The sequence below is a fragment of the Pseudomonas sp. SGAir0191 genome, from assembly GCF_002812565.2.
Taxonomy (GTDB): domain Bacteria; phylum Pseudomonadota; class Gammaproteobacteria; order Pseudomonadales; family Pseudomonadaceae; genus Aquipseudomonas; species Aquipseudomonas parafulva_B.
Window position 1 is genome coordinate 3,342,926 of the sequence record NZ_CP025035.2, and the last position, 56,872, is coordinate 3,399,797.

Consider the following 56,872-nt stretch of genomic DNA (forward strand, 5'->3'; position numbering starts at 1 on the left):
ATCAGCTGTTCGTTCGCCACCAGGTTGCCGTGGCTGACCTGCACTCCTTTTGGCAGGGCCGTGGAGCCGGACGTGTACTGCAGGAACGCGATGTCATGGGGTTGCAATGCAGGCTCGCGCCAATCCGCCGCCCGTGCGGGATCGAGCCGGTCAACGGCCAGCAGCTCCGGGGCCTGCGCGGCTTGCAGCGCCTCCAGGCCCTGAAGGCTTTCTTGCAATCCCGCGATGGTCAGCAGCAGGCGCGGCTCGGCGTCGTCGATGATCGAAAGCAGGCGCTCCTGATGGTGCTGACGCGCGGACTCCGGAGGGTAGGCCGGCACCGCGATGACGCCGGCATACAGGCAGCCGAAGAACGCCGCCACGTAGTCCGGGCCGCTGGGAAACAACAGCACGGCACGGTCCCCGAATGTAGCCCGCGCCTGCAGCGCGGCGGCGATGGCGCGGGCGCGCTGGTCAAGCGCCTGGTAGGTGAGCACGGCCTGTTCGCCGGGCGCATCGGCCAGAAAGCGCAAGGCGATCTTGTCCGGGCTCTGTGCGGCGCGTTGCATCAGGGCCTGGACCAGCGAAGTCGGGAGTTCGAAGGCATGCGTCATGGGTGTTCCTGCCGGTGTCGAGTTGGGCGGGCCGGTGTGGCCACCTGCAGGGGCGGACAGCATCAGCGGCCGGGGATGTACAGAGGGGAACGGATGGCGGGGGGCAGAAATTAACGAAGCGCGGGTCAGGTGGAGAAAGACGGCCATGGCGAGTCAGCCAGGCGCAGCTACAGCCGTGCCGCCATCCTGCGGGTACGCAAGCGGGTCGAGGCGAGACTTAGAACTGAAAGATACAGATACTAATTTCGTTTCGTATTTGACAATCATTATCATTCTGAATAGCTTGTCGCTCGTCCTAGGACGCGTCCTACACCCCAACGCGCTCTTTACCCTTTGCATCCAGGTGATTTCCATGGCGGAACAACTGTCCACAAGTAAGTGCGATTCACCACTGCTCCAAGCTTTCGTAGAAAACCGTAGCATCTTGCTAAAGATTGCCGCTCGCATCACCGGCTGCCGCTCGCGGGCCGAAGATGTGGTGCAGGATGCCTTCTTCAGGCTCGGCAGCGCTCCGCAGATCACCAGTTCGTTCAAGGCGCAGCTGAGCTATCTGTTCCAGATCGTGCGCAATCTGGCCATCGACCATTACCGCAAGCAGGCGATGGAGTTGAAATACGCCGGCAGCGAGGAAGAAGGGCTGAACGTCGTCCTGCAGAACGCCTCGCCCGAAGCCACCCACATCAACCTTGCGGCCCTGGACGACATCGCCCGCGCGCTGAACGACCTGCCGCCACGCACGCGTTATGCATTCGAAATGTACCGCCTGCATGGTGTGCCGCAGAAAGACATCGCCAAGGAGCTGGGCGTCTCCCCTACCCTGGTCAACTTCATGATTCGCGATGCGATGGTGCATTGCCGGAAGATGACGCGCTAGGAACGGCGCAAAGGTGATTGGATGACTCGGTGCGGTACTGCTGGGGCGCCGGACCGGCCGCGATGAGCTGCGCAGCAGCCCCAGGATTTCAGCTCCGCGGCTGATATTGCCGGGGCCGCTGCGCGGCCCATCGCGGCCGGTCCGGCGCTCCGGCTAGGCCGCTCCCACACGGGGGTTCGCTGGCCCTCAGATGCAGTCAAAGGCAGTTGCTCCCGCAATCGCGCTACTTCGGCCATACCACGATCACGGTAGGAGCGGCCTAGTGCCGCGATGGGCTGCGCAGCAGCCCCAGAGATGTGAGCATTATAGCTAAATGCCAGGGAGCGGCCTTGCCGGGGCGCATCCGTAAAATCACTGGTTTCAAGTGCGAGGCCAGGTAGTCGTTTGACCGCCTTCAGTACCACACTCAAATCAAAGCACAACGATCAAAAAACCGCTCCCGCCCCAGAATCATCAGCGCAGCCCGCTTGTGCGGGAAGTCAAATTCCTTGTCGCAGTGAAAGCACTGGTCCTGCATGTAGCCGATCATCCGCGCATTGTCGGCACGCGGCTCGGCGACAACGCGCTGGGTGCGCGGGTCGTCCAGGAACAGGTAGTGCACCAGCGCGCAGAGCCAACTGGCGACCTTATGGGGGCCGCGGTGCTGTTGTTCGCCCACCAGCATGTGGATGCCTCGGTCATAATCGTCGGCCTGGTAGAACGGGGCGATGCGGTCTTCCTTGGCCCAATAGGCCTCGAAGTAGGCAAACGGCTGATCATCGAAGCAGCCGATCAGCGTGAGGGTATGGGGGTCCGCTTCGAGCTTGGCCAGGTACTCGCGGTGCTGCGCCAGGCTACCCCCTTCCTGCCAGAACGCCTCTACCCGCGGCTCGTTCTGCCAGCGGTTGAAGCGCTCAAGGTCGTGCTCGATGTCCAGGGTGCGCAGCGATACCCAGCTGCCCAGCCGCGCATCGAAGCGCCGGTACACTTCGCCTCGTGGCTTGGGCGCTCGCAGCGGGTGTCGTTTACCAGCGGTGATGCGCATCTGTTGCGGGTACACCGCGGTCTGCGCATCACCCAGCCACGGCTGAGGCAACTGCCAGAACAATGCCCGCTCGCACAAGTACTGCCCCGATTGCTCGCCGCTCACCAACAAGCCAGAGGCCAACGCCTGGGTGGGCACTTCATGCAGCTGCCAGGTCAACGTCTGGCAGGTGGCGTCCTGGGACAACAGCCAGTAGCACGCCGCCCACAGCGCCTGGTAGGGCCGCTGCGAGCAGACGTATTCCACCTGCACCACTGGAGTGCCGTGGATGTGCACACGCAAGGTGATCAAGGGTCGAGCTTCGAGCGACAGGCACAGCAAACCGTCGCGCTGCTCGGCGCTCAGGCTGCGCCAGCGTGGCGTGTAGGGGGTGTGCAAGGCGGCATCTGAGGGCATGGGTGATACTCGGTGACGTGAAAGAAAGGCTCACTCTGCAAGACGATGCCAGCTCCCCCGGATTTAGCCGCTGCCGTTGACGGGGCTACGGGCGCCCGGCAGTGACCGTGATGCCATAGGGTTCGAAAATGCGCGCCAGCTCGCCCCTCTCGCGCAGCGCCTGCAGCAACCCGGTGAAAGCAGTGGCTGACAACGGCCCGCCTGCGCGCAGCACGGCATAGTGGTGGTAGACCTGATCGATACGCCCCGATGCCGCCAGCCGGCCCTGACTGGAAGGGTTACGGGCCAGAAAGTCGGTGAGGTACGAGCGCGTCACCAGCGCGATGTCGGCGCGACCGGCCTGCACCATCAGCAGGTTGCTGTCGTGGGAGTAGGTCAAGGTAGCGTTGAAGGCTTTGCGCAGGTAGCTGGGGTCGGGATTGAACCCTGCAAAGGCATAGTGGTAGCCGTTGAACATGGCCAGGCGCTTGCCCTGCAGGTCATCCACATAGTGCGGGTCGGCCAGGCTGCTGGTACGCCCCACGAACACTTCGGCATCTTCAAGGCCCATGTCCACCGCCTCGTGCGGCACCTGCGCCCAACCCCATTGCGGGTTCTCGAACACCGCCATGTCGGTGCGGCCTTGCAGCAGGTCGCCAAAGCGTCGTTGCACCGAGGTGGGCACCAGCACAAAGCGATAACGGGGTTGCGACAGGTTCAGCGCGTCGATCAACTGCGCCAGCAGGCCAGTGCCCGCACCTTGCTCGGGACGCACGGTGTACGGCGGGAAATGAGCAGCCCCAACCCTGACCTCCACCCGCTCCACGGCCCGTGCCGACGGCGCCAGCCAGCAGGCGGCAGAAATAAACAGTGCGGACAGGACCTTGAGGCCGGGCGCTAGGGTCAAAACGAACACTCATCACATGCAAGAACGGAATCCGCTTACGCTAGGCGCTTTCCCGAGCGGGCACAACCGCCGGGTCGCGCTCTTTATGCCAAAGCAGGCGGCAAAATGCCAGGGGTGTCGGGTGGCAGGACTTTGGCTACGCTCAAGCAAGATTTGGAAGGGAGCCTGACATGGGCCGTTGGTTGGTGATCGACCTGGAAGCGACGACAGACGACGGCGGATGGCCGATCGCGGACATGGAAGTGATTGAAATCGGCGCGAGCCTGGTGACTGGCGAAGGCCGCGAGGTCGACCATTTTCAGCGTTTCGTGCGGCCACGCAGGCGGCCTCAGCTGACGCCGTTCTGCCGCGAGCTGACCCATATCAGCCAGGCGAACGTGGACTCGGCAGCCCCCTTTACCGAGGTGTGGCCCAGTTTCGAACGGTGGCTGGCGCACCATCAGGCGCAGTTGCAGGCCTGGGTCAGCTGGGGCGACTACGACCGTGTGCAATTGCTCCAGGAATGGCGGCAACATGGCCTGGACAGCACGCTGCGGGCACTGCCGCACATCAACCTCAAGCAGCGTTTTGCCAAGGCCCGTCACCTGCAGCGTCCCACCGGGCTCAACAGTGCCCTGCACATGGCCGGCATGCACTTTTGCGGCCAGCAGCACCGGGCCTTGGAAGACGCGCGCAACACCGCGCGCCTGCTGCCGTTGAGCCTGCCAAGCGGTTGACGGGCAGCGCCTTTCAAAGCGGATGACGGCGCCAGTGGCCTTGGGCATACTGGCCAGCCTTTTTGCCCTCTTCTGTTACTGGAGTCGCCCATGTTCAAGGTCAACGAGTACTTCAACGGCACCGTCAAGTCGATCGCTTTCACTGGCGAAGAAGGCCCGGCCACCGTCGGTGTGATGGCCCCTGGTGAATACGAGTTCGGCACGGCCAAGCGTGAAATCATGCACGTGGTCTCGGGCGCGCTGATCGTGAAGCTGCCAGGCAGCGACGCCTGGGAAACCTTCGCTGCTGGCACCCAGTTCAACGTGCCGGCCGACAGCAAGTTCCAACTGCAAGTCAAGGTCGAAACGGCCTACCTCTGCGAGTACCGCGACTAAGCCTGCCGCAGGCCGAGTACCTCCACTCGGCCGCCACCCTTGATGAGCGCGGGCCCGCTCACCGCGCATCGTCATTGCCCATTCAGAAAGCGCGCCACCTTGTCGGCCGCTGCCTGCAGGTGCTGTTCATGACTGAACCCGGAAGCCCTCAGGGGCTTTAGGTCATGATCGCCCGTCGCCAGCCACTGCACCTCGATCGCAGGTGACAAGGTGTACCGCTCGACCGCCTCCCGATTGCCCAAGGCATCGCGCTCACCCTGTACGACCAAGGTCGGGGTCTGCAACCCGGCCAGGTGTTCGACCCGTGGCTTTTCCGGCTTGCCTGCTGCATAGAACGGATAGCCCAGGCACACCAGTGCATCGGCTCCCAGCTCGTCGGCCACTAAGCTGGCCATGCGCCCACCCATCGACTTGCCGCCGATCGCCAACTTGCCCGCGACCAAGGGTCGCACCTGTTGATACACCTCGCGCCAGCATTGCAGCAAGGCAGGCTGCGGATTGGGTGGCCTTTTGCTGCCGCCGTGCCGACGCTGGGCCATGTACGGGAACTCGAAGCGCACCACGGCTACGCCACAGGCTGCAAGCCTTTGCGCCATTTGCTCCATGAACCCGCTGTCCATCGGCGCCCCGGCGCCATGGGCAAGGATCAGGCAGGTCCGATACGGCTCACCGTACACCCCGTGTTCAGGTGTGCAGTGCAAGCCTGGGACATTTCCGACCTTGGCCCATTGATCCCCGTCAATGCAGGCATTTTGCCCATTACTCATGCTTGCCTCGCTCTATAGCCTGCCAATAACCGTGGATGGGAACCCATACATGAACACAACCAGCAGTACCGCCTATAACTACAAGGTGGTCCGCCAATTCGCCATCATGACGGTGGTGTGGGGAATCGTCGGGATGGGGCTCGGCGTCTTCATCGCCGCCCAGCTTGCCTGGCCTTTCCTGAACCTCGATCTCCCCTGGACCAGCTTCGGCCGCCTGCGCCCACTGCATACCAATGCGGTGATTTTCGCGTTTGGCGGCTGTGCGCTTTTCGCCACCTCCTATTATTCGGTGCAACGCACCTGCCAGACCACCCTGTTCGCGCCACGCCTGGCCGCGTTCACCTTCTGGGGCTGGCAACTGGTGATTCTGCTGGCTGCCATCAGCCTGCCGCTGGGTTACACCAGCTCCAAGGAATACGCCGAACTGGAATGGCCGATCGACATCCTGATCACCATCGTGTGGGTGGCGTATGCCGTGGTGTTCTTCGGCACCCTGATGAAACGCAACACCAAGCACATCTATGTGGGCAACTGGTTCTTCGGCGGTTTCATCCTGACCGTGGCGATGCTGCACATCGTCAACAACCTGGAGCTGCCTGTCAGCCTGACCAAGTCCTACTCGGTCTACGCCGGGGCCACCGATGCCATGGTGCAGTGGTGGTACGGCCACAACGCCGTGGGCTTCTTCCTGACCGCAGGCTTCCTGGGCATGATGTACTACTACGTGCCCAAACAAGCCGAACGCCCGGTGTACTCCTATCGCCTGTCGATCGTGCACTTCTGGGCGCTGATCACCCTGTACATCTGGGCAGGCCCTCACCACCTGCACTACACCGCCCTGCCCGACTGGGCCCAATCGCTGGGCATGGTGATGTCGCTGGTGCTGCTGGCCCCAAGCTGGGGCGGCATGATCAACGGCATGATGACCCTGTCCGGCGCCTGGCACAAACTGCGCAGCGACCCCATCCTGCGCTTCCTGGTGGTCTCCCTGGCGTTCTACGGGATGTCCACCTTCGAAGGCCCGATGATGGCCATCAAGACTGTCAACGCCTTGTCCCACTATACCGACTGGACCATCGGCCACGTGCATGCCGGCGCCCTGGGCTGGGTAGCGATGATTTCCATCGGCGCCCTGTACCACACCATCCCCAAGGTCTTCGGCAAAGAGCGCATGTACAGCATCGGGCTGATCAACGCGCACTTCTGGCTGGCCACCATCGGCACCGTGCTCTACATCGCTTCGATGTGGGTCAACGGCATCGCCCAGGGCCTGATGTGGCGCGCTGTCAACAGCGACGGCACGCTCACCTACTCGTTCGTCGAAACCCTGGTGGCCAGCCACCCAGGCTTCGTCGTGCGCTTCGTCGGTGGCGCGATCTTCCTCAGCGGCATGTTCCTGATGGCCTGGAACACCTGGCGCACGGTGCGTTCGCCAGCGCTGGATACCGTCCCTGCGAACGCCCAGCTGGCTTGAGGAGACCTGCCTGATGAAACATGAAGTCATCGAGAAAAACGTCGGCCTGCTGGCCTTGCTGATGGTCTTCGCCGTCAGCATCGGCGGCCTTACCCAGATCGTCCCGTTGTTCTTCCAGGACGTAGCCAATACGCCGGTCGAGGGCATGAAGCCTTACACCGCGCTGCAACTCGAAGGCCGTGACATCTACATTCGCGAAGGCTGCGTGGGCTGCCACTCGCAGATGATCCGCCCGTTCCGCGCCGAGACCGAGCGCTACGGTCATTATTCGGTTGCCGGTGAAAGCGTGTGGGACCACCCGTTCCTGTGGGGCTCCAAGCGCACCGGGCCAGACCTGGCGCGGGTCGGCGGGCGCTACTCGGACGACTGGCACCGGGCGCACCTGTACAACCCGCGCAACGTGGTACCAGAGTCGAAGATGCCGTCGTATCCGTGGCTGGTGGCCGACCAGGTCGACAACAGCCACACCGACACCAAGATGCGCGTGCTGCGCACCCTGGGCGTGCCCTACACCGACGAAGACATTGCCGGCGCGCGCGAGGCGGTCAAGAACAAGACCGAGATGGACGCCCTGGTTGCCTACCTGCAGGTGCTGGGCACCTCGATCAAGAACAAGAGGTGAATGCGATGGAAATGGACATCGGCATGATCCGCGGCCTGGGCACCCTGGTGGTGTTGATCGCCTTCATCGGCTTGAGCCTGTGGGTATTCAACCGGCGCCGCGACCGGGACTTCGCCGAAGCGCGCCTGCTGCCCTTCGTCGACGACCGCCTGCCTTCTGTCGAGCAGGCACCTGAAACCCGTGCAGCTGCGAGGAGCAAAGCACAATGACCGCCTTCTGGAGTACCTACATCAGCGTACTGACCATCGGCAGCCTGATCGGCCTGACCTGGCTGTTGCTCGGCACCCGCAAGGGCCAGAGCAACAGCACGACCGACCAGACCATGGGGCACAGCTTCGATGGCATCGAGGAATACGACAACCCGCTGCCCAAGTGGTGGTTCTGGCTGTTCGTCGGCACCCTGGTCTTCAGCGCAGGCTACCTTGTGCTGTATCCGGGCCTTGGCAACTGGAAAGGCATCCTGCCGGGCTACGAGGATGGCTGGACCGGTGTCAACGAATGGCAGAAGGAGATGGACAAGGCTGACGCCAAGTTCGGCCCGATCTTCGCCAAGTACGCCGCCATGCCGGTGGAAGAAGTGGCCAAGGATCCGCAGGCACTGAAGATGGGCAGCCGCCTGTTCGCCTCCAACTGCTCGGTTTGCCACGGGTCCGATGCCAAGGGCGCCTATGGCTTTCCCAACCTGACCGACAACGACTGGCGCTGGGGCGGTGAGCCTGAAACGATCAAGGCGTCGATCATGAACGGCCGTCACGGCGTGATGCCGGCCTGGGCCGAGGTGATCGGTGAACAGGGCGTGTCGGATGTGGCAGCGTTCGTGCTGACCAACCTCGATGGGCGCAAGCTGCCCGAAGGCGTCAAGGCCGACCCGGTCAAGGGCAAGGAGCTGTTCGCGAGCAACTGCGTGGCCTGCCACGGACCTGAGGGCAAGGGCACCCCTGCCATGGGTGCGCCGGACCTGACCCACCCGCAGGCCTTCATCTATGGATCGAGCTTCGCCCAGCTGCAACAGACCATTCGTTATGGTCGCCAGGGCCAGATGCCTGCGCAAGCCGAGATCCAGGGCAATGACAAGGTGCACCTGCTGGCGGCCTACGTCTACAGCCTCTCGCAGGGCGATGCAGCCCAAGGCGTAACGGTCAAGTAACGCACTCTTCGTCTTCCTGCCCGCCCTACAGCGCCGCTTTAGCGGCGCTTTTCATTTGTGCGCCTCCAGCACCTCAGCCGGTTTGCGACACCCCACTTCACTCAGACACACCCTCCCGGTGCCCTGTCGCCAACTTTCCGGTCGCCCGAAAAAAGCCTGACCGTTCGATCAGAAAAAACCGAGAAACGGTACACATTACAAATATTTATTTGTGTACAATCCATCGCATCCCCCGTTCACTGCGTGCCATTGTCGAACAGGGCTGGACACGGGTCGGCGTACCAAAGTTGCGTTGCGGTAACCCAGGGGGTTTCCGATACTGATGCCGATTTCGACCAACAAGAACATAAAACCGTGGAACCTTAGAATGAGCACTGCAATCAGTTCGACTGCTTATAACTACAAGGTCGTCCGCCAGTTCGCCATCATGACGGTGGTGTGGGGGATCATCGGCATGGGCCTGGGCGTCTTCATCGCCTCGCAGCTCGTGTGGCCGCAGCTCAACCTGGACCTGCCCTGGACCAGCTTCGGCCGCCTGCGCCCGCTGCACACCAACCTGGTGATCTTCGCCTTCGGCGGTTGTGCATTGTTCGGCACCAGCTACTACGTGGTGCAGCGCACCTGCCAGGCCAGGCTGATCTCCGATCGCCTGGCGGCCTTCACCTTCTGGGGTTGGCAGGCCGTGATCGCCGGGGCCTTGGTCACGCTGCCCATGGGCTACACCACCACCAAGGAATACGCCGAACTGGAATGGCCGCTGGCGATCCTGCTGACCATTGTCTGGGTGGCCTACGGCGCGGTGTTCTTCGGCACCATCGTCAAGCGCAAGACCAAGCACATCTATGTCGGCAACTGGTTCTATGGGGCGTTCATCGTGGTCACCGCGATGCTGCACATCGTCAACCACATCTCGTTGCCGGTCAGCCTGTTCAAGTCGTATTCGGCCTATTCGGGCGCGACCGATGCCATGATCCAGTGGTGGTACGGCCACAATGCCGTCGGCTTCTTCCTGACCACGGGCTTCCTGGGCATGATGTACTACTTCGTACCCAAGCAGGCCGAGCGGCCGATCTATTCGTACCGCCTGTCCATCGTGCATTTCTGGGCGCTGATCACCCTGTACATCTGGGCAGGCCCGCACCACTTGCACTACACCGCCCTGCCGGACTGGGCGCAGTCGCTGGGCATGGTGATGTCGATCATCCTGCTGGCCCCAAGCTGGGGCGGCATGATCAACGGCATGATGACCCTCTCCGGAGCCTGGCACAAACTGCGCACCGACCCGATCCTGCGCTTTCTGGTGGTGTCACTGGCCTTCTACGGCATGTCCACCTTCGAAGGCCCGATGATGGCCATCAAGACCGTGAACTCGCTGTCGCACTACACCGACTGGACCATCGGCCATGTGCATGCCGGGGCCTTGGGCTGGGTCGCGATGATCTCCATCGGCGCCGTGTACCACATGATCCCGCGCCTGTACGGGCGTGAGCAGATGCACAGCATCGGCCTGATCAATGCTCACTTCTGGCTGGCGACCATCGGCACCGTGTTGTACATCGCCTCGATGTGGGTCAATGGCATTACCCAGGGGCTGATGTGGCGCGCCATCAACGACGACGGCACCCTCACCTACTCGTTCGTCGAAGCCCTGCAGGCCAGCCATCCGGGCTACATCGTTCGCGCGCTGGGCGGCGCGTTCTTCGCCAGCGGCATGCTGCTGATGGCCTACAACGTGTGGCGCACCGTGCGCGCGGCCAACCCGATTCAGGCTGAAGAAGCCGCCAAGATCGCTGTCGTGGGAGCGCACTGATGAAGCACGAAGCCGTAGAGAAGAACATCGGCCTGCTGGCCTTCTTCATGGTGATCGCCGTCAGCATTGGCGGGCTCACCCAGATCGTCCCCTTGTTCTTCCAGGACGTGACCAACCAGCCGGTCGAAGGCATGAAGCCGCGCACCGCACTGGAGCTCGAAGGCCGGGACATCTACATCCGCGAAGGGTGCGTGGGTTGTCATTCGCAGATGATCCGCCCGTTCCGGGCAGAAACCGAGCGCTACGGCCATTACTCGGTCGCCGGCGAAAGCGTCTGGGACCACCCGTTCCTGTGGGGCTCGAAGCGCACCGGCCCGGACTTGGCCCGGGTCGGTGGGCGCTACTCCGATGACTGGCACCGCGCCCACCTGTACAACCCGCGCAACGTGGTGCCGGAGTCGAAGATGCCGGCCTACCCGTGGCTGGTGGAAAACACCCTCGATGGCAAGGACACGGCGCGCAAGCTCCAGGTGCTGCGCACGCTCGGGGTGCCCTACACCGATGCCGACATCGCCGGCGCCCGGGACGCGGTCAAGGGCAAGACCGAAATGGACGCCCTGGTGGCGTACCTGCAAGGCCTTGGCACCCTCATCAAGAGCAAACGGTGACGGCGATGGATATTGGAATGATTCGCGGCCTGGGCACCGTGGTGGTGCTGGTGGCCTTCATCGGCCTGGCCCTGTGGGTGTTCAGCCCGCGGCGCAAGAAAGACTTCGACGAAGCGACCCAACTCCCCTTTGCCGATGACCCCCAGGCCCGCCAACACGTCGAGCACGCACAAGAAAAGGCATCCAGGAGCAAGAAACCATGACAACGTTCTGGAGTGTGTACGTCACCGTTTTGACCCTGGGCACCATCTTCGCCCTGACCTGGCTGCTGCTGTCCACCCGCAAGGGCCAGCGCGAGGAAACCACCAGCGAGACCGTCGGCCACGCGTTCGACGGCATCGAGGAGTACGACAACCCGCTGCCCAAGTGGTGGTTCTGGCTGTTCGTCGGCACTCTCTTCTTCGCCCTGGGCTATCTGGCCTTGTACCCGGGCCTGGGCAACTGGAAAGGCATCCTGCCCGGCTATGCGTACCTGGATAACGACAAGCAGGCCGAGTTCTCGGACGGTCAGGCCGGCTGGAGCGGTGTGCACGAATGGGAGAAGGAAATGGCCAAGGCCGACGCCCGGTTCGGGCCGATCTTCGCCAAGTTCGCAGCCATGCCCATCGAAGAGGTGGCCAAGGACCCGCAGGCCCTGAAGATGGGCGGTCGCCTGTTCGCCTCCAACTGCTCGGTCTGCCACGGCTCCGATGCCAAGGGTGCCTATGGTTTTCCCAATCTGACCGACAATGACTGGCGCTGGGGCGGCGAGCCGGAAACCATCAAGGCCTCGATCATGAACGGGCGCCACGGGGTCATGCCGGCGTGGGCCGAGGTGCTGGGCGAACAGGGCGTGGCCGATGTGGCCGCCTTCGTGCTCACCAACCTGGACGGTCGCCGTTTGCCGGAGGGCATCAATGCCGACCCAGCCAAGGGCAAGGCGATCTTTGCCAGCAGCTGCGTGGCCTGCCACGGGCCGGAGGGCAAGGGCACCCCGGCCATGGGCGCACCGAACCTGACGCACCCGCAGGCGTTCATCTATGGGTCGAGCTTTGCCCAGTTGCAGCAGACCATCCGCTACGGCCGCCAGGGGCAGATGCCGGCTCAGGCGCAGTTGCAGGGCAACGACCGGGTGCATCTGCTGGCCGCTTACGTGTACAGCCTCTCGCACATGCCAGAGGCAGGCGAGAAAGCCGAGTAAGGACGTTTTGGGTGGGCCGCTGGGAGCCAAGCAAGCGGGTGCGTAATGCGGTTGCGCTGACCCGCTGCGCAACCCGGTTGTTCAAACAGGCAGGCAACAAATGCGTCACCGCCTGACCTGGATCAATTGACACTTCCCATATCACGTTTCACAAGATCAACCCAATGCGGCCAAAGGTCGCACCTCGGTCTGAACGTCTGCCAGGGGCGTATCATGGCCGCGCAGCGCTAGCAGATTGCGCGAGACTGCGGCCGGCATGTACTGGCCGCGGCATTTCTCCACTGCCGTGGGACATGATGATGAGCAAGCATATTCCGGTACATGATGTAACCCCGCCTGCCAACACAGGAAAGGATTCCGTTGACCTCTACGCCTCGCGCGAAAAAATCTACACCCGTGCCTTCACCGGCCTGTTCAGACGCCTGCGCATGGTGGGCGGTGCGGTCTTGTTCTTGCTGTATTTCGGTACCGTCTGGCTGAACTGGGGCGGGCATCAGGCGGTGTGGTGGAACCTGCCGGAACGCAAGTTCTACATTTTCGGCGCAACCATCTGGCCCCAGGACTTCATCCTGCTGTCGGGCATTCTGATCGTGGCGGCATTCGGCCTGTTCTTCATCACCGTGTTTGCAGGTCGGGTTTGGTGCGGCTATACCTGCCCGCAGAGCGTGTGGACGTGGATCTACATGTGGTGCGAGAAGGTCACCGAAGGTGATCGCAACCAGCGAATGAAGCTGGACAAAGCGCCCATGAGCGCCAACAAGTTCGCCCGCAAGTTCGCCAAGCACAGCTTGTGGCTGCTGATCGGCTTCGTCACCGGCATGACCTTCGTCGGCTATTTCACCCCCATCCGCGAACTGGTGGTCGAGTTCTTCACGGGCCAGGCAGACGGCTGGGCCTACTTCTGGGTAGGTTTCTTCACCCTGGCCACCTATGGCAACGCCGGCTGGCTACGTGAGCAGGTGTGCGTGTACATGTGCCCCTACGCGCGCTTCCAGAGCGTGATGTTCGACAAGGACACGCTGATCGTGTCCTACGACCCGCGCCGTGGCGAGACCCGCGGGCCGCGCAAAAAAGACGTGGACTACAAGGCCAAGGGCCTGGGCGATTGCGTCGACTGCACCCTGTGCGTGCAGGTATGCCCCACGGGCATCGACATCCGCGATGGCCTGCAGATCGAGTGCATCGGCTGCGCCGCGTGCATCGACGCCTGCGACAGCATCATGGACAAGATGCACTACCCCAAAGGGCTGATCAGCTATACCACCGAGCACAACCTGTCCGGACAGAAGACCCACCTGCTGCGCCCTCGCCTGATCGGCTATGCCGTGGTGCTGCTGGTCATGATCATCGCCCTGGCCAGCGCCTTTGCCACCCGTTCGCTGGTAGGCCTGGACGTGAGCAAGGACCGCGTCCTGTACCGGGAGAATGCGCAGGGGCGCATCGAAAACGTGTATAGCCTCAAGGTCATGAACAAGGACCAGCGCGACCACGTCTACGTGCTCGATGCCACCGGCCTGCCCGACTTGATGCTTGATGGCTTACGGGAAATCCGCGTGGCCGCTGGCGACATCGTCAGCCTGCCCGTGCAACTGTCGGTGGCCCCGGAAAAACTGCCCTCGACCACCAACGAAATCACCTTCATCCTCAAGAGCGCCGATGACAGCGACGCCCAGGTTGAAGCCAAGAGCCGTTTCATCGGCCCGCAGATTCGCTAAGAAGGATGAACACCATGCCTGCCACCGCCGCCAGCCCCTGGTACAAGCACCTCTGGCCCTGGATCATCATCGGCATCCTGACCACCTCGGTGTGCCTGAGCCTGACCATGGTCAGCATCGCCGTGCGCAACCCGGACAACCTGGTGAACGACAACTACTACGAGGCCGGCAAGGGCATCAACCGCTCCCTGGACAGGGAGCTGCTGGCCCAGCAACTGGCGCTCAAGGCCAGCGTTCACCTGGACGACCTGACCGGTGAAGTAGACGTGCGCCTGACCGGCAGCAGCGACCCGCAGAAGCTTGAGCTGAACCTTATCTCCCCCACCCAACCGGCTATGGACCGCCGGGTGCTGCTCAGCCGTGTCGAACAGGGGCGCTATGTCGGCCAGCTGGAAGACAAGGTCGATGGCCGCCGCTTCGTCGAGCTGCTGGGCAGCGAAGGCGATCAGGTGTGGCGCCTGTTCGAAGAAGAGAAGGTTGAGCATGGCGTGACCCTGGAGCTGGGTGACGAGGCGCTGCAAGGCGCTCAACACCTGTGATCGTGCTCGCGGTCGACCTGTGCAAGGCAATGATGCGATGACCCAACCCACCCCCTGCTACCACTGCGCACTGCCCGTCCCCGCCGGTCGCGCGTTCACCGCCGTGGTCCTGGGGCAGCCCCGGGCCTTCTGCTGCCCCGGCTGCCAGGCGGTGGCCGAGTCGATCGTGGCCGGGGGCCTTGAGCACTACTACCAGCACCGCAGCGACAACAGCGCCAACCCGCAAGCCCTGCCCCGACAGCTGCAAGACGAGTTGGCGCTATACGACCGCAGCGATGTGCAGCAGCGATTCGTGCGGCACGAGGGCGAGCTGGCCGAAGCCACGTTGTTGGTCGAGGGCGTCAGTTGCGCGGCCTGCGGCTGGCTGATCGACAAGCACCTGCGCAACCTGCCGGGGGTGGCCGAAGCGCGCCTGAACCTGTCCAATCATCGGCTGCTGCTGAGCTGGGACGATCGGCAATTGCCGCTGTCGCAGGTGCTGGCGGCGCTGCGCCGGATTGGCTACGTCGCCCACCCCTATCAGCCGGACCAGGCGGCCGAGCAGTTGAGCCGGGAAAACCGCAGTGCGTTGCGCAGGCTGGGGGTGGCCGGATTGCTGTGGTTCCAGGCGATGATGGCAACCATGGCCACGTGGCCGGAATTCAACATGGACCTGTCCGCCGAGCTGCACACCATCCTGCGCTGGGTGGCCTTGTTCCTCACCATTCCCATCGTTTTCTACAGCTGCGCGCCCTTTTTCAAGGGCGCGGCGCGTGATCTGCGCACCCGCCACCTGACCATGGACCTGTCCGTCTCGCTGGCTATTGCCCTGGCGTTCGGTGCCGGGATCTGGACGGCGGTGACCGGCAGCGGCGAGCTGTATTTCGACACGGTCGGCATGTTCGCCCTGTTTCTCCTGACCGGACGCTACCTGGAACGGCGCGCCCGCGAACGCACGGCCGCCGCGACGGCGCAGCTGGTCAACCTGTTGCCGGCATCCTGCCTGCGTGTCGACGCCCAGGGCCGCAGCGAGCGCATCCTGCTCAGTGAACTGCGCTGCGGGGACAGCGTGCAGGTGTTGCCTGGGTCGGTGATCCCGGCTGACGGGCGCATCGTGCAAGGGCGCTCGAGTGTCGATGAATCGCTGCTGACCGGCGAATACCTGCCCCAACCTCGCCAGGTGGGTGATCGGGTCACAGGTGGCACGCTGAACGTGGAAAGTGCCCTGCATGTGCAGGTGCAAGCCCTGGGCCAGGATTCGCGGTTGTCCGCCATCGTGCGCTTGCTGGAACGCGCCCAGACCGAAAAGCCGCGCCTGGCCCAGATCGCCGACCGCGCCTCCCAGGTGTTCCTGTTGTGTTCACTGCTGGCGGCCGTCGCGATTGGCGTGTGGTGGTGGCAGGTGGAGCCGCAGCGGGCGTTCTGGATCGTGCTGGCCATGCTGGTCGCGACCTGCCCCTGCGCGCTATCGCTAGCCACCCCGACCGCGCTGACGGCGGCGACAGGCACGTTGCACAAGCTGGGCCTGCTGGTCACACGCGGTCATGTGCTGGAGGGCTTGAACCAGATCGACACGGTGATTTTCGACAAGACCGGCACATTGACCGAAGGGCGCCTGACCTTGCGCAGCATCAGGCCGCTGGGCCGTGCGACGGCCGACACCTGCCTGGCCTGGGCCGCAGCCCTGGAACACCGCTCCGAGCATCCCATCGCACGGGCCTTCGGCCAAGTGGCCACGCCGGCCGATGGTGTGCTGGCCGTGCCCGGTCTGGGCCTTGAGGGCGAGGTTGAAGGCCAACGCCTGCGCATAGGCCAGGCGAGCTTCGTCTGCGCTTTGAGCGGCACACCGCCGCCGGCGATACCCGAGCCACGGGGGCAGTGGCTGCTGCTGGGCGACCGCCGCGGCCCGCTGGCCTGGTTCGGGCTGGACGATCGCCTGCGCGAAGACGCCCCTGCCCTGCTCGCCGCCTGCAAGGCCTTTGGCTGGCGTACGGTGCTGTTGTCCGGAGACAGCTCGCCGATGGTCGGCGAGGTGGCCGCGCAACTGGGCATCGACGAGGCCGCCGGCGGCCTCAGGCCCGATGACAAGCTGGCGCGGCTCAAGGCCCTGCAACAGGCCGGGCACAAGGTGCTGATGCTGGGGGACGGGGTCAATGACGTGCCGGTGCTGGCAGCGGCAGACATCAGCATCGCCATGGGCAGTGCCACTGACCTGGCCAAGACCTGCGCCGACGCGGTGCTGCTTTCCAACCGGCTCCAGGCGCTGGTGCAGACGGTCTCGCTGGCGCGGCGCACTCGGCGCATCATCATCGAGAACCTGCTGTGGGCCAGCCTGTACAATGGCCTCATGCTGCCGTTCGCGGCCCTTGGCTGGATCACCCCGGTGTGGGCAGCGGTCGGCATGTCGGTCAGTTCACTGGTGGTGGTGCTCAATGCCCTGCGCCTGACCCGTATGCCTGCTGCTGCGCCTGCCCTGGCCGCGTCAGCACCTACCCCTGCGAGGAACCTGCCATGCCCGCCCTCTATGTGATGATCCCTGCAGCGCTGCTGCTGGTCGGCGTGGCCGTCTACATCTTCTTCTGGGCGGTGGACAGCGGTCAGTACGACGACCTCGAAAGCCCCGCTCACAGCATCCTCTTCGACGATCAGGATCCCCGTCACCAGGCCGCTGTCACGCCTGAACAAACGCCTGACTCCCATCCCGAGCCCCCGACGCGTGGCTGACCTGCTGCCCTTGCTGGGCTCGGCGCTGGTTCTCGGCCTGCTCGGAGGGGGTCACTGCCTAGGCATGTGCGGCGGCCTGATGGGCGCCCTGACCCTGGCCATTCCCCCAGCCCAGCGCGGCCGTCGCCTGCGGCTGCTGGTGGCTTACAACGTCGGGCGTTTGCTCAGCTATACCGTCGCGGGCCTGATGCTCGGTGTGGCGGGCTGGGCGGTGGCCAACAGCCCTGCAGTGCTGGTTTTGCGCACCATGGCCGCCTTGCTGCTGATCGCCATGGGCCTGTACCTGGCCGGTTGGTGGGGCGGACTGACCCGCATCGAGGCCATGGGTCGCGGGCTGTGGCGGCACATCCAGCCGGTGGCGTCGCGCCTGCTTCCGATCTCTAGCCTGCCTCGTGCATTGCTGCTGGGTGCCTTGTGGGGGTGGCTGCCGTGCGGGTTGGTGTACAGCACCTTGTTGTGGGCTGCGAGCCAGGGGAACGCCTTGCACAGCGCAGCCCTGATGGCGGCATTCGGGCTGGGGACCTGGCCCGTGCTGCTGATCACCGGGTTGGCGGCTGGGCGGGTAAACAGGGTGTTGAGACGACGCAGCGTGCGGGTGGCCGGTGGCATGCTCGTGGTGCTATTCGGCCTGTGGACACTGCCCGGGCCTCATCAACACTGGCTGATGGGCCACTGAAGCGCCAGGTGGCGCAGCACATGGCTTATGGCCACTAACCAGCCGTGACGACCGCGCATCGCCTGAGCCAGACGCAGCGCCCTCAGGCCGTTTAGCGCTTGATACAAATCAACACAGATTCCTACAGACATCCCTAGACTCCGGAACATTGCTGCTCTTTCCGGGGACCGCCCTCATGCTCGACGACCTACGTTGGGACACCGACCTGATCCGCCGCTACGATCTGGCCGGCCCACGCTACACCTCCTACCCAACCGCCGTGCAACTGCACAGCGAAGTGGGCTCGTTCGACCTGCTGCACGCCCTGCGCGAAAGCCGGCGGGCCGTGCGCCCGTTGTCGCTGTACGTGCATGTGCCGTTCTGCGCCAACATCTGCTACTACTGCGCATGCAACAAGGTCATCACCAAGGACCGGGCGCGCGCTGCCCCCTACCTGCAACGCCTGGAACAGGAAATCCAGCTGGTGGCTTGCCACATGGACAGCAGGCAGCGTGTGGAGCAGCTGCACTTTGGCGGCGGCACCCCGACCTTCCTGAGCCACGTAGAGCTGCGTCAGCTGATGGCCACGCTGCGCCAGCACTTCAGCCTGCTCGATGACGATTCCGGCGACTATGGCATCGAAATCGACCCGCGCGAGGCGGACTGGTCGACCATGGGCCTGCTGCGTGAGCTGGGCTTCAATCGCGTCAGCCTCGGCGTGCAGGACCTGGACCCGGCCGTGCAACGCGCCGTCAACCGCCTGCAGAGCCTGGAGCAGACGCGGACCTTGATCGAGGCGGCTCGTACCTTGCAGTTCCGCTCGGTGAACCTGGACCTGATCTACGGACTGCCGCGCCAGACGCCCGAAGGGTTCGCCCGCACCGTTGAGGAAGTGATCCGCCTGCAGCCCGATCGCCTGTCGGTCTTCAACTACGCCCACCTGCCTGAACGGTTCATGCCGCAACGGCGCATCGAAGCCGGGGAGCTGCCCAGTGCAGCGGCCAAGCTGGACATGCTGCACGCCACCATCGAGCAACTGACCGCTGCCGGCTACCGCTACATCGGCATGGACCACTTCGCCCTGCCCGATGACGAACTGGCCGTCGCCCAGGAGGAAGGCACGCTCCAGCGTAACTTCCAGGGCTACACCACCCATGGGCACTGCGACCTGATCGGCCTGGGCGTATCGGCGATCAGCCAGATCGGCGATCTGTACTGCCAGAACAGCAGCGACCTCGCCACCTACCAGGACAGCCTGTCCAACGCCCAGCTCGCCACCCAGCGTGGCCTGCTGTGCACCCCCGACGACCGCCTGCGCCGGGCGGTCATCCAGCAGCTGATCTGCCACTTCGAGCTGGACTTCGAGCCGATCGAACAAGCATTCGCCGTCGATTTTCGTGGCTATTTCAACGACCTGTGGCCGGAGCTTCTGACCTTGCAGCGCGACGGCCTGATTCGCCTGGACGACAAGGGCATTCGGATCCTGCCGGCTGGGCGACTGCTGGCCCGCGCGGTGTGCATGGTCTTCGATGCCTACCTGGCCATGCACAATCGCCAACGGTTCTCCCGTGTGATCTGAGCGAGACATTTGGCCGCACTTACCACGCCCCGGCCATGTGGCTCTTGGCACACAGGCGATCGGGCAATGCGCTGGCGGGTCTGACAGGTCATCCTGCTGGTCGCGGCCACTGGCCTACACCCTATGTCGTGGGTTACCCTTACGACTTATGTGTGCTTTCCCACAAGGATCGAGTCAAATGTCCGAGCCAGTCAAACTGCGCCCACACAGCCAGGCCCATTGCAAGGATTGCAGCCTGGCCCCCCTGTGCCTGCCCCTTTCACTCAACCTGGAAGACATGGACGCACTGGACGAAATCGTCAAGCGAGGTCGCCCTCTCAAGAAAGGCGAGTTCCTGTTCCGCCAGGGGGATAATTTTGGCTCGGTCTATGCCGTACGCTCCGGCGCCCTGAAAACGTTCAGCCTGAGCGACAGCGGCGAAGAGCAGATCACCGGTTTCCACCTGCCCAGCGAGCTGGTGGGCCTGTCCGGCATGGACACCGAGGCGTACCCGGTGTCGGCCCAGGCCCAGGAAACCACATCCGTTTGCGAGATTCCGTTCGAGCGCCTGGATGAGCTGTCGGTGCAGTTGCCGCAGCTGCGTCGCCAGCTGATGCGCGTGATGAGCCGCGAAATTCGCGACGATCAGCAGATGATGCTGCTGCTGTCGAAGAAGACCGCCGATGAGCGCATCGCGACGTTTCTGGTCAACCTGTCGGCGCGCTTTCGCGCCCGGGGTTATTCGGCCAACCAGTTCCGCCTGAGCATGTCGCGCAACGAGATGGGCAACTACCTGGGTCTGGCGGTGGAAACCGTGTCGCGCGTGTTCACCCGCTTCCAGCACAATGGCCTGCTGCGCGCCGAAGGCAAGGAAGTGCATATCCTCGACCCGATCCAGCTTTGCGCGCTGGCCGGTGGGGCAATGGAGGCCTGAGGGCCGCATTAGCAGGTATACTGGGCCATTCGTTTTCCCAGGATACCTGCAACAATGCACAGCGACGCCTTCGACCTCAAAGCCCTGATCCGTCCGGTAGTGGACTTCCCCAAGCCGGGCGTGATCTTCCGCGACATCACCCCACTGTTCCAGTCGCCGCGCGGGCTGCGCTATGTGGCCGATCAGTTCATCGAGCGCTATGTCGAGGCCGAGTTCAGCCACATCGGCGCCATGGACGCGCGTGGTTTTCTGATCGGCTCGATCATCGCCCACCAGCTGAACAAACCCCTGATCCTGTTCCGCAAGCAAGGCAAGCTGCCCGCTGACGTGCTCAGCGAGGGGTACCAGACCGAGTACGGCGAAGCCTTCCTAGAAGTGCACGCCGACAGCCTGTGCGAGGGCGACTCGGTACTGATCTTCGACGACCTGATCGCCACCGGCGGTACGCTCCTGGCCGCCGCCAACCTGGTGCGCCGTACGGGTGCGCAGGTGTTCGAAGCGGCAGCCATCATCGACCTCCCCGAGCTGGACGGCTCGCGCCGCTTGCAGGCGGCGGGCGTACCGACCTTCTGCCTGACCGAGTTTTCCCTCAGCGAGCGCTGAGGGGGGACGGATGGGCGGCGATGGGGTGCGGGATCAGCTTCGCCGCTGGAACCCCTATGTCACGGCACTGCCAGTCGAACCCGATCGCTGCCTCAGAGCGAAATAGGACGACGCCCTGCAAAGGCATGGGCCAGCGTGCCGCCGTCCACCAGCTCCAGCTCGCCGCCCAAGGGCACGCCATGGGCGATACGCGAGGCGACCAGACCCTTTTCAGCCAGCAACTGGGCAATGTAGTGCGCCGTGGCTTCACCTTCCACCGTGGGGTTGGTGGCAAGAATGACTTCGGTGAAGGTGCCCTGCTCCTGGATGCGTGCCATCAGCTGGGGAATGCCGATCGCCTCCGGGCCCAGTCCGTCGAGCGGCGACAGATGCCCCTTGAGCACGAAATAACGCCCGCGATAGCCAGCCTGCTCGACGGCATAGACATCCGTCGGGCCTTCGACCACGCACAGTTGCGTGTCGTCACGCCGTGGGTCGGCGCACTGGGGGCAGAGGTCCTGTTCGGTCAGGGTGCGGCATTGACGGCAATGCCCTACCCCTTCCATGGCCTGGGTCAGCGCCTGGGCGAGCCGCAGCCCCCCGCTGCGGTCACGCTCCAGCAATTGCAGGGCCATGCGCTGTGCCGTTTTCTGGCCAACGCCGGGCAGAATGCGCAAGCCGTCGATCAGCTGGCGGATGAGAGGACTGAAGCTCATGGGAAACGCCTGACAAGTCATTAAGAGGCGGTTTATACCCACCATGGGGAGTGGCGTCAAATCGGCACGGCGGCCATAAAAAAACCGCCGCTGTTACCAGCGACGGTTCGTCGGCACGCAAATGCTCAGAACGGCATCTTGAAGCCTGGCGGCAGTTGCATGCCAGCGGTCATGCCGCCCATCTTTTCCTGGCTGCTCTGTTCGATCTTGCGCACGGCATCGTTCAGGGCTGCAGCGATCAGGTCTTCGAGCACTTCCTTGTCGTCTTCTTCGGTCGACATCAGGCTCTGGTCGATGCTCACGCGCTTGACGTCGTGGCGGCCGGTCATCACCACGCTGACCAGGCCACCGCCGGACTGGCCGGTGACTTCTGCGTTGGCCAGCTCTTCCTGCATTTTCTGCATCTTTTCCTGCATCTGCTGGGCCTGCTTCATCAGGCCGGCCATGCCACCTTTCATCATGGGGAATACCTCGATTGGGTCATGTGATGCGGCCTGGCACTAGGCTGGCCGCATGGTTATCCGTTACTGGCCCTGACTGGCCAGGGCCTCTACAGGCTCAATAGTATCGTGCCGCACCTTGGCGCCAAACAGCTTGATCATCTGCTGGATCAGCGGGTCGTGCTCGATCGACGCCTCGGCTTCATGCTGGCGTTCAAGGCGCTTGCGAGCCGCGGCCTGGGCTGGCGTTTCCTGTTCGGGCCGGATCAGCTCGATGCGCAGGTTCAACGTACGCCCCAGGTGCTGGTTGAGCGCCTCGTTCAGGCGCCTTTGCTGGGTGGCGTTGAACAACGCGCCTTGCCCCGGGTCCAGGTGCAGGAGCCAGTCATCACCGTCGGCGGCGATCAACGTGCAGTTGGCCGCGATGTTGCCCGTCATACCAGAGACAGGCAACTGCGGGAACAATTCCAGCCATTGCAAGGCCAGCCCGGTCGCCGGCTTGGCAGCGGGCAGTGGCTCGGCGGCGACCTGGGGCTGCTCCTGGACGTGCTCGGCCAGCTCGTCGAGGTAGCTGAAGCCCACCGGATCGCTTTCGCCAGCGTAGTAGTCTTCGTCGAGCGGCGGCTCATCGTCGCGGTCCATGCCCACGGACGCGTACGCACCTGGATCGAACGGGGGCACGCCATCGTGGGCTGACGCCTGTTGGGCAGGCGCAGGTTTTGCAGCAACGGGTGCTGGGGCCGGCTGAGGCTCCGGCACGGCCGGTGCGGCAGGTTCTTCCCATGGCAGATCGACAACCGGCGCAACGGGCTCAGGCACCGAAATGGCGGTGATTTCTGCCTCGAGTTCGCGGTCACGCTCAGCTTCGGGTTCATGGTCGGCCGTTGCCGGCGCAGGCACCTCGATCACGGGCGCTGACGGCGCCGACGCAACCGGTTCGCTTACCGGTTGGGCAACCGCTGCCGGGGGCGCCACCGGCTCGACGGAATCAGCTGTGGCCTGGCTGATCCCCACTGGCTTTAGCACCGGCCTTGGGGCCCCGTCCGCATCGGCCGGGCGGAACGCCAGCATGCGCAGCAGTACCATTTCGAAGCCACCACGCGGGTCGGGCGCCAAGGGCAGGTCACGCCGCCCTACCAGGCCCATCTGGTAATAGAACTGTACGTCTTCGGCCGGCAAGGCAGCAGCCAGGGCCAGCACGCGCTCCCGGTCACCCTGGCCGTTGTCCACCGCCTCGGGCAAGGCTTGGGCAATGGCCACACGGTGCAGCACGTTGAGCATTTCGGCCAGCACCCCGGCCCAGTCCGGGCCCTGCTCGGCCAGGTTGCGCACGGCTTCGAGCAATGCGCGTGCATCCCCTTCGAGCAATGCCTGCAGTACCCCGTATACCTGGCCATGGTCCAGGCTGCCGAGCATGGCGCGCACATCAGCGGCCAGCACCTTGCCTTCACCGAAGGCGATGGCCTGGTCGGTCAGGCTCATGGCATCGCGCATCGAGCCGTCGGCCGCACGGCCGAGCAACCACAGCGCATCGGCTTCGAACGGCACGTTCTCGGCCTCGAGCACGTGGCTCAGGTGCTCGACCACACGCTCCGGGCTCATGTTCTTCAAGGAGAACTGAAGACAGCGCGACAGAATGGTAGCCGGCAGTTTCTGCGGGTCGGTGGTGGCGAGGATGAACTTGACGTAGGGCGGTGGTTCTTCCAGCGTCTTGAGCAACGCGTTGAAGGAATGGGTCGAGAGCATGTGCACTTCGTCGATCAGGTAGACCTTGAAGCGACCACGGCTCGGCGCGTACTGGACATTGTCCAGCAGCTCGCGGGTATCCTCGACCTTGGTACGGCTGGCGGCGTCGATCTCGATCAGGTCGACGAAACGCCCTTCATCGATTTCCCGGCAGACCGAGCAGGTACCGCAGGGCGTGGAGGTAATGCCGGTTTCGCAGTTCAGGCATTTGGCGATGATGCGCGCGATGGTAGTCTTGCCTACACCGCGCGTGCCGGTGAACAGGTAGGCATGGTGCAGGCGCTGGTTGTCCAGCGCGTTGATCAAGGCCTTGAGCACATGGGCCTGGCCGACCATTTCGCGAAACGAGCGCGGACGCCATTTACGTGCAAGAACCTGATAACTCATCGAAAAACCATCGTAGCCTGATCGAGCGGAAGATCGCTAATGCTAGCGGAGCGGGGGCAAAATTGCACTGCCTGACTGGCCGGGCGCGACGATGGACAGCGGATCATGGAGGACCTGCGGTGCGGACCCTGCTGACTTTGCTTCTTTTCTGGTCGGCTCACAGCCTGGCTGAACAGCCGGTACTGCGTTTTTCGGTGGCCGAGAGCTGGAGCATGCCGCTGATTCGCATCGAGAACGGCCAGCCGGTCGAGGGCCTGTTGTTCGATGTGATGCAGGCGGCCGCCAAGCAAGCCGGTGTACGCGCCGAATATCATGTAATGGCTCGAATGCGCCTCGAGGAGGCGATGAACCAGGGTGATATCGATGTACGTTGCTATGTCAGCGATCAGTGGCTGATGGCACGGCCGAAGGACTTCATCTGGAGCGTGCCGCTGATTCACCAGCGCGATGTGCTGGTAGGCCGCATAGGCGAAGGCGGCCCGATTTCGCCGCAACGGTTGTCACCCCAGCCCATCGGCACCGTCCTGGGCTACACCTACACCACGCTTGAACCCCTGCTGGCGGCACACCGCCTTTACCGGGAGGATAGCCGCAGCCAGGAGCTGGCCCTGCAGAAGCTGCAAGCGGGACGGTACCGCTATGCCGTCAGCAACCAACTGTCACTGCGGTGGTTCAACCATCAGCGCCATGCGCAACTGCAGCCACTGGCGGTGCTGGACGAACAGGACCTGGGCTGCCTGGTACGCAACGACCCTGACATACCCGCCCAAGCGCTTCTGCGCGCATTGGTGCGCCTCAAGCAGAGCGGGGAGATGGAGCGCTTGCTGCAACGCTACGGCAGCACCGAAGAGCCCCAACCCGCCGGGACGGGCACCTGACACCTACAGCGCCAAAGCCGTCACGTACATCCCGATACCGAATACCAGGTGGTTCACCAGGCTCTTGAACCGCGCGCGCCAGGGGCTGGGCGTGCGTGAAGCAAAAAAGCCCATGCCCATGGCAGGCTGCATCAGGCACAGGGGCGCCAGTACCGTACCTGCGCCCACGGCCAATGCCGGCCACAGGGTCGGGGCGCTCAGCCAGGGGGTGCCCGCCGTGATGACCAGCAGCATCGCGAACGCCACGCCAATGACGTAGTGCAGCGTCCAGCCCAAGATCCGCTCATGTTTGATGGGCGGGGCCTGACGGATTGCCTGGTGGCGCCAGCGCCCTCGCAGTGCATGCCCCGCCCAGCGACCCACCAAGGCGTAATCGAGCGTGCTAACGCCCAGGCGCCTGGAGACCGCCGACCAGCCGTCCATGACCAGTGTGGCCCCGACGCCGATGCCTATTGCTGCAATCCACTGTTCGCTGATGCCCATGACGCTCCCTCTGATTTGACGTTGTCGGATACGCCGGGCAGCATGCAAGTTGAAGTCAACTTCAAGTCAAGGGCTTGCACATGGACATTGCCGATGTGGCGAGGCGCACGGGCGTGCCGTCTTCGACGCTGCGTTATTACCAGAAGAAGGGACTGCTCACGGCGCGTGGCGAGCCTGGCCAACGCCGGCAGTTTTCGGCTGACGTGGCGCAAAGGCTCGCATTGATAGCGCTGGGCCAGGCCGCCGGTTTTTCGCTGGACGAAATCAGCACCCTGCTGGTGGACATGAAGGTCGACCGGGGTCAACTGCTGGCCAAGGCCGATGAGCTCGATAGCCGGATCAAGACGTTGCAGGCCATGAGCAAAGGCTTGCGCCACGCGGCTGAGTGCCCTGCCGACGATCATCTGGCTTGCCCGAGGTTTCGCCGGTTGATGGCAGTGGCCTCAGCACGGTCAGCACCTTCGAATGTATTGCGCGGCTTGAAAGGGGCAACCCCTTCAGCGGGCAAACCTAGGTGCTGAATACTGCCGACAACTGCCAGTCGGTTTCACCTGCATACCCCCTGAGTGCAACGCCCGAAGCGCTGTGTACTCAAGCCTCAATGCACCGCGAGGCAACATGGCATAATGATATTAATGATGGAGCGAAGCGCTGATCATTCAACATTCATTATCGACAAGGAAATCTTGATGCTGTCTCGCATCAAGCTGTTCGCTACTGCCATCAGCCTCGCCATTTTAACGGGCTGCGCCTCCATCTGCAGAAGTGCAAGTTGGCAAAATCGCAGTAACGCCAGCACCTGATGCTGCGTGTGCGATAGTGTGCGCAGCGTTAGAGCCAGTATTCGCAAGGTGGTGTTCGGGCTGCACTTACGACAGAAACGGCAAAGCCTGAGTGGCCAAGCGCTTGGCCTTGGAGAATTCAGGGCCTGAAATGGAGGCGGCCCCGCCAGCCACACCCCGGCACTCGATGTTCCCGCTATGGCTGCTCCCTTCCGGGCCTGACCAGGTTAACGGGTAATCAATGCGGGAGGACCGACAGGGCCACCACTACATGTCTCGCTGAACAGCGAGTGGCGCCATTGTACCGGTCCTGAGCCCAGATACAACCTCTGCAGCAGAAAAAGTCATCATTTCTCAATGACTTGTCTGGCTAGCGCGCGCCACGCGGTCAAACACCTCGACAGCCACCCCCGCACGCCAAGATGGCCAAGTGCCGGCAATCACGCACCGGGCCATCACGGCTCCAGGGTTATCAGACCTCGATGCCCTGCTGGGCAAGAAACGCCACGAACGCCTCTTCATCGAGCACCTTCACGCCCAGCTCGCTGGCCTTGGCCAGCTTCGACCCGGCACCCGGCCCTGCCACCACGCAGTGGGTCTTGCCAGAAACGGACCCCGCCACTTTCGCCCCCAGGCCTTCGAGCTTCTCCTTGGCGATGTCGCGGCTCATGCGTTCCAGGGAGCCGGTCAGCACCCACGTTTGGCCCGCCAGAGGCAGCCCCTCGGCCACCTTCTTCTCACTGCGCCAGTGCATGCCGAAGGCCAGCAGCTGCGCCTCGATGGCATGGGCCAGACGCTGGTTGGCTTCATCCCTGAAGAACGCGCGTACAGCCTCTGCCTGGCGCGTATTGAGCGCCTGGCGCAGGTCGATGCCGTCGGCGGCGATGATCTTGTCCAGGCTGTCCAGGCGCGCCACCAGCTTTTGCGCGCCGGTAGGCCCTACCGAGGGGATGTCGAGTTTGGCGAGCATGTCAGCCAGGGTGGTACTGGCGGCGAACTCCGCGGCCAGTTCGCCTTCGTCCTGCAACTGCATGCCGCTGTCCAGCAACTGGCGGATGACCTTCTGGTTGTGTTCGTCTTCAAAGAAGTTGTGTATCTCATGGGCCACTTCCAGGCCAATGTCCGGCAGATAAGTGAGCACCTGCGGCAATGCCTGTTGCACGCGCGACAGGCTGCCCAGTGAGCGGGCCAGCACCTTGGCGGTTTCTTCACCGACATCGGGAATGCCCAGGGCATAGATGAAGCGGGCAAGGGTCGGCTGCTTGCTGGCGGCGATGGCATCAAGCAGCTTGCGGCTGGAGACTTCGGCAAAACCTTCGAGGCCGACGATTTGGTCGAACGTGAGCGCGTAAAGGTCGGCAGGTGAAGCAATCAGGCCCTCGTCCACCAACTGCTCCACGCTTTTTTCACCCAGCCCGTCGATGTCCATGGCCCGGCGCGACACGTAGTGGATGATCGCCTGCTTGAGCTGCGCCCCACAGGCCAGGCGGCCGACGCAGCGGTACACGGCCCCCTCGCTGGTCACTTCCCTGCCCTTGCTGCGCTTGACCAGCTGGGTGCGCTCCACATGCGAGCCGCACACCGGGCACTGGCTGGGCACCTGCACTTCACGCGCCCCTTCCGGGCGACGCTCCAGCACCACCTGCATCACCTGCGGGATCACGTCGCCTGCGCGGCGGATGATGACCGTATCGCCAATGCGCAAGCCCAGGCGGGCGATCTCGTCCATGTTGTGCAAGGTGGCATTGGACACCGTGACACCGGCGACCTTGACCGGCTTCAGGCGGGCGACTGGGGTGACCGCGCCCGTACGCCCTACCTGGAACTCCACGTCCAGCACCTCGGTGAGCTCCTCCATCGCCGGGAATTTATGGGCGATGGCCCAGCGCGGTTCCCGGGCACGGAAACCCAGCTCACGCTGTGCGGCCAGGCTGTTGACCTTGAACACTACGCCATCGATCTCGTAAGGCAGGCTGTTACGCCGCTCGCCGATGTCGCGGTAATAGTCCAGACACTGCTCGATGCCGGCTGCGTGCTTGAGCTCGCGACTGATCGGCAACCCCCATGTCTTGAGCTGCTCCAGCGTGGCGATATGGCTGTCGGCCACAGGTGCGGACACCTGACCGACACCGTAGCAGCAGAATTCCAGCGGGCGACTGGCAGTGATCTTGGAGTCCAGCTGACGCAGGCTGCCTGCCGCGGCATTGCGCGGGTTGGCGAAGGTCTTGCCGCCGAGGTCGGCCTGGGACGCATTGAGCCGGTCGAAGCCGGCCTTGCTCATGAACACCTCGCCCCGCACTTCCAGCACCGCAGGCCAGCCTTGCCCGTGCAGCTTCAAGGGAATGTTGCGCACGGTACGCACGTTGGCGCTGATGTCCTCACCCGTGGTGCCGTCGCCTCGCGTGGCACCCTGCACCAGGTGACCGTCACGGTAGAGCAGGCTGACCGCCAGGCCATCGAGCTTGGGCTCGCAGCTGAAATCCACCGCGCCTGGCTGGTCCAGTCCTTCCGTCACGCGGCGACCGAACTCGCGCAGATCGTCTTCTTCGAAGGCATTGCCCAGGCTGAGCATGGGGACCTCATGACGAACCTGGCTGAATGCGGCAAGGGCCGCCCCACCTACCCGCTGGGTGGGCGAGTCGGGCGTGACCAGGTGGGGATGCTCGGCCTCCAGCGCCTTGAGTTCGTTGAACAGCCGGTCGTACTCGGCGTCGGGCACGCTGGGTTCGTCCAGCACATAGTAGCGGTAGTTGTGCTGGTCGAGTTCGGCACGCAGTTCGTGGATGCGGGTTTCAGCGGTCATTTTGAGCTTCTCTTGCAAAACGAAAGAGCAGCCTGGCAGCCTCTGGAGAGCCAGGTCTCGTCATCGCCTTGTGACTTAGGCAGCGAGCCCGCTCCACGGTTTCGCCACAGCCTTCAAAGGCTGCGGTGAAACCGTGAAGCGGGCTCGCTTGCCGAAAGCCGAGTCGATGAGCAAGAGGCCTGAACCGACCAGCACGCCCCGAGGCTGCTCTTCGTCTGGATTTATCAGCGCTTCTGGGTCAGGGCACGGCGCTCGAATTCCACGATGCGCTGGCGGTAGTGTTCGATGGTCTGCGCCGTCAACACGCTGCGCTGGTCATCCTTGAGTTCACCGTTGAGCTCATGGGCCAGCTTGCGCGCTGCCGCCACCATGACGTCGAAGGCCTGCTTCGGATGGCGCGGGCCTGGCAGGCCGAGGAAGAAGCTCACCGCACGCGTGCTGAAATGGTCGATGTCATCCAGGTCGAAGATGCCAGGCTTGACGGCATTGGCCATGGAGAACAGCACTTCGCCGTGACCGGCCATGCTCTCGTGACGGTGGAAGATGTCCATCTCGCCGAACCGCAGGCCACTTTCCAGAATGTTCTGCAGCAACGCCGGGCCCTTGAACCCACCCTCGTCACGGGAAATAACGCTGATCACCAGCACTTCCTCGGCCGGCGGCAGCTCCTTGACGCTGTTGTTGGCCGCTGCAGGGGATGGGCTACGCCCCTTGTCCGCCGCGAAGTCGTCCTCGTCGTCGATCACGATATCCGCTTCACGGGAAGGCGCGCTGAAGCCTGCGTCAACGCGCGGCGCTTCTGCAGCCGCCGGGCGTTTTGGCCACTTGCTGACCTTGGCAGGTTTGGGTTCGCGCTCACGGTCCCGGTCCGAGGCACTGAGCGACGGAAGATCACTTTCGTCCAGCTCAGGCTCCCTGTGGGTGTCGAGCACGCGGGGTGGGCCGAGCACTTCGGCACCACCGCCTTCATCGTCCGCCGCATTGGCATAACTGCGGTCCAGACGGAATTTCAACTTCCCCTTGCCGCCGCGCATACGGCGCCAGCCGTCGAAAAGAATGCCGGCAATGACAATGATGCCGATAAGGATCAGCCACTCGCGCAGACCGATTTCCATGTAATCCCGTGCCTCTAATAAATATGCTGAAAACAAAGGCTTCAAAGGCCTTTAACACGTGGCGCCAAGCCTATGTTCTGACAGGCGTTTTACCCACGCAGAAAACGAGTGACATAAAGCTAGCACGACCAAAGACAACTTTACACCGTCTGTCTCACATGACAGGGGCATTTCAATGAAGATTGTGCCGTTCGACCACAGGTTTCACGCATCGACCATCGCCATGGCCGCCTCCACATCCACGGCCACCAGGCGCGAACAGCCCGGCTCGTGCATGGTGACCCCCATCAACTGGTCGGCCATTTCCATGGCGATTTTGTTATGCGTGATGTAAATGAACTGCACGCTCTCACTCATTTCCTTCACCAGCCGGGCATACCGCCCGACGTTGGCATCGTCCAGCGGTGCGTCGACTTCATCGAGCATGCAGAACGGTGCGGGGTTCAACTTGAAGATGGCAAACACCAGCGCCAAGGCGGTCAGTGCTTTTTCGCCACCGGACAGCAGATGAATGGTGCTGTTCTTCTTGCCCGGTGGTCGCGCCATGATCGTCACCCCTGTATCGAGTAGATCTTCGCCCGTCAGTTCCAGATAAGCGCTGCCACCACCGAAAACTTTTGGGAAAAGTGCCTGCAATCCGGCATTTATCTGATCAAAGGTATCTTTGAAGCGGTGGCGGGTTTCTTTGTCGATCTTGCGAATGACGTTTTCGAGCGTCTCCAAAGCTTCGACCAGGTCAGCATCCTGGGCATCGAGGTAGCGCTTGCGCTCGGACTGCTGTTCGTACTCCTCGATGGCGGCCAGGTTGATCGCGCCCAGCCGCTGGATACGGGCATCGAGTTGCTCCAAGGCCTGCTCGGTGCCGGCCTCGGTGGCGTCGGGCTCGACCGTGGCGAGAACGCCCTGCAAGTCGTAACCGTCGGCGAGCAACTGCTCCTGCAATGTGGTACGCCGCACTTCCAGGCCCTGACACTCCAGGCGCAGTTGTTCGAGTTGACCACGCAGCAACTGAGCCTGCTGCTCGGCCTGGGTGCGGCGTTTTTCGGCATCGCGCAGTTCGCGGTCGGCCTCGTCCATTTGCAGACGTGCCTGGCGCATTTCTTCGTCGACACCCATGCGCCGTTCCAGCAACTCTTCGAGCTTGAGCCGCAGCTCCTCCAACGGCGCCTCCCCCTCCTCCAGGTTCAGACTCAGCTGCTCCTGTCGCTCGCTCAGACGGGCCGCTTGCAGTTCCAGGCGTTCCAGGGCCTGACGCGTGGAGTCATGCTGAGCGCGCAGCGACCCCAGGCGCACGGCCAGCTGGTGGGCATGGTCCTTGTGCTGCCTGGCTTCCTGACGAATGCGGTCCAGGCCCTCACGCAGCCGGTCGCGCTGGGCCAGCAGCACTTCGCGCCGATCGGTGTCCTGGGCCATGAGTTCGAGGGCATCCTGCAACAGCAAACGGGCTTCGCCCAGTTGCTCATGCTCGAGGGCGCGCTGCTCGTCGAGCTCAGCCAGCTCTTCTTCCAAACGGCGGCGGCGCAGCGCGACCTGTTCGGCACGGGCACGGTTGGCTGACAAGCTGGCCTTGAGTTCGGCCTGCAGGCGGCTTTCATCCTGGGCGCGACGGCGTACCTGCTCGCGCTGCGCTTCCAGGTGCTGCTGCTGTTCACGCAGGGTGTGCAGCTGCTGGTCAAGCTGCTGCAGGGCGATGTGCTGCTCACGCTGACTGTGCTCGAGCCGTTCGATCTCCTGACCGCGCGCCAGCACCCCGCTTTCACCGCTGCCACCGCGGCGCACACGTAGGCTGTGGCGGGCGACCCAGTAGCCATCGCGGCTGACCAGGCTCTGCCCTTCGCCCAGCGCAGCACGCAAGGTCAAGGCCTCGGCCAGGTCTTCCACGGGCCTGACCTGGCCCAGCCATGGCGCCAGGTCGACGGGGCCCTGTACCTTGTCCAGCAGGCTGCCGGAAGGCACCGCCTGGCTGGCGCAAGCCGCGAGCAGCAGGCTCACATCGCCCTGCTGCAAGCCCGCCAGGTCCAACGGTGCGAAGTCGTCCACCAGCACGGCTTGCAAGTCGGCGCCCAACACGGTTTCCACCGCAAGCTCCCACCCGGGCTCAACGCGCAGCGCTTGTGCCAGGCGAGGGCAGTCTGCCAACCCCTGCCCCTGCAACCATTGGCCCACACCAGCACCTGGGTCCAGGGCTGCCTGCTGCAGGGCTTCCAGCGATGCCAGGCGCCCGCCCAGGCGTTGCACATCACCCTGGGCCTGTTGCTGAGCCAGCCCGGCCTCCTGCAGCGCCTGGCGCACCGTTTCCAGGCGCTCGATAACCTCCTCTTCTTCCAGCTGCAGTGCTTCGAGCGACAACTCGCTGCTGGCCAACTGCTCAACCTGCTCCAGCATGGCCGCGTCTTGCGGGTCTTCGCCCAACTGCACCTGTTCGTCGGTGAGTTTGCGCTGACGCTCGGCCAGGCGCTCCAAGCCGCTTTCCAACTGCTGCAAGCGCGCCTGCTGCACTTCGGCCTGGCGACGCGGTTCAGCCGAGCGACTGTTGAAGGTGTCCCACTGCTCCTGCCAACCGTGCATGCCTGATTCGGCCTCTTCCAGCACGGCAGCGCTTTCTTCGGCAGCCGCCAGGGTCAGCGCCTGCTCGGGCTCGAGCATGGCCAGTTCTTCGCCCAACGTTGCCAGCAGCGTACGGTCATGCCCCAGGTGCGATTCGGTTTCCTGGCGCGTGCGTTCGGCTTCCTTGAAATCGTCCTGCAACTGGCGCAAACGTTGCTGGCCGTGCTGGATGCTTTGCTCGACCCGGGCGATGTCGCCGGCCACCGAGTAGAACCGGGCCTGCACCTGGTTGAAGCGCTCGGACAGCTCATGATGACCGTCACGCAGCCGCTCGATGCTGGCATCGGCATTGCGCTGCTCGGCCACCAGCGCCTCGAAGGACACATCCTGGTTACCGATCACCGACTGACGCTGACGAACCCGTTCGTCCAGCTCGCGCCAGCGCAACGCCGCCAGGCGCGCCTTGAGCTGGCGTTCCTGCGCCTTGTATTCACGGTATTTCTCGGCCGCCTGGGCCTGGCGGTGCAGGCGTTCGAGCTGGCGTTCCAGCTCCTCGCGCAGGTCGGTCAGGCGCGCCAGGTTCTCCTGGGTTCGGCGGATGCGGTTTTCAGTTTCGCGGCGACGTTCCTTGTACTTGGAGATACCCGCCGCTTCCTCGATGAAATTGCGCAGTTCCTCGGGCTTGGCTTCGATCAGCTTGGAGATCATGCCCTGTTCGATGATCGAGTAGCTGCGAGGCCCAAGGCCTGTGCCCAGGAAGATATCGGTGATGTCCCGACGCCGGCACTTGGTGCCATTGAGGTAGTAGCTGTTCTGGCTGTCGCGGGTCACCTTTCGCCGAATCGAGATCTCGGCGTAGGCGGCATACTCGCCCACAAGGGTAGTCTCGCTGTTGTCGAACACCAGTTCGATGCTGGCCTGGCTGACCGGTTTGCGGCCGCTGGAGCCGTTGAAGATGACGTCTGTCATCGACTCGCCGCGCAGGTTCTTTGCCGAACTTTCGCCCATTACCCAGCGTACGGCGTCGATGATGTTGGACTTGCCACAGCCATTGGGGCCCACGACCGCCGCCATGTTGCTTGGGAAGTTGACGGTGGTGGGGTCGACGAAAGACTTGAACCCTGCCAGACGGATGCACTTCAGACGCATCAGTCAGGGCCGGGCCAGCGCCGCCAGTACCAGTTCGCAACTGCGCTGGCCATAGGCGGTGAGTACTTCACGAATGCGCTGCAAGTCGCGCAGCACCACCGCCTCGAGCAAGTGACCGAACAGGCCCAGGTAATCGACCATGTTCGCCTGGCGCTGGTCCAGGGACAGGTAATAGGCGCGGCTCATGGCTGGCTGCAGGTTCTCGACGGTTTCCTGCAGGAACGGGTTGTCGGCGAAGGGGTAGGCAGCACGCATCACCTCGAAGCTCTCGGCCACGAACGCCTCGATGTCGCGTGCGGCATGCGCCACATGAAGACGCTGCTGAATGTCCAGAAACGGGCGCAGTTCGTCTTCGCTGCGCCAGCGTTGTGCAACCGCGTTGCCCAGCAGGATGTAAAACTCGCTCATGAGCGTGCACAGGCTGCGCACGCTGCGCTCATCCAGCTCGGTGACGTGGGCGCCCCGGCGCGGCAAGATCGCCACCAGGTGGCGACGTTCAAGGATCAGCAGCGCTTCGCGCACCGAACCCCGGCTGACGTTGAGCGCCTGGGTCACCTTCTGCTCCTGGATACGCTCTGCAGGCGCCAGTTCGCCGCGGATGATGCGCTCGGCCAGGTAATCGGCAATCTGCTCGGCGAGGCTGTCCGGGGCCTTGAACGTCATGGTTTTCCTTCAAATCACTGAACGGGACACAAGGGGGCGGATTGTAGCCTACTTGCCCCCGGGAAGCGCAGCGGTGTATCGGGGTTTATTTGACCACCCGGACAGCTGCCGGGCCGGCGCGATCTATGCTTGGTGCAAGCATCATCAACCAGGGTGGGCCGGCCGCCGGACGATTTCCTGACCTCTGAGTCAGAAAAACATTGACCCGCGCGACAGGTGTTGCTTAGAGTCGGCCCAACAACAATAAAACCATTGCGAGGCCATCCCCGTGATCCAGTTTCTCGTCAACCAGGAGCTGCGCAGCGAGCACGCCCTGGACCCGAACATGACCGTGCTGCAATACCTGCGCGAGCAGTTGGGCAAACCCGGCACCAAAGAGGGCTGCGCCAGCGGTGACTGCGGCGCCTGCACCGTGGTGATCGGTGAACTGACCCAGGACGACGCCGGCAACGATGCCTTGCGCTATCGCAGCCTCAATTCCTGCCTGACATTCGTGTCCAGCCTGCACGGCAAGCAGCTGATCAGCGTCGAAGGCCTCAAGCACCAAGGCCAGCTGCACAGCGTGCAGCAAGCCATGGCGGACTGCCATGGATCGCAATGCGGTTTCTGTACGCCAGGCTTTGTGATGTCGTTGTTCGCCCTGCAAAAGAACAGTCAAGGTGCCGACGTGCATCAGGCCCAGGAAGCACTGGCCGGCAACCTGTGCCGCTGCACGGGTTACCGGCCCATCCTTGACGCCGCCCAGCAGAGCTGCCGGCAGCCCTGCCGCGACCAGTTCGATGCCCAGCAAGCGCAGACCATCGCCCGCCTCAAGGCCATTGCACCGTCGCAGACCGGCGAGCTGAACAGTGGCGACAAACGTTGCCTGGTTCCGCTGACCGTCGCCGACCTGGCCGAGCTGTACAGTTCGCACCCCGAAGCCCGGTTGCTGGCAGGCGGTACCGACCTGGCGCTGGAAGTCACGCAGATGCACAAGACCCTGCCAGTGATGATCTACGTGGGGCATGTGGCCGAGCTCAAGCGGATCGAGCAGACCGCCACCCATCTTGAAATCGGTGCCGCTACCCCGCTCACTGACTGCTACCAGGCGTTGAACGCCCAATACCCGGACTTCGGGGCGCTGCTGCATCGCTTCGCTTCGCTGCAGATCCGCAACCAGGGCACCCTGGGCGGCAACATCGGCAACGCTTCGCCCATCGGCGACTCACCGCCCTTGTTGATCGCGCTGGACGCCCAGGTGGTCCTGCGCCAGGGCGAGCGCCAGCGCACGATGCCGCTGGAAGCCTATTTCATCGACTACCGCATCACCGCCCGGCAGGACAGCGAGTTCATCGAGAAGATCCTGGTACCCCTCGCCCGGCACGACTGGACGTTCCGCGCCTATAAAATTTCCAAGCGCCTGGACGATGATATCTCGGCGGTGTGCGCAGCGTTCAACCTGAGCATCGAGCACGGGGTGGTCAGCGGCGCACGCATCGCCTTCGGCGGCATGGCGGCCATCCCCAAGCGCGCCCGTGCCTGCGAGGCGGCGTTGCTGGGCCAACCCTGGAACAAGGCCAGCGTGGAGCGCGCCTGCCAGGCCCTGGCCGAGGACTTCACCCCGCTCAGCGACTTCCGCGCCAGCCAGCAATACCGCCTGCTCACCGCGCAGAACCTGCTGCGCAAGTACTTCATCGAACTGCAAACGCCGCACATCGAAACCCGGGTGACCGCTTATGTCTAACCATCATGTGCCCAAAAGCCAGGCCGAAATGGCCGACCTGTTCCGTCAGGACCTGACCACCGGGGTCGGGCGCAGCGTCAAGCACGACAGCGCCGACAAGCACGTGTCCGGCGAAGCGCTGTACATCGACGACCGACTGGAATTCCCCAACCAGCTGCACGTCTATGCACGTACCGCAGACCGTGCCCATGCGCGCATCCTGCGCATCGACACCACGCCCTGTTACGCCTTCGAAGGGGTGCGCCTTGCGATCACCCATCAGGACATTCCTGGGCTCAAGGACATCGGACCGGTGGTGGCAGGCGATCCCTTGCTGGCCATCGACAAGGTCGAGTTCTTCGGCCAGCCGGTCCTGGCCGTGGCCGCACGTGACCTGGACACCGCACGCCGCGCCGCCATGGCCGCCGTCATCGAATACGAGGACCTCGAACCGGTGCTCGATGTGGTCGAGGCGCTGCGCAAGCGGCACTTCGTGCTCGACAGCCACACCCATCAGCGCGGCGACAGCGCCGCAGCCCTGGCCAGCGCCCCGCATCGCCTGCAAGGCACCCTGCACATCGGCGGCCAGGAACACTTCTACCTGGAGACCCAGATTTCCTCGGTGATGCCTACTGAAGACGGCGGCATGATCGTGTACTGCTCCACCCAGAACCCCACTGAGGTGCAGAAACTGGTGGCCGAAGTGCTCGATGTGCCCATGAACAAGGTGGTGCTGGACATGCGCCGCATGGGCGGCGGATTTGGCGGCAAGGAGACCCAGGCCGCGAGCCCGGCTTGCCTGTGCGCCGTCATCGCCCGCCTGACCGGGCAACCGACGAAGATGCGCTTGCCGCGGGTCGAGGACATGACCATGACCGGCAAGCGACACCCCTTCTACGTCGAGTACGACGTGGGCTTCGACGACCAGGGTCGCCTGCACGGCATCAATCTGGACCTGGCCGGCAACTGTGGCTACTCCCCGGACCTGTCCGGCTCGATCGTCGACCGCGCCATGTTCCACTCCGACAACGCCTACTACCTGGGCGATGCCACCGTCCACGGGCACCGCTGCAAGACCAACACCGCGTCGAACACGGCCTACCGGGGCTTTGGCGGGCCGCAAGGCATGGTCGCCATCGAGCAGGTGATGGACCACATCGCCAGACACCTTGGCCGCGACCCGCTGGCCGTGCGCAAGGCCAACTACTATGGCAAGGACGAGCGCAACGTCACCCATTATTACCAGACCGTCGAGCACAACATGCTCGAGGAGATGACCGCCGAGCTTGAAGCCAGCAGTGACTACGCCGAACGGCGGGCGGCCATCGGCCGCTTCAATGCCAGCAGCCCGATCCTGAAAAAAGGCCTGGCGCTGACCCCGGTCAAGTTCGGCATCTCGTTCACCGCCACCTTCCTCAACCAGGCAGGGGCGCTGATCCATATCTACACCGATGGCAGCATCCACCTGAACCACGGCGGCACTGAAATGGGCCAGGGCCTGAACACCAAGGTGGCGCAGGTGGTGGCCCAGGTCTTCCAGGTCGATATCGACCGGATCCAGATCACCGCCACCAACACCGACAAGGTACCCAACACCTCCCCTACCGCCGCTTCCAGTGGTGCTGACTTGAACGGTAAGGCCGCACAGCATGCAGCCGAGATTCTCAAGAAACGTTTGACCGAATTCGCTGCCAGGCACTACCAGGTCACCGAGGAAGACGTGGAGTTCCGTAATGGCCACGTGCGTGTGCGCGACCAGATCGTCAGCTTCGAGCAGTTGGTGCAGCAGGCTTATTTCGGTCAGGTGTCGCTGTCGAGCACCGGGTTCTACCGCACGCCAAAGATCTTCTATGACCGCAGCCAGGCACGGGGGCGCCCCTTCTACTACTACGCCTTCGGCGCGGCCTGCGTGGAAGTGATCGTCGACACCCTGACCGGCGAATACAAGATGTTGCGCGCCGACATCCTGCACGATGTGGGCGACTCGCTGAACCCGGCCATCGACATCGGACAGGTCGAGGGAGGGTTCATCCAGGGCATGGGCTGGCTCACCACCGAGGAGCTGGTGTGGAACGCCAAGGGCAAACTGGTGACCAACGGCCCGGCCAGCTACAAGATTCCAGCGGTGGCCGACATGCCGCTGGACATGCGGGTCAAGCTGGTGGAGAACCGCAAGAACCCGGAGGACACGGTGTTCCATTCCAAGGCCGTGGGCGAGCCGCCGTTCATGCTCGGGATCGCCGCCTGGTGCGCGATCAAGGATGCGGTGGCCAGCCTTGCCGACTACCGCGTGCAACCGAACATAGACGCCCCTGCCACGCCGGAGCGGGTGTTGTGGGGCTGTGAGCAGATGCGCAAGGCGACCACCTTGCAACCTGCGGTGCAGGAACTGGACGCAGTGAACAATTGAAGGTGCGTTGCCTGTTCGGGCCCATTGTCGGCAAGTCGGCGAGAAGCCCCGAACAGGCACCCACAGATGAGGATCTTGCATCATGCACCAATGGATCAATGCCCTGGCCGAACACCAAGCCCGCGGCGAGGCCTGCGTACTGGTGACCATCATCGAAGAGCGCGGCTCCACCCCGCGCAATGCCGGCTCGAAGATGGTGGTCAGCGCCTGCGGATCATACGACACCATCGGCGGCGGCCATCTGGAATACAAGGCGCTGCACATCGCCCGGCAGATGCTCGACAAGCACCGCGCTACCCCGCATCTGGAGCGTTTCAGCCTCGGCGCCAGTCTCGGTCAGTGCTGCGGGGGCGTGACGGTGTTGTTGTTCGAACCCATGGCCGCCGTGCAGGCGCAGATCGCCGTGTTCGGCGCGGGCCATGTCGGCCGGGCTCTGGTACCCTTGCTCGCCGCGCTGCCCTGCCGGGTGCGCTGGATCGATTCGCGCGAGCAGGAATTCCCTGCCCAGATTCCCGCCGGCGTGACGCGCGTGGTCAGCGAGGAGCCGGCCGACGAAGTGGCAGACCTGCCGCCGGGCAGCTACTGCATCGTCATGACCCATAACCATCAGCTCGACCTGGAGCTGACCGCTGCCATCCTCAAGCGCAACGATTTCACCTGGTTCGGCCTGATCGGCTCGAAGACCAAGCGAGTCAAGTTCGAGCATCGCCTGCGCGAGCGCGGGTTCGACCCCGCCCTGGTGGCGCGCATGCGGTGCCCGATGGGCCTGACCGAGGTCAAGGGCAAGCTGCCCATCGAAATCGCCGTGTCCATTGCCGGCGAAATCATCGCCACCTACAACGCCCGCTTCGGCCAGCACGACGCTGCCGCCAACGCCGGCCCCATTGCCCAGTTGCTGCCGCCTTCACGGCGCAGCCAAGCCATTTGACGAGTGAGATATGACCGTTACCCGCAAAGCCTACCGAGCCGCCATCCTGCACAGCATCGCCGACCCGGCCGAGGTAGGCCTGGACGCTTCCCATGAGTATTTCGAAGACGGCCTGCTGGTGATCGACGGCGGACGCATCCAGGCCGTGGGCCATGCCAGCGACCTGTTGCCGACCCTGGACGCCGACATACCGGTAGAGCACTACCAGGACGCATTGATCACCCCAGGGTTCATCGACACCCACATCCACTTCCCCCAGACCGGCATGATCGGCTCCTACGGGGAGCAGTTGCTGGACTGGTTGAACACCTACACCTTCCCTTGCGAGAAGCAATTCGCCGACAAGGACCATGCTGACCGAGTGGCGCAGATCTTTCTCAAAGAGCTGCTGCGTAACGGCACCACCACCGCCCTGGTGTTCGGCAGTGTGCACCCCGAATCGGTGAACGCCTTGTTCGAAGCAGCAGAGCGCCTGGACCTGCGCCTGATCGCCGGCAAGGTGATGATGGATCGCAATGCCCCCGATTACCTGACCGACACCGCCGAGTCCGGCTACGCCCAAAGCAAAGCGCTGATCGAGCGCTGGCATGGCAAAGGCCGCCTGCACTATGCCGTCACTCCGCGTTTTGCACCGACTAGCACGCCAGAGCAGCTGGCACGGGCGGGCCAACTGCTCAAGGAACACCCAGGCGTTTACCTGCACACGCACCTGTCGGAGAACCTTCAGGAAATCGACTGGGTCAAGTCGCTGTTCCCGGAACAGAAGGGCTACCTGGATGTGTACGACCATTTCGAACTGCTGGGCGAGCGCTCGGTCTTCGCCCATGGCGTGCACCTGTGCGACGAAGAATGCCAGCGCCTGGCAGAGACGGGCTCGGCGGTCGCGTTCTGCCCCACCTCCAACCTGTTCCTGGGCAGCGGGCTGTTCAACCTGCCTCAGGCGGAGCGCTTAAAGGTCAATGTCGGCCTGGGCACCGACGTGGGTGCCGGCACCAGCTTCTCGCTGCTCAACACGCTCAATGAGGCGTACAAGGTGATGCAGCTGCAAGGCGCACGCCTGCACCCTTTCAAGTCGCTCTACCTGGCGACCCTGGGCGGTGCGCGCGCGCTGCGCCTGGATGACCGGATCGGCAGCCTGCGCCCGGGCAATGACGCGGACTTCGTGGTGCTGGACTACAAGGCCACGCCGCTGCTGGACTATCGCCTGCAGCAGTCCAGAAGCATCGAAGAGACGTTGTTCGTGCTGACCACCCTGGGCGACGACCGCACGGTTCGTGAAACCTATGCGGCCGGGCGCTGCGTGCATCAGCGCGAAGGGTAAGGGTCGCGCTGATGCGAGCCCAGGCGAACAGTCAGTTCTTGACCGCGACCTTGGGCTTTTTCAGCAGATGGGAGAACACCGCATGCAGATCGTCCGAGGCGCTCTCCTCGTCCAGGTTCAGCTTGCTGTCGATGTGGTCCATGTGATGCATCATCAGGCTGACGGCCTGATCGGCGTCACGCGCTTCGATGGCATCGATCAGCTGCAGATGCTCGTCGTACGAACAGTGGGAACGATTGCCGCTCTCGTACTGGGCGATGATCAGCGAGGTCTGCGATACCAGGCTGCGCTGGAAGCTCACCAACGGCGCATTGCCCGCCGCTTCGGCAAGCTTGAGGTGAAACTCGCCGGACAGCCGGATGCCGGCGCCGCGATCCCCTCGGGAAAAACTGTCGCGCTCTTCGCGGACCATCTGCCGCAGCTCGGCCAGCTGCTCGGCCGTGGCGTGCTCCACGGCAAGCTCGGTGATGGCACGCTCGACCATGCGCCGCGAGAAGAACACCTGGCGCGCCTCCTCCACGGTTGGGCTGGCGACCACGGCACCTCGGTTGGGCCGCAGCAGCACCACGCTCTCATGGGCCAGCCGTGACAGGGCCCGGCGGATGATGGTGCGGCTGACGCCGAAAATCTCGCCCAGCGCCTCTTCGCTGAGCTTGGTGCCCGGCGCCAGACGTTGCTCCAGGATGGCCTCGAAGATGTGCGCATAGACAATGTCGTCCTGGGTACCACTGCGACCGGCCTTGCCGGCACGCGCGGGTTTTTTCAGGGGTTGCAGCTGTTCGTTCATGGGCTCTCGAGGCACGAAGGAAAGTATGGCGTCATTGTACACAGGCTGAGCCGTTTCTGCAGGCGCGCTTTAACGCATATAGCGATTGTTCACCTCACCCGGCATACAAAACATAAAACAGTATTTGCTTTCTTTGTACACAAAAGCATAATCGCTCAGGCAACTTCCTGACCTTACGGTCAACAATACGCCACGGCACTGCAAGCTGCTGGCCAGTTGCCGCCCTCGCGGAGCCGCCAAGTGCATTGCTCAGGACCACGGGCTCCATAACAACAAGAAAGACTTGAGGAGTACTCGCTGTGGAAAGCCGCAAAACCGAAGTCCCTACGCTGGACATCGCTTCACCGCCCGCCACGGGTTGGCTGGAGCGCATTTTCAAACTCAGGCAACACGGCAGTACCGTCAAGACCGAGCTGATCGCCGGGGTGACCACCTTCATCACCATGGCCTACATCATTTTCGTCAACCCCAACATCATGGCCGATGCCGGCATCGACCACGGCGCAGCCTTCGTGGCGACTTGCATCGCCGCCGCCCTCGGCTGCCTGCTCATGGGGCTGTATGCCAACTGGCCAGTGGGCCTGGCCCCGGGCATGGGCCTCAATGCGTTCTTTACCTACACCGTGGTCGGCACCATGGGCTACAACTGGGAAACGGCACTGGGCGCGGTCTTCATTTCCGGCGTGCTGTTCATGTTCCTGACACTGTCCAAGGTGCGCGAATGGCTGCTCAACAGCATCCCCGTCAGCCTGCGCCATGCCATGGGCGCCGGGGTGGGCCTGTTCCTCGGCCTGATCGGCCTGAAGACCGCAGGTATCATCGTCGACAGCCCCGCCACCCTGATCAAGCTGGGTTCGCTACATGAGCCAGGCCCGCTGCTGGCGGCAGTGTGCTTCCTGATGATCGCCATCCTCAGCTACAAGCGGGTATTCGGGGCGATCCTGATCAGCATCATCGGCGTGACGCTGGCGGGCTGGGGTCTGGGACTGGTGAAGTTCGGCGGCGTGGTGTCGATGCCGCCCAGCCTGGCGCCTACCTGGATGGCCATGGACGTGGCGGGCGTGTTCAACGTGAGCATGATCAGCGTGGTCCTGGCGTTTCTCTTCGTGCACATGTTCGACACCGCCGGGACGCTGATGGGCGTGGCGCAGCGGGCCAACCTGGTGGCCCCCGACGGCCGTATCGAGAATCTGTCCAAAGCGCTCAAGGCCGACAGTGCTTCGAGCGTGTTCGGCGCCGTAGTCGGCGTGCCGCCGGTCACCAGCTATGTGGAAAGTGCCGCGGGGGTGGCCGCCGGGGGGCGCACCGGCCTGACGGCGGTGGTGGTAGGCGTGCTGTTCATCGCCGCCATGTTCTTTGCACCGCTGGCTGGCATGATCCCCGCCTATGCAACCGCTGGCGCCTTGATCTACGTCGCGATGCTGATGATGGGCAGCATGGCGCACATCAACTGGGACGAGGCGACCGACAGCATTCCGGCGATTGTCACGGTGATCATGATGCCGCTGACCTTCTCAGTGGCGGATGGCATTGCGCTTGGTTTCATCAGCTATGTGGCGTTAAAGGCCGGTACGGGTAAGTACAAGGAGATCTCTGCCAGCTTGTGGGTGCTGTGTGCGATCTTCATCGCCAAGTTCGTGTTCCTCTAGGAAGCACAGTGAACCGGGGGCAAGTGCACCCGGTTCGTATTGTCACGTGCTACACCTCTGCACATGCATAACAGTAGGTACGAAGCGCAATGCTCAATGAGGTAAGTCGTTTGAGAATTGAATCAAATGCCGAGCCGAATCAGTTTTGATCGAACGCCAAGCGATGCGAGATATTCTTGAACCACATACAAGTGCTCGAAGCCGGGTTGAAAATGCCCAGAGTAGTGATCTAGGTACACTAAATCTGCGCCGTCCTTCTTGATATAACCTGCGGAAATTACCTTTTCGCCAAGGCCTTTGGTTCCATGGCCAAGTCCTGAAAACTCACCGAGTGCAGCGTGGGAAGGCATAATGTCATCATTCGACGCACTGAATGCGACAAGCTTATGCTCGGCAGTGAATACAAATTTGTGCACCTTCGAAGATTCGAGCTGGGCCAAGCCGTTGCTACTTTGGATGACCCGGTATTCTACAGTGGCAGCCTTGACGGACTGCTTTGCGAACATCATTTCCTCGCCAAGGTGGCGAGATTGGTTATTGTTCAGAAGCCCATCATTACGTGGTACTGCCAATCGTTTGTACGCCTGCTGAAACCGCTGAATACCTGCTTTAAATACATTATTGAAGAACGGAGCCCGGCCCGTAGGATCTTGCCCATTGACAGGGTCATTCAAGCAATAGGCGTAGGTGTTGATGCCGCCGTTGAGAAAAGGGCTCAGCGCATCGGGGCTGTGGAACCGCATCAAGCAAGGGCTGTATACCCGCGTTCCATTTCCAAGGTGATATCCCTGTAGAACACGATCAAGGTTCTGACCGGTAAACCCCACTGCATGAGTGGCTGCAGCCGCTAGACTGGAGGAACCGAAGGGTGCGTAGGAAATGGGCATCTTCATCGGTGAAAAGCCTCAATACAATTCGGAACCCATCGTATGATTAATGGAGCTAAAGGAATACTGACATTTCTGTCAGTGGCTTGACTCAGCACTTTGGCAGGTGATGGGAGCAAAAAGCCCGCCAGTGAGCGCCGAGGTAACCAGCGTCAACTGGCTGCCTTCGACACGGCACAACTCCACCTTGATTGCGCTGCCTGGGCAGCCATGGGCTGCGTCCAGTACGTGAGTGGTCAAACGTCCTATATGCTTGTCGCCTCTTGGCACGCTGGTGCAGCGGGAAAACCTGGTGGCCCTAGACGGCCGTATGGAGAATCTGTCCAAAGCGCTTAAAGCCGACAGTGCTTCGAGCGTGTTCGGGGCCGTGGTCGGCGTGCCACCGGTCACCAGCTATGTGGAAAGTGCAGCAGGGGTGGCCGTCGGAGGGCGCACCGGCCTGACGGCGGTGGTGGTGGGCGTCCTATTCATTGCTGCCATGTTCTTTGCACCGCTGGCTGGCATGATCCCCGCCTATGCAACCGCTGGCGCCTTGATCTACGTCGCGATGCTGATGATGGGCAGCATGGCGCACATCAACTGGGACGAGGCGACCGACAGCATTCCGGCAATCGTCACTGTGATCATGATGCCACTGACGTTCTCGGTAGCTGATGGCATTGCGCTGGGGTTCATCACCTACGTGGCGCTCAAAGCCGGTACGGGTAAATACAAGGAGATTTCTGCGAGCTTGTGGGTGCTGTGTGCGATCTTTATTGCCAAGTTCGTGTTTCTCTAATCCGATCCTTTGCATCAATGGGCGCTTCGGCGCCCAGACTTGTTGAGCGTTGTGTGGTCTTTTTTCTAGCGAAAATGCCCGTGGGAGGAAGGCTGACATACGTCGCGCCTGCTGGAACTTCCTGGACCATCTTGATGACGTCATAGGCGGCCGGTGTGATCAGTATCACTCCGTTCGGGTCAGCTTTGTAGCCCACATTCGGGACCAGACTGACATCATCCCTCAACATGCCTTTGAGAATCACACCATCAATCGCTTGGCGTTGGTATGGTAAAACCTTCTCCAAGGTACTTCCGAAATAAGTCCCCTCACCCAAAGATTGCCGGCCTGCTCGTGAATGACCAGCATTGAGTCCGCTTAGCAACGAAGGAACATTCCAACCGTCCGTCGCGTGAAATCCAAAAGCTCTAGTGTATGTAGGCTCTATGGAAGCCATCGGTTTTCGCCCCAGCAGCCTGCCAAAGACAAGCATCAGCAGGCCGTCCCAAACACCGTGGCCGCTTGGATCTTGCTGGTTCACAGGATCACCTAGACAGTAAGCGTAAGCATTCAAGCCGCCGTGAGCGAATGGGCTCACGCTGTCTGCACTAAGGAAGCGCATCAACACTGGATCGTAGGACCTATAGCCATTACCTAATGCGTAATGACCGGTAAGCGCATCCAAATGGGCACCATTGAAACCGACAGCTTCTTGACTCTTGAGAGCATAACCGTAAGGTGAATACGTTCTGTGGCCCCTCATTGAGATCACTCCAAATTCGCGTATGAGGTCACGATCATTGTTGCAGCGTTAAACAGACGGCGATACTGACAGAAGTATCAGTCGCTAGCGTAAAAGCATCATTACACCTGAGCACACAAAAATTCCGGATAAAAAAAGCCCGCCAGTGTGAGAGCGGGCCAAGGACCTACGAAGATTCGTCTAGCGACCAACTAGCTCCCACGATAGGTCGAATAACTGTAGGGCGAAATCAGCAGCGGGACATGGTAGTGCTCCTGCTGCGCATCGATGCCAAAGCGCAATACCACCACATCCAGAAACGGCTGCTCAGGCAGCGCCACGCCACGCCCGCGGTAGTAGTCACCGGCATTGAACTGCAGCTGGTAAACACCCGAACGGTAGTCATCGCCTTGCAACAATGGCGCGTCGACGCGGCCATCGCTGTTGGTGAGCGCCGAGGTGACCAACGTCAACTGGCTGCCTTCGACACGGTACAACTCCACCTTGATTGCGCTGCCTGGGCAGCCATGGGCTGCGTCCAGTACGTGAGTGGTCAAACGTCCCATCTGCTTGTCGCCTCTTGTTTGCCAGGGGCAAGTACGCACGCCAGTGACCCGAAGCGGGGCAGCGTGCGGCTTGAATTCGCATAATTAAGACATTCGCAATAAAAATTGTACACAATTTTTTTGCTTGCCCAGCCAATCAGCTTACAGACTATGGCTTCAGCAGCAACAATGCAGGGCATAGCGTCTTCGTCGTGCTTAGCTGACCAAGTGGGCAGGTTTCTTGCAAGGTATCCAGACACGACACCTGGGCGGAAATACGGAAATTCGGACTTACAAAAGAATTCATAAGTTGTATACAATCATTGCATCCGGTGGTGCGACACAGCGACGCGGCCCGCCACCCTGCCCACACGTACAAGAAGGAAGACTGCAGTGAGCGCTGACTACCCTCGCGACATGATCGGTTACGGCAATAACCCTCCTCACCCGCAATGGCCAGGCAACGCCCGCATTGCCCTGTCGTTCGTGCTCAACTACGAAGAAGGCGGCGAGCGCAACATCCTGCACGGCGACAAGGAGTCCGAAGCCTTCCTCTCTGAAATGGTCGCTGCCCAGCCGTTGCAGGGCGTGCGCAACCAGAGCATGGAGTCGCTCTACGAATACGGCAGCCGCGCAGGCGTGTGGCGCCTGCTCAAACTGTTCAAGGACAGCGGCATTCCCCTGACCATCTTCGCCGTGGCCATGGCCGCCCAGCGCCACCCCGACGTGATCCGCGCCATGGTCCAGGCCGGCCATGAAATCTGCAGCCACGGCTACCGCTGGATCGACTACCAGTACATGGACGAGGCCCAGGAGCGCGAGCACATGCTCGAAGCCATCCGCATCCTCACCGAAATCACCGGCGAACGCCCGCTGGGCTGGTACACCGGCCGCACCGGCCCCAACACCCGCCGACTGGTCATGGAAGAAGGCGGCTTTCTCTACGACAGCGACACCTATGACGACGACTTGCCCTACTGGGAGCCGAACAACCCCACCGGCAAGCCGCACCTGGTCATTCCCTACACCCTGGACACCAATGACATGCGCTTCACCCAAGTCCAGGGTTTCAACTGTGGCGAGCAGTTCTACCAATACCTCAAGGACGCCTTCGACGTGCTGTACGCCGAGGGCGCCGAGGCGCCGAAAATGCTCTCCATCGGCCTGCACTGCCGCCTGGTCGGTCGGCCGGCACGCCTGGCAGCGCTCAAGCGTTTCGTCGACTACGCCAAAAGCCACGAGCAGGTATGGTTCGCCCGCCGCGTCGATATCGCCCGCCACTGGCAAGCCACCCACCCGTACCAGAAAGGGGCCGTCTGATGACCACCTTCAAGACCCTCAAGCCGTCCACCCTTGACCGTGACGCGTTCGTCCACGCCTTCGCCGACATCTACGAGCACTCGCCGTGGGTCGCCGAGAAGGCCTACGACCTCGGTCAACTGGACGAACTGGACAACGTGCAAACACTGCACAAGCGTATGAGCGACATCCTGCTGAGCGCACCCCACGCCGACCAACTGGCCTTGATCAACGCCCACCCGGACCTGGCCGGCAAGGCTGCCGTGCAGGGTGAACTGACCGCCTCGAGCACCAACGAACAGGCCGGAGCTGGTATTCACCAATGCACCGCCGAGGAATTTGCGCGCTTCACCTCGCTCAACGAGGCGTACAAGGCCAAGTTCCAGTTCCCGTTCATCATGGCCGTCAAGGGCAGCGACCGGCACCAGATCCTGGCCTCGTTCGAACAGCGCATCCACAACGATGCCAAGGCCGAATTCGCCGAGGCGCTCAAGCAGATCAACCAGATCGCCCTGTTCCGCCTGCAACAGCTGTAAGCGACCGACGATTCTTAACAGAACAACGAACAATAGAAGAGATAACCGCATGCGCACCCTGATGATCGAGCCCCTGACCAAAGAAGCCTTCGCCCCTTTCGGTGACGTGATCGAAACCGACGGCAGCGACCACTTCATGATCAACAACGGCTCGACCATGCGCTTTCACAAGCTCGCCACGGTCGAGACCGCCGAGCCTGAAGACAAGGCGATCATCAGTATTTTCCGCGCCGACGCGTTGGAAATGCCGCTGACCGTGCGCATGCTTGAACGCCATCCGCTGGGCAGCCAGGCTTTCATTCCGCTGCTCGGCAACCCCTTTCTGATCGTGGTCGCGCCACTTGGCGATGCACCTGTATCAGGCTTGGTCCGCGCCTTCCGCAGCAACGGCAGGCAGGGCGTCAATTACCATCGCGGCGTCTGGCACCACCCGGTGCTGACGATCGAAAAGCGGGATGACTTCCTGGTGGTTGATCGCAGTGGTTCTGGCAACAACTGCGATGAGCATTACTTCAGCGAGGAACAGATGCTGATCCTCAACCCCCACCAATAAGAAAAGGTCGGTCATGCCAGGGCACTGCCCGCGCCTGTGACCGGCAAGAGGTACATACTGTGGAAGCACACCTTCACGAGTGGCTGAACCTGAGCATTCGCTGGGTTCACATGATCACCGGCGTGGCCTGGATCGGTGCATCGTTCTACTTTGTCTGGCTGGAGAACCACCTGAATCGAAGCAACCCGCGCGATGGGTTGTCAGGTGACCTCTGGGCCATCCATGGCGGTGGTATTTACCACCTGGAAAAATACAAGCTCGCCCCGCCGAAAATGCCCGAGAACCTGCACTGGTTCAAATGGGAAGCCTACTTCACCTGGATGTCCGGCATTGCCCTGCTATGCGTGGTGTTCTACTGGAACCCCACCTTGTACCTGCTGGCACCTGGCAGCACCCTCAGCGGCGCCGAGGGCGTGGCGATCGGTATCGGGTCGCTGGTCGTGGGCTGGTTCGTCTACGACTTCCTCTGCGACTCGCCCCTGGGCAAGCGCCCTGCCCTACTGGGTGCGGTGCTGTTCGTGCTGATCATTGCCGCCTGCTGGGGCTTCAGCCTGGTGTTCAGCGGCCGTGGGGCCTACCTGCACACGGGCGCGATCATCGGCACCATCATGGTCGGCAACGTGTTCCGCATCATCATGCCGGCCCAGCGCCAGCTGGTGGCTGCCATCGAGAACAACCAGACCCCGGACCCGGTGTTGCCGGCCAAGGGCCTGCTGCGTTCACGCCACAACAACTACTTCACGCTGCCGGTGCTGTTCATCATGATCAGCAACCACTTCCCCAGCACCTACGGCAGCCAGTACAACTGGCTGATCCTGGCGGGGATCGCAGTGGCGGCGGTGTTGATCCGTCACTACTTCAACACCCGCCACGACAGCAACAAGTACGCCTGGACGCTGCCAGTCGGTGCCCTGGCCATGATCTGCCTGGCCTATGTCACAGGTCCCAAGCCGATGCCGATCAGCCCGGAACAGGCCGCTGCCAAGATCGAGTACCAGCCGTTGCCAGCCACGGCCGTGGGCGGCAAGACGGCAGCCGAACGCCGCGCCGAAGACGCGGCCAAGCCCGCCGAACCGGCAGTGCCGGCGCAGGCGACGGTGCAGGCCGGCGGTGACAGCTTCGAGAAGATCCACCACGTCATCCAGGAACGCTGCACCGTGTGCCACTCCTCCAAGCCGACCAGCCCACTGTTCAGTGCCGCCCCAGGTGGCGTGATGTTCGACACCCCGCAACAGATCCAGGCCCAGGCCGCGCGCATCCAAGCGCAAGCGGTTGCCAGCCAGATCATGCCGCTGGGCAACATCACCCAGATGACCACCGAAGAGCGCAAGCTGGTAGGCGACTGGATCGCCAAGGGCGCGCCTGTCAACTGACCGCAATTGGCTACACCGCATAACGTCGTACGCAAGCATCGAGCGCAGGCGCTGGCCCAGGCTTAAAGCAACGCGATCTTCAAGTCGAAGATCGCCGCTTGAACCTTGGGCTCGCCCGCCGCTTGGATCCGAGAATAAAAACAAAACTCGAGGTGCTGCATGTCCGAGTCATCCAAGGCGTCTATCCCGGTAGCGCCGCCGCGACAGCCCCTGCCCCTGTTCCAGCTCTTTCTGGTTGGCCTGCAACATGTGCTTCTGATGTACGGTGGCGCCATCGCGGTACCGCTGATCATCGGCCAGGCCGCAGGCCTGTCCCGCGAAGAAGTCGCCTTTCTGATCAACGCCGACCTGCTGGTCGCTGGGGTCGCCACCCTGGTGCAATCGCTGGGCATCGGCCCGGTGGGCATTCGCATGCCCGTGATGATGGGGGCCAGTTTTGCCGCCGTTGGCAGCATGGTGGCCATGGCCGGCATGCCCGGCGTGGGCCTGCAGGGTATCTTCGGGGCCACCATTGCCGCAGGCTTCTTCGGCATGCTGGTCGCGCCCTTCATGTCCAAGGTGGTGAGGTTTTTCCCGCCGCTGGTGACCGGCACGGTGATCACGTCCATCGGCCTGTCGCTGTTTCCCGTGGCGGTGAACTGGGCCGGAGGCGGCCAGCAAGCGACCACCTTCGGCTCACCGATCTACCTGCTGGTCGCCGGCCTGGTGCTGGCAGTGATTCTGTTGATCAACCGTTTCATGCGGGGCTTCTGGGTCAACGTGTCGGTGCTGGTGGGGATGGGCCTGGGTTACCTGCTGGCGGGATCGATCGGCATGGTCGACCTCTCGGGCCTGGGGGCCACGCCCTGGTTGCAGGTGGTCACCCCGCTGCACTTTGGCATGCCCACCTTCAGCCTGGCCCCGATCCTGTCGATGTGCCTGGTGGTGGTGATCATCTTCGTCGAGTCGACCGGCATGTTCCTGGCCTTGGGCAAGGTCACCGACCGCGAAGTCACCCCAGGCATGCTGCGCCGCGGGCTGCTGTGCGACGCTGGCGCTTCCTTCATCGCAGGTTTTTTCAACACCTTCACCCATTCCTCGTTCGCCCAGAACATCGGCCTGGTGCAGATGACCGGCGTACGCTGCCGTTTCGTCACGGTGGTGGCCGGCGGCTTGCTGGTGGTGCTCAGCTTGCTGCCCAAGGCGGCCTACCTGATCGCCTCGATTCCGCCAGCGGTGCTCGGCGGCGCGTCCATTGCCATGTTCGGCATGGTCACTGCCACTGGCATCAAGATCCTCCAGGAAGCGGACATCGGGGATCGGCGCAACCAGTTGCTGGTGGCGGTCAGCGTCGGTTTCGGCCTGATCCCGGTGGTACGGCCGGAATTCTTCGCTCAGATGCCCCAGTGGATGGAACCCATCACCCATAGCGGCATCGCCATGGCCACGGTCAGTGCACTGGTGCTCAACGTGCTGTTCAACATTCTCGGCGGCGCGGACCGCGCGGCGCACAACGCGCCCTGCCACCCCCACTGAGCCAACGGGCGGCGCCCTGGTCGCCCGTGCTTTACCCCTGAATCACTGCTGTGCCGTCGGCCCACCCCGCGTGGGCCGCCCGGGGCGCGCACGCGCCTGACAACCCACAAGAACAACATCCGGGAGCTGTCACATGAACCACATCTCCACAGCCTTGTTGCTGGGCACCAGCCTGCTGGCCAGCGTACCGAGCCAGGCCGGCCAATGGCTGCAATGGCACGGCGAGAGCCTGACCTACCTGTACGGCAAGGATTTCAAGATCAACCCTGGCATCCAGCAGACGCTCACGTTCGAGCACGCCAACAAGTGGAAATACGGCGACACCTTCCTGTTCGTCGACAAGATTTTCTACAACGGCAAGGCCGATCCCGGCAAAGGGGTGACCACCTACTACGGCGAGTTCAGCCCTCGTTTCTCGCTGGGCAAGATCCTCGACCGCAAGCTCGCGTTCGGCCCGGTCAAGGACGTGCTGCTGGCCATGACCTACGAGCGTGGCGAAGGTGACAATCAAGCCTACCTGATCGGCCCAGGCTTTGACCTCGACGTGCCAGGCTTCAACTATTTCGTGCTCAATTTCTACGTGCGCAATACCGAAGGCAGCCGCCCCGGCGACAACGTATGGCAGATCACGCCTGCCTGGTCCTACACCGTGCCACTGGGCAAGTCCGACATTCTGATAGACGGCTACATGGACTGGGTGACCGACAACGACCAGAACCGACGGGGCACCTATCACGCCAACCTGCACTTCAACCCGCAGGTGAAATACGACTTGGGCAAGGCGCTGAGCCTGGGCGACAAGCAGCTGTACGTGGGCTTGGAGTACAGCTACTGGAAGGACAAATACGGCATCGACAGCCGGGGCGCCCTGGACAGCAATCAGAGCGTGGCCAGTGCCTTGATCAAGGTACACTTCTGACAACCTGACCACATGCACAGGTTTGCTCCACCGTGCTCCACGACGGAGCACTTGAGGCCAGGCGCGCAAGCCAGTAATCTGCGCGCCCCCTCGATCAGGGCAGAACGGATTCTGCCTGCGTTTACTGACCGCTCAGTCAATGAATTCGGGCGGTTGGCCAACGTGTTGCCAGCCTGAAAGACCCTTTTCATCCGTTCAGAACGACGTCGAGCAGGACGGTTTCGCCAACCGGGAGAAAGTTGGCTCAACCCTTGCCAGACAGCTGTGGCCCATCGAAAAAAGCTGACTAAAAAGACAGAAAAAGCGCCAACACCGAGCGCTGACAACAGATCAACCAAGGGAGCGACATCCGCAATGCGTACCATCAACAGCCTGATCCTCGCCGGCGGCCTGCTGGCCTGTGGCACCACCTTCGCCGGCGACCTGCTGCAGTGGCAGAGCAACAGCCTGACCTACCTGTGGGGCAAGAACTTCAAGGTCAACCCGTCGACCCAACAGACCCTGACCTTCGAGCACGCCGACGGCTGGAAGTACGGCGATAACTTCCTGTTCGTCGACAAGATCTTCTACCAAGGCCAGAAGGACGCCGGCAACGGTCCCAACACCTACTACGGCGAGATCAGCCCGCGCCTGTCGTTCAACAAGATCTTCGACCAGAAGCTGTCCTTCGGCCCAGTCAAGGACGTGCTGCTGGCCATGACCTATGAGTTTGGCGAGGGCGACACGGAAGCCTACCTGATCGGCCCCGGCTTCGACCTGGACATCCCAGGCTTTGACTACTTCCAGCTGAACTTCTACCAGCGCACCACCGATGGCAGCCGCCCTGGCGACAATGTCTGGCAGATCACCCCGGTGTGGGCCTACACCATCCCGGTCGGCTCCTCCGACGTGTTGATCGATGGCTTCATGGACTGGGTGGTGGACAACGATGAAAACCGCCGTGGCACCTACCACGCCAACCTGCACTTCAACCCGCAGATCAAGTATGACCTGGGCAAAGCCATGCACCTGGGCGAGAAGCAGCTGTACGTGGGTGTTGAGTACGACTATTGGAAGAACAAGTACGGCATCAAGGACTCCGGCGCCTTCACCACCGACCAGAACACCATGAGCTTCCTGGTCAAGGTGCTGTTCTGATCACGTCATGATGACAGGGCCGCCAGGCGGCCCCTTTGCCCAAGCGGTGTCGCTCAACCGGCAGCGCGTGCGCGAACCCAAGAGAATCCGCCGACCACCAGTGCCGTCAGGCCTCCGGCGACAGCCCCGACAACCCCGAACACGACGTGCTTGGCAACCGCTTCCCAGCTTCCACTGTGCGCAACCCAGCCTTCGATGACATGCTCCAGGGGTGCAATGCCTTCGGCAATGAATGTCCCGCCCACCAAGAACATCGCGACCGTTCCGATCCAGGACAGCGCCTTCATCAGGAAAGGCGCGGCCGAGACCAGCACTTCGCCCAACTTTCTGACCGCACGGCCCCACATACCCTGGGCCTTGGATTTCGCCAAGGCGAACCCTGCGTCGTCCAGTCGCACGATGCCAGCGACCAGCCCATAGACGCCCATCGTCATGACCAGGGCGATCAGAACCAAGGTCAGGATCTGCTGGTACAGCGGAGCCTCAGCCACCACGTTGAGGGTGATGACGATGATCTCCGCGCTCAAAATGAAGTCGGTCTTGATCGCCCCTTTGATCTTGCGTTGCTCATACGCGGCCAGTTCCTCGGGGGTTTTGGGAAGCGCCTTTTTTCCTTGCGCCTTGGCGCCATGCTCGCTGCGGGAAAACTTGTCCTTGATCGCCTCGAAGCCCTCGTAGCACAGATACAGGCCGCCGGCCATGAGCAGCCATTTGACCGCTGTCGGCAGCACCGCACTGAGGATCAGGGCGCAGGGCACCAGGATGGCCTTGTTCTTCAGAGAGCCCTTGAATACGGCCCATACCACCGGCAGTTCGCGATCGGCCTTCATGCCCGTCACTTGCTCGGCGTTAACGGCCAAGTCATCGCTCAGCACGCTGGCCGACTTCTTGGCCGCGACCTTGGTCATCAACGAGATGTCATCCAACAGGGCCGCGATGTCATCCAACAACGCAAAAAAACTGCTGCCAGCCATTCCATTCACCCTTAGTAGACGCGTGCGATTTCATCATCCTGAAACGCCTGAATAGCCAGACGTGCTCCCAGGGCAATCACGATGGCATACAGACCGGCCGGTGGCTGAACAGTTCTGCCGGGCGCGTGTGCGGTGGCCTGTCGGCAGCAGAGGAGGTTCAGGGCAGCGTCAGGCACGGGGCAGCGCGCATGACGATTCGTTCATGGACGCAAACGAACAGCCGTGGCCAAGCGCCTGTCTCTATCTCATCGATCACGTCCTTTCATTCGCACCAGGAGTATTCATGGCAAAGCTCAACATGGCCCAGCAGTTGGCCTCGACCCTCGAACAGGCCGGTATCAAACGGATCTGGGGCCTGACCGGCGACAGCCTCAATGGCCTGACCGACGCCCTGCGCAGCATGGACAGCATCGAATGGATGCACGTGCGCCATGAGGAAGTCGCCGCCTTCGCCGCCGGTGCCGAGGCGGCGGTCACCGGTGAGTTGACGGTGTGCGCTGGCAGTTGCGGGCCGGGCAACCTGCACTTGATCAATGGCCTGTTCGACTGCCACCGCAACCGGGTGCCCGTGCTGGCCATCGCCGCGCAGATCCCCTCCTCGGAGATTGGCCTGAACTACTTCCAGGAAACCCATCCGCAAGAACTGTTCAAGGAATGCAGCCATTTCATCGAACTGGTCAGCAACCCTGCACAGATGCCGCAGGTGCTGCACCGGGCCATGCGCTCGGCCATCCTCAATCGCGGTGTGGCGGTGGTGGTGATTCCCGGTGACGTATCGCTGCTGGAGGTCGAGCAGAAACCGGCGGCCTGGCCCTCCCTGCAGCAGCCACGCATCCTGCCTACGGAAGTCGATCTGCAGCGCCTGACCGAGTTGTTGCAGGACAGCCACAAGGTGACCCTGCTGTGCGGCAGCGGCTGCGCCGGTGCGCATGACCAGGTCGTGGCCCTGGCCGATGCACTCGGCGCACCGGTGGTCCATGCGTTGCGCGGCAAGGAGCATGTGGAATGGGACAACCCCTTCGATGTCGGCATGACGGGCTTGATCGGCTTCAGTTCCGGTTACCACGCGATGCTCGGCTGCGACACGCTGGTGATGCTGGGCACCGACTTCCCCTACCGGCAGTTTTTCCCAAGCGACGCCAAGATCGTGCAGGTCGACCGTGATCCGCAAGCGCTGGGACGACGCGCAACGTTATCGCTGGGCATCGCTGCCGATGTCGGCGAAACCCTCAACGCCTTGCTGCCACGCCTGACGCGCAAGACCGATCGGCGCTTCCTGGATGATGCACTCAAAGCCTACCGCAAGGCGCGGCAGGGGCTGGACGATCTGGCGGTACCCTCCAAGGGTGACCGGCCGATCCACCCACAATACGTCACGCGCCTGCTCAGCGAACTGGCCAGCGAAGACGCGATCTTCACCGCCGACGTCGGTTCGCCCACGGTCTGGGCGGCGCGTTACCTGAAGATGAATGGCCAGCGTCGCCTGGTCGGCTCGTTCAACCACGGCTCGATGGCCAACGCCATGCCACAGGCCATGGGCGCACAAGCGGCCTTCCCGGGGCGCCAGGTAATCTCGATGAGTGGCGACGGTGGGTTCAGCATGCTGATGGGTGACTTCATCTCGCTCGCCCAGCTCAAGCTGCCCGTGAAGGTGGTGGTGTTCAATAACGCGTCACTGGGCTTCGTCGCCATGGAAATGAAGGCTGCCGGTTATCTGGATACCGGCACCGACCTGCACAACCCCGACTTCGCCGCCATGTCCAATGCCATGGGCATTCTGGGCATTCGCGTCGAGCGCTCCGAAGACCTGGAGCAGGCCCTGCGCCGTGCCCTGGCCCACGACGGCCCCGTACTGCTCGATGTAGTCACCGCCACGCAAGAGCTGGTCATGCCGCCGGCGATCAAGCTGGAGCAGGCCAAGGGCTTTAGCCTGTACATGCTCAAGGCCGTGATGAGCGGGCGCGGCGACGA

General features: G+C 62.7%; 51 protein-coding genes, 1 other RNA gene and 2 pseudogenes (2 of these 54 cut by a window edge). 35 read left to right on the plus strand and 19 right to left on the minus strand.

The genetic code is table 11. The features are described 5' to 3' along the window. Positions 1-593: the 5' portion of a non-ribosomal peptide synthetase gene (locus tag CWR53_RS14825; RefSeq protein WP_100851948.1), read on the minus strand. Its footprint begins 12,358 nt before the window's first position; the window shows 593 of its 12,951 coding nt (coding positions 1-593); the start codon lies at positions 591-593; the stop codon falls past the left edge of the window. Between the two features lie 352 nt (positions 594-945). On the opposite strand from CWR53_RS14825, the gene CWR53_RS14835 reads away from it, so the two are divergent. After that, the gene (locus tag CWR53_RS14835) at positions 946-1,467 is read left to right on the plus strand and encodes an RNA polymerase factor sigma-70 (RefSeq protein WP_058604825.1); all 522 of its coding nucleotides are present in this window, start codon (positions 946-948) and stop codon (positions 1,465-1,467) included. A gap of 406 nt (positions 1,468-1,873) precedes the next feature. Here the strand turns inward: CWR53_RS14835 and CWR53_RS14840 are convergent, their stop codons facing one another. Continuing rightward, entirely contained in the window at positions 1,874-2,887 is a 1,014-nt protein-coding gene (locus CWR53_RS14840) for a GNAT family N-acetyltransferase (protein ID WP_100851950.1), read from the minus strand. A gap of 85 nt (positions 2,888-2,972) precedes the next feature. Beyond that, positions 2,973-3,773, minus strand: a complete 801-nt coding sequence (locus CWR53_RS14845; RefSeq protein ID WP_100851951.1) for an ABC transporter substrate-binding protein — start codon at positions 3,771-3,773, stop codon at positions 2,973-2,975. Positions 3,774-3,943: 170 nt separating this feature from the next. On the opposite strand from CWR53_RS14845, the gene CWR53_RS14850 reads away from it, so the two are divergent. Then, positions 3,944-4,489, plus strand: coding sequence for an exonuclease domain-containing protein (locus tag CWR53_RS14850; protein WP_100851952.1), 546 nt, complete (start codon positions 3,944-3,946; stop codon positions 4,487-4,489). 90 nt (positions 4,490-4,579) lie between these two features. After that, positions 4,580-4,864 (plus strand): pyrimidine/purine nucleoside phosphorylase, encoded by a 285-nt coding sequence (locus CWR53_RS14855; RefSeq protein ID WP_058604821.1) that lies wholly within the window; start codon positions 4,580-4,582, stop codon positions 4,862-4,864. Positions 4,865-4,935: 71 nt separating this feature from the next. Here CWR53_RS14855 and CWR53_RS14860 read toward each other — a convergent pair whose 3' ends face one another. After that, on the minus strand, positions 4,936-5,631 hold the full coding sequence (locus CWR53_RS14860) for an alpha/beta family hydrolase (protein ID WP_100851953.1): 696 nt from the start codon (positions 5,629-5,631) through the stop codon (positions 4,936-4,938). A gap of 49 nt (positions 5,632-5,680) precedes the next feature. Between CWR53_RS14860 and ccoN (CWR53_RS14865) the strand changes: the two genes are divergently transcribed. The 16 genes from ccoN (CWR53_RS14865) (at position 5,681) to CWR53_RS14945 (ending at position 21,179) form a co-directional block, all read left to right on the plus strand. Next, positions 5,681-7,105, plus strand: coding sequence for a cytochrome-c oxidase, cbb3-type subunit I (ccoN, locus tag CWR53_RS14865; protein ID WP_058604819.1), 1,425 nt, complete (start codon positions 5,681-5,683; stop codon positions 7,103-7,105). A 13-nt stretch (positions 7,106-7,118) separates the two neighbouring features. Further along, positions 7,119-7,727, plus strand: coding sequence for a cytochrome-c oxidase, cbb3-type subunit II (ccoO, locus tag CWR53_RS14870; protein WP_058604818.1), 609 nt, complete (start codon positions 7,119-7,121; stop codon positions 7,725-7,727). 5 nt (positions 7,728-7,732) lie between these two features. After that, positions 7,733-7,936: a cbb3-type cytochrome c oxidase subunit 3 gene (locus CWR53_RS14875; protein WP_058638571.1), complete on the plus strand. Its 204-nt coding sequence runs from the start codon at positions 7,733-7,735 to the stop codon at positions 7,934-7,936. Continuing rightward, the gene (gene ccoP / locus CWR53_RS14880) at positions 7,933-8,874 is read left to right on the plus strand and encodes a cytochrome-c oxidase, cbb3-type subunit III (RefSeq protein WP_058638570.1); all 942 of its coding nucleotides are present in this window, start codon (positions 7,933-7,935) and stop codon (positions 8,872-8,874) included. Before CWR53_RS14875 ends, ccoP (CWR53_RS14880) begins: the two co-directional genes overlap by 4 nt. 367 nt (positions 8,875-9,241) lie before the next feature. Next, a complete protein-coding gene (gene ccoN, locus CWR53_RS14890) occupies positions 9,242-10,684 on the plus strand; it encodes a cytochrome-c oxidase, cbb3-type subunit I (protein ID WP_058604815.1) in 1,443 nt (480 codons plus the stop codon). After that, on the plus strand, positions 10,684-11,292 hold the full coding sequence (gene ccoO / locus CWR53_RS14895; protein ID WP_023535925.1) for a cytochrome-c oxidase, cbb3-type subunit II: 609 nt from the start codon (positions 10,684-10,686) through the stop codon (positions 11,290-11,292). The genes ccoN (CWR53_RS14890) and ccoO (CWR53_RS14895) overlap by 1 nt, the downstream gene beginning before the upstream one ends. Before the next feature lie 5 nt (positions 11,293-11,297). Further along, positions 11,298-11,495: a CcoQ/FixQ family Cbb3-type cytochrome c oxidase assembly chaperone gene (locus CWR53_RS14900; RefSeq protein ID WP_058604841.1), complete on the plus strand. Its 198-nt coding sequence runs from the start codon at positions 11,298-11,300 to the stop codon at positions 11,493-11,495. Continuing rightward, positions 11,492-12,472, plus strand: coding sequence for a cytochrome-c oxidase, cbb3-type subunit III (ccoP, locus tag CWR53_RS14905; RefSeq protein ID WP_100851954.1), 981 nt, complete (start codon positions 11,492-11,494; stop codon positions 12,470-12,472). Before CWR53_RS14900 ends, ccoP (CWR53_RS14905) begins: the two co-directional genes overlap by 4 nt. A gap of 299 nt (positions 12,473-12,771) precedes the next feature. Continuing rightward, on the plus strand, positions 12,772-14,187 hold the full coding sequence (gene ccoG, locus CWR53_RS14910) for a cytochrome c oxidase accessory protein CcoG (RefSeq protein ID WP_100852662.1): 1,416 nt from the start codon (positions 12,772-12,774) through the stop codon (positions 14,185-14,187). Between the two features lie 14 nt (positions 14,188-14,201). Continuing rightward, the gene (locus CWR53_RS14915; protein ID WP_058604812.1) at positions 14,202-14,726 is read left to right on the plus strand and encodes a FixH family protein; all 525 of its coding nucleotides are present in this window, start codon (positions 14,202-14,204) and stop codon (positions 14,724-14,726) included. A 37-nt stretch (positions 14,727-14,763) separates the two neighbouring features. Continuing rightward, positions 14,764-17,235 (plus strand): heavy metal translocating P-type ATPase, encoded by a 2,472-nt coding sequence (locus CWR53_RS14920; RefSeq protein WP_100851955.1) that lies wholly within the window; start codon positions 14,764-14,766, stop codon positions 17,233-17,235. Next, a complete protein-coding gene (gene ccoS / locus CWR53_RS14925; RefSeq protein WP_100851956.1) occupies positions 17,217-17,429 on the plus strand; it encodes a cbb3-type cytochrome oxidase assembly protein CcoS in 213 nt (70 codons plus the stop codon). The genes CWR53_RS14920 and ccoS overlap by 19 nt, the downstream gene beginning before the upstream one ends. Beyond that, positions 17,422-18,105: a sulfite exporter TauE/SafE family protein gene (locus CWR53_RS14930; protein WP_100851957.1), complete on the plus strand. Its 684-nt coding sequence runs from the start codon at positions 17,422-17,424 to the stop codon at positions 18,103-18,105. Before ccoS ends, CWR53_RS14930 begins: the two co-directional genes overlap by 8 nt. Positions 18,106-18,280: 175 nt before the next feature. Beyond that, positions 18,281-19,663 (plus strand): oxygen-independent coproporphyrinogen III oxidase, encoded by a 1,383-nt coding sequence (gene hemN, locus CWR53_RS14935; RefSeq protein ID WP_058604808.1) that lies wholly within the window; start codon positions 18,281-18,283, stop codon positions 19,661-19,663. Between the two features lie 178 nt (positions 19,664-19,841). Beyond that, positions 19,842-20,576, plus strand: coding sequence for a Crp/Fnr family transcriptional regulator FnrA (gene fnrA / locus CWR53_RS14940; protein WP_058604807.1), 735 nt, complete (start codon positions 19,842-19,844; stop codon positions 20,574-20,576). Between the two features lie 54 nt (positions 20,577-20,630). Beyond that, complete coding sequence (locus CWR53_RS14945) at positions 20,631-21,179, plus strand: adenine phosphoribosyltransferase (RefSeq protein ID WP_023535921.1); 549 nt, start codon at positions 20,631-20,633, stop codon at positions 21,177-21,179. Between the two features lie 92 nt (positions 21,180-21,271). Here the strand turns inward: CWR53_RS14945 and recR are convergent, their stop codons facing one another. From recR to dnaX, 3 genes are all read right to left on the minus strand, one after another. Continuing rightward, a complete protein-coding gene (gene recR / locus CWR53_RS14950) occupies positions 21,272-21,874 on the minus strand; it encodes a recombination mediator RecR (protein ID WP_023535938.1) in 603 nt (200 codons plus the stop codon). 125 nt (positions 21,875-21,999) lie between these two features. Then, entirely contained in the window at positions 22,000-22,335 is a 336-nt protein-coding gene (locus CWR53_RS14955; protein WP_023535908.1) for a YbaB/EbfC family nucleoid-associated protein, read from the minus strand. Between the two features lie 63 nt (positions 22,336-22,398). Further along, positions 22,399-24,447: a DNA polymerase III subunit gamma/tau gene (gene dnaX / locus CWR53_RS14960; RefSeq protein WP_100851958.1), complete on the minus strand. Its 2,049-nt coding sequence runs from the start codon at positions 24,445-24,447 to the stop codon at positions 22,399-22,401. A 119-nt stretch (positions 24,448-24,566) separates the two neighbouring features. On the opposite strand from dnaX, the gene CWR53_RS14965 reads away from it, so the two are divergent. Beyond that, positions 24,567-25,325, plus strand: a complete 759-nt coding sequence (locus CWR53_RS14965; RefSeq protein WP_100851959.1) for an ABC transporter substrate-binding protein — start codon at positions 24,567-24,569, stop codon at positions 25,323-25,325. A 3-nt stretch (positions 25,326-25,328) separates the two neighbouring features. On the opposite strand, the gene CWR53_RS14970 is transcribed toward CWR53_RS14965, so the two are convergent. Continuing rightward, positions 25,329-25,808, minus strand: a complete 480-nt coding sequence (locus tag CWR53_RS14970) for a DUF2938 domain-containing protein (RefSeq protein ID WP_058638561.1) — start codon at positions 25,806-25,808, stop codon at positions 25,329-25,331. Between the two features lie 80 nt (positions 25,809-25,888). Between CWR53_RS14970 and CWR53_RS14975 the strand changes: the two genes are divergently transcribed. Beyond that, the gene (locus tag CWR53_RS14975; RefSeq protein WP_100851960.1) at positions 25,889-26,329 is read left to right on the plus strand and encodes a helix-turn-helix domain-containing protein; all 441 of its coding nucleotides are present in this window, start codon (positions 25,889-25,891) and stop codon (positions 26,327-26,329) included. Between the two features lie 422 nt (positions 26,330-26,751). On the opposite strand, the gene ffs is transcribed toward CWR53_RS14975, so the two are convergent. The 5 genes from ffs to CWR53_RS15000 all read right to left on the minus strand — a co-directional run bounded on the left by ffs (position 26,752) and on the right by CWR53_RS15000 (position 34,867). Further along, positions 26,752-26,848, minus strand: an RNA gene (gene ffs, locus CWR53_RS14980) — signal recognition particle sRNA small type. Positions 26,849-27,062: 214 nt separating this feature from the next. Beyond that, entirely contained in the window at positions 27,063-29,393 is a 2,331-nt protein-coding gene (gene ligA, locus CWR53_RS14985) for an NAD-dependent DNA ligase LigA (protein ID WP_100851961.1), read from the minus strand. A 224-nt stretch (positions 29,394-29,617) separates the two neighbouring features. Next, positions 29,618-30,508 (minus strand): cell division protein ZipA, encoded by an 891-nt coding sequence (zipA, locus tag CWR53_RS14990; protein WP_058604802.1) that lies wholly within the window; start codon positions 30,506-30,508, stop codon positions 29,618-29,620. Between the two features lie 204 nt (positions 30,509-30,712). Next, entirely contained in the window at positions 30,713-34,204 is a 3,492-nt protein-coding gene (smc, locus tag CWR53_RS14995; protein WP_100851962.1) for a chromosome segregation protein SMC, read from the minus strand. 3 nt (positions 34,205-34,207) lie between these two features. After that, positions 34,208-34,867 carry a GntR family transcriptional regulator gene (locus CWR53_RS15000; RefSeq protein ID WP_100851963.1) on the minus strand — a complete coding sequence of 220 codons (660 nt, stop codon included), beginning with the start codon at positions 34,865-34,867 and terminating at the stop codon, positions 34,208-34,210. A gap of 268 nt (positions 34,868-35,135) precedes the next feature. On the opposite strand from CWR53_RS15000, the gene xdhA reads away from it, so the two are divergent. The 4 genes from xdhA (at position 35,136) to guaD (ending at position 41,228) form a co-directional block, all read left to right on the plus strand. Further along, on the plus strand, positions 35,136-36,590 hold the full coding sequence (gene xdhA / locus CWR53_RS15005) for a xanthine dehydrogenase small subunit (RefSeq protein ID WP_100851964.1): 1,455 nt from the start codon (positions 35,136-35,138) through the stop codon (positions 36,588-36,590). Further along, positions 36,583-38,979: a xanthine dehydrogenase molybdopterin binding subunit gene (gene xdhB, locus CWR53_RS15010; protein ID WP_100851965.1), complete on the plus strand. Its 2,397-nt coding sequence runs from the start codon at positions 36,583-36,585 to the stop codon at positions 38,977-38,979. Before xdhA ends, xdhB begins: the two co-directional genes overlap by 8 nt. An 82-nt stretch (positions 38,980-39,061) precedes the next feature. Next, positions 39,062-39,907, plus strand: coding sequence for a xanthine dehydrogenase accessory protein XdhC (gene xdhC / locus CWR53_RS15015; protein ID WP_100851966.1), 846 nt, complete (start codon positions 39,062-39,064; stop codon positions 39,905-39,907). Positions 39,908-39,917: 10 nt separating this feature from the next. Continuing rightward, a complete protein-coding gene (guaD, locus tag CWR53_RS15020) occupies positions 39,918-41,228 on the plus strand; it encodes a guanine deaminase (RefSeq protein ID WP_100851967.1) in 1,311 nt (436 codons plus the stop codon). Between the two features lie 31 nt (positions 41,229-41,259). Here guaD and CWR53_RS15025 read toward each other — a convergent pair whose 3' ends face one another. Then, positions 41,260-42,015 carry a GntR family transcriptional regulator gene (locus CWR53_RS15025; protein WP_058604795.1) on the minus strand — a complete coding sequence of 252 codons (756 nt, stop codon included), beginning with the start codon at positions 42,013-42,015 and terminating at the stop codon, positions 41,260-41,262. Between the two features lie 299 nt (positions 42,016-42,314). Between CWR53_RS15025 and CWR53_RS15030 the strand changes: the two genes are divergently transcribed. After that, positions 42,315-43,664, plus strand: coding sequence for an NCS2 family permease (locus tag CWR53_RS15030; RefSeq protein WP_023535895.1), 1,350 nt, complete (start codon positions 42,315-42,317; stop codon positions 43,662-43,664). 122 nt (positions 43,665-43,786) lie between these two features. On the opposite strand, the gene CWR53_RS15035 is transcribed toward CWR53_RS15030, so the two are convergent. Both CWR53_RS15035 and CWR53_RS15040 read right to left on the minus strand, forming a co-directional pair. Beyond that, positions 43,787-44,557: an RHS repeat-associated core domain-containing protein gene (locus CWR53_RS15035; protein ID WP_100851968.1), complete on the minus strand. Its 771-nt coding sequence runs from the start codon at positions 44,555-44,557 to the stop codon at positions 43,787-43,789. 123 nt (positions 44,558-44,680) lie between these two features. After that, a pseudogene (locus CWR53_RS15040) lies at positions 44,681-44,800 on the minus strand (hydroxyisourate hydrolase); the annotation flags it as partial. A gap of 16 nt (positions 44,801-44,816) precedes the next feature. Between CWR53_RS15040 and CWR53_RS15045 the strand changes: the two are divergent. Continuing rightward, positions 44,817-45,329 (plus strand): annotated as a pseudogene (locus CWR53_RS15045) (solute carrier family 23 protein); the annotation flags it as partial. On the opposite strand, the gene CWR53_RS23555 reads toward CWR53_RS15045, so the two are convergent. Together CWR53_RS23555 and uraH are read right to left on the minus strand one after the other, a co-directional pair. Continuing rightward, the gene (locus CWR53_RS23555) at positions 45,304-45,993 is read right to left on the minus strand and encodes an RHS repeat-associated core domain-containing protein (protein ID WP_375335468.1); all 690 of its coding nucleotides are present in this window, start codon (positions 45,991-45,993) and stop codon (positions 45,304-45,306) included. The pseudogene CWR53_RS15045 and the gene CWR53_RS23555 overlap by 26 nt on opposite strands. 269 nt (positions 45,994-46,262) lie before the next feature. Further along, the gene (gene uraH / locus CWR53_RS15055) at positions 46,263-46,616 is read right to left on the minus strand and encodes a hydroxyisourate hydrolase (RefSeq protein WP_058604793.1); all 354 of its coding nucleotides are present in this window, start codon (positions 46,614-46,616) and stop codon (positions 46,263-46,265) included. A gap of 372 nt (positions 46,617-46,988) precedes the next feature. Here uraH and puuE point away from each other — a divergent pair, with 372 nt between their 5' ends. The 7 genes from puuE to CWR53_RS15090 all read left to right on the plus strand — a co-directional run bounded on the left by puuE (position 46,989) and on the right by CWR53_RS15090 (position 53,927). Beyond that, complete coding sequence (gene puuE / locus CWR53_RS15060; protein ID WP_058604792.1) at positions 46,989-47,915, plus strand: allantoinase PuuE; 927 nt, start codon at positions 46,989-46,991, stop codon at positions 47,913-47,915. After that, positions 47,915-48,430 carry a 2-oxo-4-hydroxy-4-carboxy-5-ureidoimidazoline decarboxylase gene (gene uraD / locus CWR53_RS15065; RefSeq protein ID WP_100851969.1) on the plus strand — a complete coding sequence of 172 codons (516 nt, stop codon included), beginning with the start codon at positions 47,915-47,917 and terminating at the stop codon, positions 48,428-48,430. Before puuE ends, uraD begins: the two co-directional genes overlap by 1 nt. A 49-nt stretch (positions 48,431-48,479) precedes the next feature. Then, positions 48,480-48,983, plus strand: coding sequence for an ureidoglycolate lyase (locus CWR53_RS15070; RefSeq protein ID WP_023535901.1), 504 nt, complete (start codon positions 48,480-48,482; stop codon positions 48,981-48,983). 59 nt (positions 48,984-49,042) lie between these two features. After that, positions 49,043-50,356: a urate hydroxylase PuuD gene (locus tag CWR53_RS15075; RefSeq protein WP_100851970.1), complete on the plus strand. Its 1,314-nt coding sequence runs from the start codon at positions 49,043-49,045 to the stop codon at positions 50,354-50,356. Between the two features lie 159 nt (positions 50,357-50,515). Beyond that, positions 50,516-51,871 (plus strand): nucleobase:cation symporter-2 family protein, encoded by a 1,356-nt coding sequence (locus tag CWR53_RS15080; RefSeq protein WP_023535929.1) that lies wholly within the window; start codon positions 50,516-50,518, stop codon positions 51,869-51,871. 133 nt (positions 51,872-52,004) lie between these two features. Then, the gene (locus tag CWR53_RS15085) at positions 52,005-52,790 is read left to right on the plus strand and encodes an outer membrane protein OmpK (RefSeq protein WP_100851971.1); all 786 of its coding nucleotides are present in this window, start codon (positions 52,005-52,007) and stop codon (positions 52,788-52,790) included. Between the two features lie 354 nt (positions 52,791-53,144). Further along, positions 53,145-53,927, plus strand: a complete 783-nt coding sequence (locus CWR53_RS15090) for an outer membrane protein OmpK (RefSeq protein WP_023535873.1) — start codon at positions 53,145-53,147, stop codon at positions 53,925-53,927. Between the two features lie 53 nt (positions 53,928-53,980). Here CWR53_RS15090 and CWR53_RS15095 read toward each other — a convergent pair whose 3' ends face one another. After that, positions 53,981-54,901, minus strand: a complete 921-nt coding sequence (locus tag CWR53_RS15095; protein WP_100851972.1) for a DUF808 domain-containing protein — start codon at positions 54,899-54,901, stop codon at positions 53,981-53,983. Positions 54,902-55,184: 283 nt separating this feature from the next. On the opposite strand from CWR53_RS15095, the gene poxB reads away from it, so the two are divergent. Then, positions 55,185-56,872, plus strand: partial view of a ubiquinone-dependent pyruvate dehydrogenase gene (gene poxB, locus CWR53_RS15100; RefSeq protein WP_100851973.1) — the 5' portion only. The gene runs 37 nt beyond the window's last position; 1,688 of the gene's 1,725 nt are visible here — the first part of the coding sequence; it begins with the start codon at positions 55,185-55,187; its stop codon lies beyond the right edge, outside the window.

Excerpts from the sequence above, each read along its gene's own strand:
- CWR53_RS14835 (WP_058604825.1), top strand. The coding sequence starts at position 946 with ATGGCGGAACAACTGTCCACAAGTAAGTGCGATTCACCACTGCTCCAA.
- CWR53_RS14840 (WP_100851950.1), bottom strand. The coding sequence starts at position 2,887 with ATGCCCTCAGATGCCGCCTTGCACACCCCCTACACGCCACGCTGGCGC.
- CWR53_RS14850 (WP_100851952.1), top strand. The coding sequence starts at position 3,944 with ATGGGCCGTTGGTTGGTGATCGACCTGGAAGCGACGACAGACGACGGC.
- CWR53_RS14855 (WP_058604821.1), top strand. The coding sequence starts at position 4,580 with ATGTTCAAGGTCAACGAGTACTTCAACGGCACCGTCAAGTCGATCGCT.
- CWR53_RS14860 (WP_100851953.1), bottom strand. The coding sequence starts at position 5,631 with ATGAGTAATGGGCAAAATGCCTGCATTGACGGGGATCAATGGGCCAAG.
- ccoN (WP_058604819.1), top strand. The coding sequence starts at position 5,681 with ATGAACACAACCAGCAGTACCGCCTATAACTACAAGGTGGTCCGCCAA.
- ccoO (WP_058604818.1), top strand. The coding sequence starts at position 7,119 with ATGAAACATGAAGTCATCGAGAAAAACGTCGGCCTGCTGGCCTTGCTG.
- CWR53_RS14875 (WP_058638571.1), top strand. The coding sequence starts at position 7,733 with ATGGAAATGGACATCGGCATGATCCGCGGCCTGGGCACCCTGGTGGTG.
- ccoP (WP_058638570.1), top strand. The coding sequence starts at position 7,933 with ATGACCGCCTTCTGGAGTACCTACATCAGCGTACTGACCATCGGCAGC.
- ccoN (WP_058604815.1), top strand. The coding sequence starts at position 9,242 with ATGAGCACTGCAATCAGTTCGACTGCTTATAACTACAAGGTCGTCCGC.
- ccoO (WP_023535925.1), top strand. The coding sequence starts at position 10,684 with ATGAAGCACGAAGCCGTAGAGAAGAACATCGGCCTGCTGGCCTTCTTC.
- CWR53_RS14900 (WP_058604841.1), top strand. The coding sequence starts at position 11,298 with ATGGATATTGGAATGATTCGCGGCCTGGGCACCGTGGTGGTGCTGGTG.
- ccoP (WP_100851954.1), top strand. The coding sequence starts at position 11,492 with ATGACAACGTTCTGGAGTGTGTACGTCACCGTTTTGACCCTGGGCACC.
- ccoG (WP_100852662.1), top strand. The coding sequence starts at position 12,772 with ATGAGCAAGCATATTCCGGTACATGATGTAACCCCGCCTGCCAACACA.
- CWR53_RS14915 (WP_058604812.1), top strand. The coding sequence starts at position 14,202 with ATGCCTGCCACCGCCGCCAGCCCCTGGTACAAGCACCTCTGGCCCTGG.
- CWR53_RS14920 (WP_100851955.1), top strand. The coding sequence starts at position 14,764 with ATGACCCAACCCACCCCCTGCTACCACTGCGCACTGCCCGTCCCCGCC.
- ccoS (WP_100851956.1), top strand. The coding sequence starts at position 17,217 with ATGCCCGCCCTCTATGTGATGATCCCTGCAGCGCTGCTGCTGGTCGGC.
- hemN (WP_058604808.1), top strand. The coding sequence starts at position 18,281 with ATGCTCGACGACCTACGTTGGGACACCGACCTGATCCGCCGCTACGAT.
- fnrA (WP_058604807.1), top strand. The coding sequence starts at position 19,842 with ATGTCCGAGCCAGTCAAACTGCGCCCACACAGCCAGGCCCATTGCAAG.
- CWR53_RS14945 (WP_023535921.1), top strand. The coding sequence starts at position 20,631 with ATGCACAGCGACGCCTTCGACCTCAAAGCCCTGATCCGTCCGGTAGTG.
- recR (WP_023535938.1), bottom strand. The coding sequence starts at position 21,874 with ATGAGCTTCAGTCCTCTCATCCGCCAGCTGATCGACGGCTTGCGCATT.
- CWR53_RS14955 (WP_023535908.1), bottom strand. The coding sequence starts at position 22,335 with ATGATGAAAGGTGGCATGGCCGGCCTGATGAAGCAGGCCCAGCAGATG.
- dnaX (WP_100851958.1), bottom strand. The coding sequence starts at position 24,447 with ATGAGTTATCAGGTTCTTGCACGTAAATGGCGTCCGCGCTCGTTTCGC.
- CWR53_RS14970 (WP_058638561.1), bottom strand. The coding sequence starts at position 25,808 with ATGGGCATCAGCGAACAGTGGATTGCAGCAATAGGCATCGGCGTCGGG.
- CWR53_RS14975 (WP_100851960.1), top strand. The coding sequence starts at position 25,889 with ATGGACATTGCCGATGTGGCGAGGCGCACGGGCGTGCCGTCTTCGACG.
- ligA (WP_100851961.1), bottom strand. The coding sequence starts at position 29,393 with ATGACCGCTGAAACCCGCATCCACGAACTGCGTGCCGAACTCGACCAG.
- zipA (WP_058604802.1), bottom strand. The coding sequence starts at position 30,508 with ATGGAAATCGGTCTGCGCGAGTGGCTGATCCTTATCGGCATCATTGTC.
- smc (WP_100851962.1), bottom strand. The coding sequence starts at position 34,204 with ATGCGTCTGAAGTGCATCCGTCTGGCAGGGTTCAAGTCTTTCGTCGAC.
- CWR53_RS15000 (WP_100851963.1), bottom strand. The coding sequence starts at position 34,867 with ATGACGTTCAAGGCCCCGGACAGCCTCGCCGAGCAGATTGCCGATTAC.
- xdhB (WP_100851965.1), top strand. The coding sequence starts at position 36,583 with ATGTCTAACCATCATGTGCCCAAAAGCCAGGCCGAAATGGCCGACCTG.
- xdhC (WP_100851966.1), top strand. The coding sequence starts at position 39,062 with ATGCACCAATGGATCAATGCCCTGGCCGAACACCAAGCCCGCGGCGAG.
- guaD (WP_100851967.1), top strand. The coding sequence starts at position 39,918 with ATGACCGTTACCCGCAAAGCCTACCGAGCCGCCATCCTGCACAGCATC.
- CWR53_RS15025 (WP_058604795.1), bottom strand. The coding sequence starts at position 42,015 with ATGAACGAACAGCTGCAACCCCTGAAAAAACCCGCGCGTGCCGGCAAG.
- CWR53_RS15035 (WP_100851968.1), bottom strand. The coding sequence starts at position 44,557 with ATGAAGATGCCCATTTCCTACGCACCCTTCGGTTCCTCCAGTCTAGCG.
- uraH (WP_058604793.1), bottom strand. The coding sequence starts at position 46,616 with ATGGGACGTTTGACCACTCACGTACTGGACGCAGCCCATGGCTGCCCA.
- uraD (WP_100851969.1), top strand. The coding sequence starts at position 47,915 with ATGACCACCTTCAAGACCCTCAAGCCGTCCACCCTTGACCGTGACGCG.
- CWR53_RS15070 (WP_023535901.1), top strand. The coding sequence starts at position 48,480 with ATGCGCACCCTGATGATCGAGCCCCTGACCAAAGAAGCCTTCGCCCCT.
- CWR53_RS15080 (WP_023535929.1), top strand. The coding sequence starts at position 50,516 with ATGTCCGAGTCATCCAAGGCGTCTATCCCGGTAGCGCCGCCGCGACAG.
- CWR53_RS15085 (WP_100851971.1), top strand. The coding sequence starts at position 52,005 with ATGAACCACATCTCCACAGCCTTGTTGCTGGGCACCAGCCTGCTGGCC.
- CWR53_RS15090 (WP_023535873.1), top strand. The coding sequence starts at position 53,145 with ATGCGTACCATCAACAGCCTGATCCTCGCCGGCGGCCTGCTGGCCTGT.
- CWR53_RS15095 (WP_100851972.1), bottom strand. The coding sequence starts at position 54,901 with ATGGCTGGCAGCAGTTTTTTTGCGTTGTTGGATGACATCGCGGCCCTG.